The organism is Neorhizobium phenanthreniclasticum (assembly GCF_040066075.1).
Taxonomy (GTDB): domain Bacteria; phylum Pseudomonadota; class Alphaproteobacteria; order Rhizobiales; family Rhizobiaceae; genus Neorhizobium; species Neorhizobium petrolearium.
On the sequence record NZ_JBEAAL010000001.1, the window covers coordinates 734,605 to 788,785 of the forward strand.

General features: G+C 60.7%; 60 protein-coding genes and 1 pseudogene (2 of these 61 running past the window's edge). 38 read left to right on the forward strand and 23 right to left on the reverse strand.

Features of this window, described 5'->3' with window-relative positions; translation table 11 throughout:
* Window positions 1-192, forward strand: the end of a protein-coding gene (dut, locus tag ABK249_RS03625; protein WP_348862245.1) for a dUTP diphosphatase. It extends 279 nt beyond the left edge of the window; only the last 192 of its 471 coding nucleotides appear in the window; its start codon lies off the left edge, out of view; the stop codon is at window positions 190-192.
* Between the two features lie 45 nt (window positions 193-237).
* On the opposite strand, the gene ABK249_RS03630 is transcribed toward dut, so the two are convergent.
* Entirely contained in the window at window positions 238-756 is a 519-nt protein-coding gene (locus tag ABK249_RS03630; protein ID WP_037159334.1) for a Dps family protein, read from the reverse strand.
* A 273-nt stretch (window positions 757-1,029) separates the two neighbouring features.
* Here ABK249_RS03630 and cysK point away from each other — a divergent pair, with 273 nt between their 5' ends.
* A complete protein-coding gene (gene cysK, locus ABK249_RS03635) occupies window positions 1,030-1,995 on the forward strand; it encodes a cysteine synthase A (protein ID WP_348862246.1) in 966 nt (321 codons plus the stop codon).
* 110 nt (window positions 1,996-2,105) lie between these two features.
* Here the strand turns inward: cysK and ABK249_RS03640 are convergent, their stop codons facing one another.
* The 9 genes from ABK249_RS03640 to rsmI form a co-directional block, all read right to left on the reverse strand.
* Window positions 2,106-3,641 (reverse strand): YifB family Mg chelatase-like AAA ATPase, encoded by a 1,536-nt coding sequence (locus ABK249_RS03640; protein WP_348862247.1) that lies wholly within the window; start codon window positions 3,639-3,641, stop codon window positions 2,106-2,108.
* Between the two features lie 274 nt (window positions 3,642-3,915).
* Window positions 3,916-4,866, reverse strand: coding sequence for a glutathione synthase (gene gshB / locus ABK249_RS03645; RefSeq protein WP_037159339.1), 951 nt, complete (start codon window positions 4,864-4,866; stop codon window positions 3,916-3,918).
* A gap of 74 nt (window positions 4,867-4,940) precedes the next feature.
* Complete coding sequence (locus ABK249_RS03650; protein ID WP_348862248.1) at window positions 4,941-5,444, reverse strand: cupin domain-containing protein; 504 nt, start codon at window positions 5,442-5,444, stop codon at window positions 4,941-4,943.
* Window positions 5,445-5,549: 105 nt separating this feature from the next.
* On the reverse strand, window positions 5,550-6,650 hold the full coding sequence (locus tag ABK249_RS03655; protein ID WP_348862249.1) for a sn-glycerol-3-phosphate import ATP-binding protein UgpC: 1,101 nt from the start codon (window positions 6,648-6,650) through the stop codon (window positions 5,550-5,552).
* 2 nt (window positions 6,651-6,652) lie between these two features.
* Entirely contained in the window at window positions 6,653-7,501 is an 849-nt protein-coding gene (gene ugpE, locus ABK249_RS03660) for a sn-glycerol-3-phosphate ABC transporter permease UgpE (RefSeq protein WP_227705038.1), read from the reverse strand.
* A gap of 9 nt (window positions 7,502-7,510) precedes the next feature.
* On the reverse strand, window positions 7,511-8,395 hold the full coding sequence (gene ugpA, locus ABK249_RS03665) for a sn-glycerol-3-phosphate ABC transporter permease UgpA (protein WP_227705037.1): 885 nt from the start codon (window positions 8,393-8,395) through the stop codon (window positions 7,511-7,513).
* 98 nt (window positions 8,396-8,493) lie between these two features.
* Window positions 8,494-9,816 (reverse strand): sn-glycerol-3-phosphate ABC transporter substrate-binding protein UgpB, encoded by a 1,323-nt coding sequence (gene ugpB, locus ABK249_RS03670; protein WP_227705036.1) that lies wholly within the window; start codon window positions 9,814-9,816, stop codon window positions 8,494-8,496.
* 111 nt (window positions 9,817-9,927) lie between these two features.
* The gene (locus ABK249_RS03675; RefSeq protein WP_348862250.1) at window positions 9,928-10,326 is read right to left on the reverse strand and encodes a YraN family protein; all 399 of its coding nucleotides are present in this window, start codon (window positions 10,324-10,326) and stop codon (window positions 9,928-9,930) included.
* On the reverse strand, window positions 10,319-11,227 hold the full coding sequence (rsmI, locus tag ABK249_RS03680; RefSeq protein WP_348862251.1) for a 16S rRNA (cytidine(1402)-2'-O)-methyltransferase: 909 nt from the start codon (window positions 11,225-11,227) through the stop codon (window positions 10,319-10,321). The genes ABK249_RS03675 and rsmI overlap by 8 nt, the downstream gene beginning before the upstream one ends.
* Before the next feature lie 262 nt (window positions 11,228-11,489).
* Here rsmI and dnaN point away from each other — a divergent pair, with 262 nt between their 5' ends.
* The 4 genes from dnaN (at window position 11,490) to pyrF (ending at window position 14,601) form a co-directional block, all read left to right on the forward strand.
* Entirely contained in the window at window positions 11,490-12,608 is a 1,119-nt protein-coding gene (gene dnaN / locus ABK249_RS03685; protein ID WP_037159353.1) for a DNA polymerase III subunit beta, read from the forward strand.
* Window positions 12,609-12,728: 120 nt separating this feature from the next.
* Window positions 12,729-13,322, forward strand: coding sequence for a phospholipid N-methyltransferase PmtA (pmtA, locus tag ABK249_RS03690; RefSeq protein WP_227705033.1), 594 nt, complete (start codon window positions 12,729-12,731; stop codon window positions 13,320-13,322).
* The gene (locus tag ABK249_RS03695) at window positions 13,319-13,912 is read left to right on the forward strand and encodes a histidine phosphatase family protein (protein ID WP_227705032.1); all 594 of its coding nucleotides are present in this window, start codon (window positions 13,319-13,321) and stop codon (window positions 13,910-13,912) included. The genes pmtA and ABK249_RS03695 overlap by 4 nt, the downstream gene beginning before the upstream one ends.
* Window positions 13,909-14,601: an orotidine-5'-phosphate decarboxylase gene (gene pyrF, locus ABK249_RS03700; RefSeq protein WP_348862252.1), complete on the forward strand. Its 693-nt coding sequence runs from the start codon at window positions 13,909-13,911 to the stop codon at window positions 14,599-14,601. The genes ABK249_RS03695 and pyrF overlap by 4 nt, the downstream gene beginning before the upstream one ends.
* On the opposite strand, the gene ABK249_RS03705 is transcribed toward pyrF, so the two are convergent.
* Window positions 14,598-15,653 carry a right-handed parallel beta-helix repeat-containing protein gene (locus ABK249_RS03705; RefSeq protein ID WP_227705030.1) on the reverse strand — a complete coding sequence of 352 codons (1,056 nt, stop codon included), beginning with the start codon at window positions 15,651-15,653 and terminating at the stop codon, window positions 14,598-14,600. The two genes, pyrF and ABK249_RS03705, sit on opposite strands and share 4 nt — an antisense overlap.
* 62 nt (window positions 15,654-15,715) lie before the next feature.
* Between ABK249_RS03705 and ABK249_RS03710 the strand changes: the two genes are divergently transcribed.
* The 7 genes from ABK249_RS03710 to ABK249_RS03740 all read left to right on the forward strand — a co-directional run bounded on the left by ABK249_RS03710 (window position 15,716) and on the right by ABK249_RS03740 (window position 21,096).
* A complete protein-coding gene (locus ABK249_RS03710) occupies window positions 15,716-16,003 on the forward strand; it encodes a DUF1330 domain-containing protein (protein WP_037159367.1) in 288 nt (95 codons plus the stop codon).
* 102 nt (window positions 16,004-16,105) lie between these two features.
* Window positions 16,106-17,086: a complex I NDUFA9 subunit family protein gene (locus ABK249_RS03715; protein ID WP_348862253.1), complete on the forward strand. Its 981-nt coding sequence runs from the start codon at window positions 16,106-16,108 to the stop codon at window positions 17,084-17,086.
* 255 nt (window positions 17,087-17,341) lie between these two features.
* Window positions 17,342-17,503 (forward strand): hypothetical protein, encoded by a 162-nt coding sequence (locus ABK249_RS03720; protein WP_037159373.1) that lies wholly within the window; start codon window positions 17,342-17,344, stop codon window positions 17,501-17,503.
* 150 nt (window positions 17,504-17,653) lie between these two features.
* Window positions 17,654-18,787, forward strand: coding sequence for a TRAP transporter substrate-binding protein (locus ABK249_RS03725; RefSeq protein ID WP_037159376.1), 1,134 nt, complete (start codon window positions 17,654-17,656; stop codon window positions 18,785-18,787).
* Window positions 18,788-18,862: 75 nt separating this feature from the next.
* The gene (locus tag ABK249_RS03730; RefSeq protein ID WP_037159379.1) at window positions 18,863-19,447 is read left to right on the forward strand and encodes a TRAP transporter small permease subunit; all 585 of its coding nucleotides are present in this window, start codon (window positions 18,863-18,865) and stop codon (window positions 19,445-19,447) included.
* Window positions 19,444-20,862, forward strand: a complete 1,419-nt coding sequence (locus ABK249_RS03735) for a TRAP transporter large permease (protein ID WP_037159382.1) — start codon at window positions 19,444-19,446, stop codon at window positions 20,860-20,862. The genes ABK249_RS03730 and ABK249_RS03735 overlap by 4 nt, the downstream gene beginning before the upstream one ends.
* A gap of 72 nt (window positions 20,863-20,934) precedes the next feature.
* Complete coding sequence (locus tag ABK249_RS03740; RefSeq protein WP_200884025.1) at window positions 20,935-21,096, forward strand: hypothetical protein; 162 nt, start codon at window positions 20,935-20,937, stop codon at window positions 21,094-21,096.
* Window positions 21,097-21,099: 3 nt separating this feature from the next.
* On the opposite strand, the gene ABK249_RS03745 is transcribed toward ABK249_RS03740, so the two are convergent.
* Window positions 21,100-21,906: an undecaprenyl-diphosphate phosphatase gene (locus ABK249_RS03745; protein WP_227705028.1), complete on the reverse strand. Its 807-nt coding sequence runs from the start codon at window positions 21,904-21,906 to the stop codon at window positions 21,100-21,102.
* A gap of 156 nt (window positions 21,907-22,062) precedes the next feature.
* On the opposite strand from ABK249_RS03745, the gene ABK249_RS03750 reads away from it, so the two are divergent.
* The 15 genes from ABK249_RS03750 to chrA all read left to right on the forward strand — a co-directional run bounded on the left by ABK249_RS03750 (window position 22,063) and on the right by chrA (window position 38,123).
* Window positions 22,063-22,755 carry a glutathione S-transferase family protein gene (locus ABK249_RS03750; RefSeq protein ID WP_037160063.1) on the forward strand — a complete coding sequence of 231 codons (693 nt, stop codon included), beginning with the start codon at window positions 22,063-22,065 and terminating at the stop codon, window positions 22,753-22,755.
* Window positions 22,736-23,908 (forward strand): tRNA epoxyqueuosine(34) reductase QueG, encoded by a 1,173-nt coding sequence (gene queG / locus ABK249_RS03755; protein ID WP_415926417.1) that lies wholly within the window; start codon window positions 22,736-22,738, stop codon window positions 23,906-23,908. Before ABK249_RS03750 ends, queG begins: the two co-directional genes overlap by 20 nt.
* Window positions 23,908-24,780 carry an SDR family oxidoreductase gene (locus tag ABK249_RS03760; protein WP_227705027.1) on the forward strand — a complete coding sequence of 291 codons (873 nt, stop codon included), beginning with the start codon at window positions 23,908-23,910 and terminating at the stop codon, window positions 24,778-24,780. The genes queG and ABK249_RS03760 overlap by 1 nt, the downstream gene beginning before the upstream one ends.
* Window positions 24,781-25,159: 379 nt before the next feature.
* Window positions 25,160-25,570, forward strand: a complete 411-nt coding sequence (locus tag ABK249_RS03765; protein WP_052183180.1) for a septal ring lytic transglycosylase RlpA family protein — start codon at window positions 25,160-25,162, stop codon at window positions 25,568-25,570.
* 81 nt (window positions 25,571-25,651) lie between these two features.
* Window positions 25,652-26,941: an RsmB/NOP family class I SAM-dependent RNA methyltransferase gene (locus tag ABK249_RS03770; RefSeq protein WP_348862254.1), complete on the forward strand. Its 1,290-nt coding sequence runs from the start codon at window positions 25,652-25,654 to the stop codon at window positions 26,939-26,941.
* A 131-nt stretch (window positions 26,942-27,072) separates the two neighbouring features.
* Window positions 27,073-28,347 carry an imelysin family protein gene (locus ABK249_RS03775; protein WP_348862255.1) on the forward strand — a complete coding sequence of 425 codons (1,275 nt, stop codon included), beginning with the start codon at window positions 27,073-27,075 and terminating at the stop codon, window positions 28,345-28,347.
* Window positions 28,348-28,397: 50 nt separating this feature from the next.
* Window positions 28,398-29,936 carry a di-heme oxidoreductase family protein gene (locus tag ABK249_RS03780; protein WP_348862256.1) on the forward strand — a complete coding sequence of 513 codons (1,539 nt, stop codon included), beginning with the start codon at window positions 28,398-28,400 and terminating at the stop codon, window positions 29,934-29,936.
* On the forward strand, window positions 29,936-31,039 hold the full coding sequence (locus ABK249_RS03785; RefSeq protein WP_348862257.1) for an imelysin family protein: 1,104 nt from the start codon (window positions 29,936-29,938) through the stop codon (window positions 31,037-31,039). The genes ABK249_RS03780 and ABK249_RS03785 overlap by 1 nt, the downstream gene beginning before the upstream one ends.
* A gap of 4 nt (window positions 31,040-31,043) precedes the next feature.
* The gene (locus ABK249_RS03790; RefSeq protein WP_037159403.1) at window positions 31,044-32,129 is read left to right on the forward strand and encodes a DUF1513 domain-containing protein; all 1,086 of its coding nucleotides are present in this window, start codon (window positions 31,044-31,046) and stop codon (window positions 32,127-32,129) included.
* A gap of 37 nt (window positions 32,130-32,166) precedes the next feature.
* The gene (locus ABK249_RS03795) at window positions 32,167-32,625 is read left to right on the forward strand and encodes a TspO/MBR family protein (protein ID WP_037159406.1); all 459 of its coding nucleotides are present in this window, start codon (window positions 32,167-32,169) and stop codon (window positions 32,623-32,625) included.
* Between the two features lie 73 nt (window positions 32,626-32,698).
* Window positions 32,699-33,148, forward strand: coding sequence for a PaaI family thioesterase (locus tag ABK249_RS03800; RefSeq protein ID WP_037159409.1), 450 nt, complete (start codon window positions 32,699-32,701; stop codon window positions 33,146-33,148).
* On the forward strand, window positions 33,145-33,798 hold the full coding sequence (locus ABK249_RS03805; protein WP_052183181.1) for a 5'-methylthioadenosine/S-adenosylhomocysteine nucleosidase: 654 nt from the start codon (window positions 33,145-33,147) through the stop codon (window positions 33,796-33,798). Before ABK249_RS03800 ends, ABK249_RS03805 begins: the two co-directional genes overlap by 4 nt.
* Before the next feature lie 40 nt (window positions 33,799-33,838).
* Complete coding sequence (gene guaA, locus ABK249_RS03810) at window positions 33,839-35,428, forward strand: glutamine-hydrolyzing GMP synthase (protein ID WP_348862258.1); 1,590 nt, start codon at window positions 33,839-33,841, stop codon at window positions 35,426-35,428.
* A gap of 492 nt (window positions 35,429-35,920) precedes the next feature.
* Entirely contained in the window at window positions 35,921-36,739 is an 819-nt protein-coding gene (locus ABK249_RS03815; RefSeq protein ID WP_348862259.1) for a sulfurtransferase/chromate resistance protein, read from the forward strand.
* A gap of 64 nt (window positions 36,740-36,803) precedes the next feature.
* Window positions 36,804-38,123 carry a chromate efflux transporter gene (gene chrA, locus ABK249_RS03820; protein ID WP_415926424.1) on the forward strand — a complete coding sequence of 440 codons (1,320 nt, stop codon included), beginning with the start codon at window positions 36,804-36,806 and terminating at the stop codon, window positions 38,121-38,123.
* An 85-nt stretch (window positions 38,124-38,208) separates the two neighbouring features.
* Here chrA and ABK249_RS03825 read toward each other — a convergent pair whose 3' ends face one another.
* From ABK249_RS03825 to ABK249_RS03835, 3 genes are read right to left on the reverse strand one after another with little or no spacing between them, the layout of a single operon-like run.
* A complete protein-coding gene (locus ABK249_RS03825; protein WP_348862260.1) occupies window positions 38,209-38,859 on the reverse strand; it encodes a transmembrane anchor protein in 651 nt (216 codons plus the stop codon).
* A gap of 19 nt (window positions 38,860-38,878) precedes the next feature.
* Window positions 38,879-39,610, reverse strand: coding sequence for a HupE/UreJ family protein (locus ABK249_RS03830; RefSeq protein ID WP_348862261.1), 732 nt, complete (start codon window positions 39,608-39,610; stop codon window positions 38,879-38,881).
* A 48-nt stretch (window positions 39,611-39,658) separates the two neighbouring features.
* A complete protein-coding gene (locus tag ABK249_RS03835) occupies window positions 39,659-40,042 on the reverse strand; it encodes a hypothetical protein (protein WP_348862263.1) in 384 nt (127 codons plus the stop codon).
* A gap of 82 nt (window positions 40,043-40,124) precedes the next feature.
* Between ABK249_RS03835 and ABK249_RS03840 the strand changes: the two genes are divergently transcribed.
* From ABK249_RS03840 to ABK249_RS03855, 4 genes and pseudogenes are all read left to right on the forward strand, one after another.
* The gene (locus ABK249_RS03840; protein ID WP_348862265.1) at window positions 40,125-40,400 is read left to right on the forward strand and encodes a metal-sensing transcriptional repressor; all 276 of its coding nucleotides are present in this window, start codon (window positions 40,125-40,127) and stop codon (window positions 40,398-40,400) included.
* 10 nt (window positions 40,401-40,410) lie between these two features.
* Entirely contained in the window at window positions 40,411-41,730 is a 1,320-nt protein-coding gene (locus ABK249_RS03845; RefSeq protein ID WP_348862267.1) for an MFS transporter, read from the forward strand.
* Window positions 41,726-42,159: pseudogene (locus tag ABK249_RS03850) on the forward strand (YqaA family protein). The gene ABK249_RS03845 and the pseudogene ABK249_RS03850 overlap by 5 nt, the downstream one beginning before the upstream one ends.
* A 2-nt stretch (window positions 42,160-42,161) precedes the next feature.
* A complete protein-coding gene (locus ABK249_RS03855) occupies window positions 42,162-42,881 on the forward strand; it encodes an urease accessory protein UreH domain-containing protein (protein ID WP_348862268.1) in 720 nt (239 codons plus the stop codon).
* A 122-nt stretch (window positions 42,882-43,003) separates the two neighbouring features.
* On the opposite strand, the gene ABK249_RS03860 is transcribed toward ABK249_RS03855, so the two are convergent.
* The 5 genes from ABK249_RS03860 to ABK249_RS03880 all read right to left on the reverse strand — a co-directional run bounded on the left by ABK249_RS03860 (window position 43,004) and on the right by ABK249_RS03880 (window position 46,244).
* Window positions 43,004-43,843 (reverse strand): protein NO VEIN domain-containing protein, encoded by an 840-nt coding sequence (locus ABK249_RS03860; protein WP_348862269.1) that lies wholly within the window; start codon window positions 43,841-43,843, stop codon window positions 43,004-43,006.
* Between the two features lie 42 nt (window positions 43,844-43,885).
* Window positions 43,886-44,311, reverse strand: a complete 426-nt coding sequence (locus ABK249_RS03865; RefSeq protein ID WP_348862270.1) for a type II toxin-antitoxin system VapC family toxin — start codon at window positions 44,309-44,311, stop codon at window positions 43,886-43,888.
* Window positions 44,311-44,553 carry a type II toxin-antitoxin system Phd/YefM family antitoxin gene (locus tag ABK249_RS03870; RefSeq protein WP_113139575.1) on the reverse strand — a complete coding sequence of 81 codons (243 nt, stop codon included), beginning with the start codon at window positions 44,551-44,553 and terminating at the stop codon, window positions 44,311-44,313. Before ABK249_RS03870 ends, ABK249_RS03865 begins: the two co-directional genes overlap by 1 nt.
* A gap of 560 nt (window positions 44,554-45,113) precedes the next feature.
* The gene (locus tag ABK249_RS03875) at window positions 45,114-45,578 is read right to left on the reverse strand and encodes a TspO/MBR family protein (RefSeq protein WP_348862271.1); all 465 of its coding nucleotides are present in this window, start codon (window positions 45,576-45,578) and stop codon (window positions 45,114-45,116) included.
* A 168-nt stretch (window positions 45,579-45,746) separates the two neighbouring features.
* On the reverse strand, window positions 45,747-46,244 hold the full coding sequence (locus tag ABK249_RS03880) for a fasciclin domain-containing protein (RefSeq protein ID WP_348862272.1): 498 nt from the start codon (window positions 46,242-46,244) through the stop codon (window positions 45,747-45,749).
* Window positions 46,245-46,472: 228 nt separating this feature from the next.
* On the opposite strand from ABK249_RS03880, the gene ABK249_RS03885 reads away from it, so the two are divergent.
* Window positions 46,473-47,072, forward strand: a complete 600-nt coding sequence (locus ABK249_RS03885; RefSeq protein WP_227704999.1) for a helix-turn-helix domain-containing protein — start codon at window positions 46,473-46,475, stop codon at window positions 47,070-47,072.
* Window positions 47,073-47,272: 200 nt separating this feature from the next.
* Here ABK249_RS03885 and ABK249_RS03890 read toward each other — a convergent pair whose 3' ends face one another.
* Window positions 47,273-48,286, reverse strand: coding sequence for an NADP-dependent oxidoreductase (locus ABK249_RS03890; protein WP_348862273.1), 1,014 nt, complete (start codon window positions 48,284-48,286; stop codon window positions 47,273-47,275).
* A gap of 89 nt (window positions 48,287-48,375) precedes the next feature.
* Here ABK249_RS03890 and ABK249_RS03895 point away from each other — a divergent pair, with 89 nt between their 5' ends.
* Window positions 48,376-48,939, forward strand: coding sequence for a TetR/AcrR family transcriptional regulator (locus ABK249_RS03895; RefSeq protein ID WP_348862274.1), 564 nt, complete (start codon window positions 48,376-48,378; stop codon window positions 48,937-48,939).
* Between the two features lie 95 nt (window positions 48,940-49,034).
* Here ABK249_RS03895 and ABK249_RS03900 read toward each other — a convergent pair whose 3' ends face one another.
* The gene (locus tag ABK249_RS03900) at window positions 49,035-49,988 is read right to left on the reverse strand and encodes an alpha/beta hydrolase family protein (RefSeq protein ID WP_348862276.1); all 954 of its coding nucleotides are present in this window, start codon (window positions 49,986-49,988) and stop codon (window positions 49,035-49,037) included.
* Between the two features lie 93 nt (window positions 49,989-50,081).
* Here ABK249_RS03900 and ABK249_RS03905 point away from each other — a divergent pair, with 93 nt between their 5' ends.
* The gene (locus tag ABK249_RS03905) at window positions 50,082-50,975 is read left to right on the forward strand and encodes an AraC family transcriptional regulator (protein WP_348862323.1); all 894 of its coding nucleotides are present in this window, start codon (window positions 50,082-50,084) and stop codon (window positions 50,973-50,975) included.
* A gap of 24 nt (window positions 50,976-50,999) precedes the next feature.
* Here ABK249_RS03905 and ABK249_RS03910 read toward each other — a convergent pair whose 3' ends face one another.
* Complete coding sequence (locus tag ABK249_RS03910) at window positions 51,000-51,557, reverse strand: methylated-DNA--[protein]-cysteine S-methyltransferase (RefSeq protein ID WP_348862277.1); 558 nt, start codon at window positions 51,555-51,557, stop codon at window positions 51,000-51,002.
* 162 nt (window positions 51,558-51,719) lie between these two features.
* Between ABK249_RS03910 and ABK249_RS03915 the strand changes: the two genes are divergently transcribed.
* The 3 genes from ABK249_RS03915 to ABK249_RS03925 form a co-directional block, all read left to right on the forward strand.
* Window positions 51,720-52,478 carry an AraC family transcriptional regulator gene (locus ABK249_RS03915; protein ID WP_348862279.1) on the forward strand — a complete coding sequence of 253 codons (759 nt, stop codon included), beginning with the start codon at window positions 51,720-51,722 and terminating at the stop codon, window positions 52,476-52,478.
* A 95-nt stretch (window positions 52,479-52,573) separates the two neighbouring features.
* On the forward strand, window positions 52,574-53,965 hold the full coding sequence (locus ABK249_RS03920) for a nuclear transport factor 2 family protein (protein WP_348862280.1): 1,392 nt from the start codon (window positions 52,574-52,576) through the stop codon (window positions 53,963-53,965).
* Window positions 53,966-53,981: 16 nt separating this feature from the next.
* Window positions 53,982-54,181: the beginning of a nuclear transport factor 2 family protein gene (locus ABK249_RS03925; protein WP_227704992.1), read on the forward strand. Its footprint extends 295 nt past the window's final position; only the first 200 of its 495 coding nucleotides appear in the window; the start codon lies at window positions 53,982-53,984; the stop codon falls past the right edge of the window.

Here is a 54,181-nt window from a genome sequence, read left to right on the forward strand (position 1 = left end):
ATCGATAGCGACTATCGCGGTGAGGTGAAGGTGCTCTTGATCAATCTCGGCGACGAGGATTTCGTCATCACCCGCGGCATGCGGATCGCCCAGATGGTGATCGCACCGGTGATCCAGATCCGCATCGAGGAGATCGCCGAAGCGACCGAAACAGCCCGCGGCGCCGGCGGCTTCGGATCGACCGGCATGTGAGGCCGGAACCGATCCACCGGAGCCTGCAAGGATTATCCCGGCAATTCACTTTTCGCGGCGGGTTGTCTCGAAGAGGAACCAGGTGCGGCGCTCCGCCTCGTCGATCCAGTTCTCGATCAGGCTGGCGGTCGCAACGTCGTTATGCTCATCGCAGAGGTCGTGCGTTTGCCGCATGAGGGCGATGAGCTGCTTGTTGTCTTCCCTGAGCTCCGCCAGCATATCCTCCGGCGTCACGAAATCCGCGTCATTGTCGGGGATGCGCTGCAGCCGGGAAATATGGCCGATCGAACGCAGGGTCGTGCCGCCGATCTTGCGGGCGCGCTCGGCAACGTCATCCGTCATTGCGAAAATCTGCTCTGCCTGCTCATCGAGAAGCAGATGGTAATCCCGGAAGTGCGGACCGGACATATGCCAGTGGAAATTCTTGGTCTTGAGGTAAAGTGAAAAGACATCGGCGAGCAGCGTCGTGAGCGCTGCGGCGATATCCTTCACGGCGTTCGTTCCGAGATCTGAGGGCGTGGCGAGCGGAGCAAGCTTGCGGTTCCGGGCAGCATTATCAGACATGGATTATCCCCTTCAAGATCGAGCATGGGCCGCCTTTCGGTGCCAACGATCTGGAATTAAAGTGCCCTATGCCGGGGCTTTTTCAATAGCTGCCCATCCCTATTTCGGCAGGGATTTTCCAAAACGTCCCGCTGTTGCAAAAACTCTCCGCATCGAGCTCTCTTCCTGCATCTTTTTTCTCCCCGACCGGCGCAGGGAAGATCAATGCGGCTGGTCTCCAGTGCTCTTTGGACCTATCTTCCAGCATCAGAACGACTTGTCAGGGAGAACACCATGTCGGAACAGAAACCGGGCCGCGGCCGGATCTATTCATCGATCACCGAAACGATCGGCGATACACCCATCGTGCGGCTGGATAAGCTCGCGAAGGAAAAAGGCGTCAAAGCCAATTTGCTTGCCAAACTGGAGTTCTTCAATCCGATCGCTTCCGTCAAGGACCGCATCGGTGTGGCGATGATCGAGAGCCTCGAAGCCCAGGGCAAGATCACACCCGGCAAGACCACGCTGATCGAGCCGACCTCCGGCAATACGGGCATCGCCCTTGCCTTCGCCGCCGCCGCGAAAGGCTACAAGCTGATCCTCACCATGCCGGAGACGATGTCGATCGAACGCCGCAAGATGCTGGCACTGCTCGGCGCCGAACTGGTGCTGACCGAAGGGCCGAAGGGCATGAAGGGCGCGATCGCCAAGGCGGAAGAGCTCGCCGCCTCGCTGCCCGACGCGGTCATTCCGCAGCAGTTCGAGAACCCTGCCAATCCGGAAATCCATCGCAAGACGACGGCCGAGGAAATCTGGAACGATACCGACGGCAAGGTCGATATCTTCGTCTCCGGCATCGGCACGGGCGGTACGATCACCGGCGCCGGACAGGTGCTGAAAAGCCGTAATCCGGACCTCAAGGTCATTGCCGTCGAGCCCGAGGAATCGCCCGTGCTTTCCGGCGGCCAGCCCGGGCCGCACAAAATACAGGGGATCGGCGCCGGCTTCGCCCCAAAGATTCTCGACACCTCGATCTACGACGAGGTCGTCACCGTCAACAGCGCGGAAGCCATCGAAATGGCCCGCCTCGTCGCCAGCCTCGAAGGCGTTCCCGTCGGCATCTCCTCCGGTGCAGCGCTCACCGCTGCCATCGAAGTCGGCAGCCGGCCTGAAAATGCCGGCAAGAACATCGTCGTGATCATCCCCTCCTTCGCCGAACGTTATCTCTCGACGGCACTGTTCGAAGGGCTGGGTGGGTGAAACGAGCGAATAGTGAGTAGTGAGTAGTGAGTAGTGTCGCGGCAGATCGCAGCACATAAACTCGATGAAAGCACTATTCACCACCGACTAATCACTGCTCACTACAGCAATCACGCCGCCGCATTCGTGAGCCGTTCGCCAGCCATGCGATAGGAGATCGCTTCGGCGAGATGGATGCGGCCCACCGTATCCTTGTTGTCGAGATCGGCCAGAGTGCGCGCCACCTTGAGCACGCGGTGGTAGCCGCGGGCGGAAAATTTGAGCTTTTCGGCAGCATCCCGGAGCAACTGCAATCCGTTCGGGTCCGGCTCGGCGAACTTCTCGATCAGTGATGTCGAGCAGCGGGCATTGGTGAGGATGCCCGGACAACCGGCGCCCGCGAAACGTTCCTGCTGTCTTTCGCGAGCCGCGGCGACCCGCTTTGCCACATCCGCACTCCTTTCCGCCGACATCGGGCGGATCAGGTCAGCGGCTGATACCGCCGGCACGTCGATCCGGATATCGATACGGTCCATCAAGGGACCGGAAATTCGCGCCTGGTAATCGGCGGCGCAACGCGGGCCGCGCGCACAGGTATGGCCGGGCTCACCCGCCATGCCGCAGCGGCACGGGTTCATGGCGGCAACGAGCTGTATGCTCGCCGGATAGGAAACCCGGTGGTTGGCACGCGCGATGATGCATTCCCCGGTTTCGAGCGGCTGACGCAGTGCATCGAGCGCCTGGGGCGAAAACTCCGGGAACTCGTCGAGGAAAAGTATGCCGTGATGGGCAAGAGACGCCTCCCCCGGTCTGGCGCGCAGGCCGCCTCCGACCAGCGCCGCCATGGTGGCCGAATGATGCGGCGTGCGATAGGGACGGCGATCCGACAGCTTGCCGCCGGAGAGCTGGCCGGCGATCGAATGGATCATCGAGACTTCCAGAAGCTCGGCAGCGGACAGCGGCGGAAGGATGGAGGGAAGCCGCGCCGCGAGCATGGATTTCCCGGAGCCGGGCGGGCCTGCCATCAGGAGATTGTGTCCGCCGGCCGCCGCCACTTCCAGCGCCCGCTTGGCGCTTTCCTGCCCCTTGATATCGGCGAGATCGGGGAGATTGGCCGGCATCGCCCGGATCGCCGGCTGCGGTCGGGAGATCACCTGGGTGCCGCGGAAATGATTGGCAAGCGCAATCAGGCTGCGCGGCGCGACGATATCGATATCCGCGCCCGCCCAGGCCGCTTCCGCACCGCTATCGGCCGGGCAGATCAGGCCTTTTCCCATCGCGTTGGCACCGATCGCCGCCGGCAGGGCGCCGGTCACCGGCGCCAGAGTTCCGTCGAGGTTGAGCTCGCCGATCACCACGTAATCGGCCAGCGCATCCGCAGGTATCGCGCCCAGCGCCGCCATCAGCCCCAATGCAATAGGCAGATCGAAATGCGATCCTTCCTTCGGAAGGTCGGCCGGCGCAAGGTTGACCGTCACCTTCTTGGGCGGCATGGCAAGCCCGGATGCATGCAGCGCCGCCTGCACCCGTTCCCGGCTTTCAGCCACCGCCTTGTCCGGCAGACCGACGATATGCATGTTCATCTTGCCCGGACCGACCATCACCTGGACGTCGACCGGAACGCCCTCGATCCCCTGGAATGCAACCGTACTGACGCGTGCAACCATTTCAACTTGCCCCCAAGCCCTGACTGAAGCACCAGCGATTACACGCCTTCCGCGCCAGCGATTGCAATCTGGCATGGAACAAGGAATAAAACAAGAACATTAGACGAACAATTTCGCGCCGCCGCTGCAACGAGGTTGCAGCCAGTTGTATTGACGGAACAAAGACGATCCGGATCCGAAACGGCGGCGGCTCAACCTTCACGAAATCATGAGGCCGCCTTCTTTTTGTGCAATTTCGAATGAGCGAAGCCTCGCCTTTTCCGGAATTGCTTTATCAGCCGCGTTTTTCTTCGATTGCATCCCAAAGAAGGCTTGCGACATCGGCGCCGCCGAACTTCTTCACCTCGCGGATGCCGGTCGGGGACGTGACGTTGATCTCGGTCATGTAATCGCCGATCACATCGATGCCGACAAAAAGGAAGCCGCGCTCGCGCAGCGCCGGACCGATGCGGGCACAGATTTCCTCTTCCCGCGCGGTGATCTCGACGGGTTCCGCGCGGCCGCCGACATGCATGTTGGAACGGCTGTCGTGCTCGGCCGGCACGCGATTGATCGCCCCGACCGGCTTGCCGTCAATCAACAGGATGCGCTTGTCGCCCTTGCGCACTGCGGGCAGATAAGCCTGGGCGATGAAGGGCTCGCCGCGATACATCTGGTTGAACATTTCCAAAAGCGAGGAGAAATTGCGATCGTCTCGGGCGGAATGGAAGACGCCGGCCCCGCCGTTGCCGTAGAGCGGCTTCAGGATGATGTCGCCCATTTCTTCGCGGAAGCGCGCAATCTCGGCAACATCGCGGGAAATCAGCGTCGCCGGCATCAGATCCGCAAATTCCGTGACGAAGATCTTTTCCGGCGAATTGCGCACCCAGGCGGGGTCGTTCACGACGAGTGTCTTCGGGTGAATGCGCTCGAGCAGATGCGTCGAGGTGATATAACCCATGTCGAAGGGCGGGTCCTGGCGCAGATGGATGACGTCCATGGCGGAGAGATCGATACGCTGCCTGTCGCCAAGCGTGAAGTGGTCGCCCTTGATGTCACGCACCGAAAGCGGCTCTACGGCGGCGAAGACCTTGCCATCACGCATGCTCAGCCGGTCGGGCGTATAATGAAAAAGCTCATAGCCGCGGGCCTGCGCCTCGAGCGCCATGGCAAAGGTGGAATCACCGGCGATATTGATGCCGGAGATATGGTCCATCTGAAATGCGACTTTGCGGATTCTCGCCATGACTTCAGCCCCTCAAAAAGTGCCCGCCTGATGTAGGACGGCGGACACTCAAAGGCAACCGGTCAAAGCGACCATCAGCCGGCGAGGCCGACCTGGCCCCTGGGACGCAGCATGTTGCGCAGGCGGTAGAGAAATGCGAGCGGCGCGGGAAACGGCTTGCGCAGGAAGGCGATCTTCCTGACATAGTTGTCAATGTGCCAGGTCGCCCAGGTGCCGCCCTTGAAATAGACGACGTCGCCGGCACGGAGAACGCGCTGTGTGCCATCCTCCGCGGTCACATGCACCTCGCCTTCGAGGATGACCACCGTCTCGTCCCAGCCGAAGAACCAGCGGAAGGTGCCCGCCGTGCAATCCCACACGCCGGTCGCCGCGCATTCGTCCTCAGCCTTCGAGTGGGAAGCGGCCCGCGCCTGCGGATTGCCGGCAATCACCCAGCTCGGCTCGATCGGAAGCGGCGCCATCTCCAGAGAATCCGGGCAGGCACCGATGAAGGGTTTTGCCGTCGACGGTTCCGGCGCATAGGACTTGTATCGGACGGCGATGGCCGTCGCGGCCGCCGCCAGGATTTGCCAGCTCATGTTGCCCCCTTGGCTGTCAGGTCCGCGGGACATTAGCCGCAAAGCGTAAGCTGGTCGTTCAGACCGACGCTACAATTTTAGCGATCGGCCCGATTTCAGGACCGATCAGGCCACCGGCTCGGCCGGCGCGAATTTCGCCTCGGCCGGAACTTTGCCCGGAAGGCGCCTGCCGGTATCCGCGGCAAAGAAGTGCAGACGCCTCGCATCGACTGCAATGCGCATCTCGGGCGCGAGCTCGGTCTCGGGCGAGACGGCGACGGTAACCTGCTGGTCGCCCACGGCGCCGTGAATGAGACGCTGCGAGCCCAGTTCTTCCGTATATTCCAGGCGGAACGGCAACGCTTCCTCATCCTCGCGTGCAACCCGCATATCCTCGGCGCGGACCCCGACCGTAACGGGACCGGAGGCGGGCGCGAAGCCGTTGAGGCCGATCACCGACGGGCCGATCGCCAGCCTGTCGCCATGCAACTCGCCCTTGACGAGGTTCATGGCCGGGGAGCCGATGAAGCTCGCCACGAAAGTGGACGCCGGCGCATGATAGACTTCCAGCGGCGCACCGATCTGCTCGATCCTGCCTCCATTCAGCACAACGAGGCGATCAGCAAGCGTCATCGCTTCCAGCTGATCATGGGTCACATAGATCGAGGTGGTGCCGAGGCGGCGCTGGAGGCGCTTGATCTCGCCGCGCATGGAAACGCGCAGCTTGGCATCGAGGTTGGAGAGCGGCTCGTCGAAGAGGAAGGCCGCCGGCTTGCGAACGATGGCGCGGCCCATGGCGACGCGCTGGCGCTGGCCGCCGGAGAGCGCACGCGGCTTGCGGTCGAGATACTGGGTGATCTCCAGCATGCGGGCAGCCTCGGCGACACGAGTATCGATCTCGGACTTCGGCGTACCACGGTTCTTCAGGCCATAGGCGAGGTTGTTGTAGACCGTCATATGCGGGTAGAGCGCATAGTTCTGGAACACCATCGCGATGTCGCGGTCGGCCGGTTCGACATTGTTGACGACCTTGGAGCCGATCTTCACCTCGCCTTCGGAAATCGTCTCGAGCCCGGCAACCATGCGCAGAAGCGTGGACTTGCCGCAACCCGACGGGCCGACTAGCACGATGAATTCGCCATCGGCGATGTTCAGCTTGATGTCGGTGACGGCGCGCACGCCTCCGGAATAGACCTTGCCGACATTTTCAACATCGATGGAAGCCATTGTTATTTCTCCGTTTCGACAAGGCCTTTTACGAACAGGCGCTGCATAAGGATGACGACGAGGACAGGCGGCAGCATGGCGAGTATCATCGCCGCCATCACGAGATTCCACTGAGGATCGCTATCGGCAACGGCTGCCAAGCGCTTGATCGCCATGACGATCGTATAGTAGCGGCTGTCATTCGTGATCAGCAGCGGCCACAGATACTGAATCCAGCCGTAGATAAAGAGTACCACGAAAAGCGCTGCGATATTCGTGCGGCTGAGCGGAAGCAGGATGTCCCGAAAGAATTTCATCGGGCCTGAACCATCCACGCGTGCGGCCTCCATCAATTCGTCCGGGATGGTCAGGAAGAACTGCCGGAAAAGGAACGTCGCGGTGGCTGACGCAATGAGAGGAATGGTGAGACCGGCATAGGAATTCAACATTCCAAGATCCGCCACGACCTTGAACGTCGGCACGATGCGGACCTCAACCGGCAGCATGAGAGTGATGAAGATCAGCCAGAATGCCAATAACCGAAAAGGAAACCGGAAATAAACGATCGCATAGGCCGATATGATCGAGATGGTGATCTTTCCTACCGCGATGATGATTGCCATCAGCAACGAATTGCCGAGCAGGATCCACAGCGGCGGCGCCCCGGCGCGAGACATGCCTCCCGTCAACATCTGACCGTAGTTTTCCATCAGGTGCGAGCCGGGAAGAAGCGGCACGACGCCGGACAGGAAGTCCGAAGGCCCCTGGGTCGAAGCGATGAAGGCAAGATAAACCGGAAAGACGACGACAATGACACCCAGGATCAGAACGAAATGGGTGAGGAACGTCAGGAACGGGCGGTTTTCAACCATTTGCGCCTCCTAATACTGGACACGCCGCTCGACCCAGCGGAACTGGACGGCGGTCAAAGCTATGACAATCAGCATCAGGATGACGGACTGGGCCGCAGACGAACCGATGTTGAGCCCGAGGAAGCCGTCCGCATAGACCTTGTAGACCAGCGTATTGGTCGCACCCGCCGGACCTCCGCCTGTGGAACCGTCGATCGTGCCGAACGTCTCGAACATGGCGTAATTGATATTGATGATCATCAAGAAGAAAGTCGTAGGCGAAAGGAGTGGAAAGACGATCGTCCAGAACCTCTTGAATGGCCCGGCCCCATCAATTGCCGCCGCCTCGACCAGTGACTGCGGCACCGATTGCAGACCGGCAACGAAAAAAAGAAAATTGTACGATATCTGCTTCCAGCTTGCTGCCAGAATAATGAGGATCATTGCATCTGCGCCATCGACACGATGGTTCCAGCTGATGCCCAACCTCGCAAGCAGATAAGGCAGGATGCCTATGGTCGGATTGAACATGAACCACCACAGGACGCCCGCAACGACGGGAGCCACCGCATAGGGCCAGAGGAGCAGGGTGGTGTAGACCCGCCCGGAACGCAGCAACCGGTTGACGGCGACGGCGAAGAGCAAGGCGAGGCTCATGGACAGCAAGGTGACAGACACTGCGAAGATCGCCGTCCGACCGAGTGAATTCAGGTATTCAGGGTCCTCAAAAAGCTGAAGGTAGTTGTCGAACCAGATAAATGTGGTGCGGAAACCAAAGGGATCCTCGCGTTCGAATGACGATTTCACTGCCTGCCCGGCCGGCCAGAGGAAGAAAACCGTGGTCACAGCCAACTGCGGCACAAGCAGCAGATAAGGCAGCAGTTTATTCTGGAAGATCGTACGCTTGGTCTGCATGAGGAAAATATCCGGATCCCGCTCGTTGCGTCAGCGCCTGAAAATCTCCAATCAGGAAAGGGCCGGACGTAGCCGGCCCTTTCCCATTGAATGAGAGATCAGTTATTTGCAGCTTCGAAGTCGCGCAGGATCTTGTTACCGCGAACAACGGCATTATCGAGAGCTTCCTTGGCCGTCTTCTTGCCGGCCAGAAGCGCTTCGAATTCGCTGTCGATAACATCACGCACCTGGGTCAGATTACCGAACCGGATGCCCTTCGAATTTGCTGTCGGCGTGCCGCGGGTGATCTGCTTGATCGCCACGTCGGAACCCGGATTCTTTGCATAGTACCCCTGCTGCTGGCCGAGCTCGTAGGCAGCATTGGTAATCGGAAGATAGCCGGAGAACTGGTGCCAGTCCGCCTGGACTTCCGCTTTGGAAAGGTAGGTGAAGAACTTGGCAACGCCCTTGTAGACATTCGGGTCCTTCTGGCCATTGAGCACCCAGAGCGTGGCGCCACCGATGATCGAGTTCTTCGGTTCGGCAATCGCGTCGTCATAATAGGGAAGCGGCGCAAAACCGACCTCGAAACCCTTGGCATTCAGCATGACGCCGGCGCGAGAAGCGGAAGAATTCATGTAGATCGCGCATTCCTGGGCATAGAATTTCGGCGGAGCATCGTTGCCGCCGACCGGGCCACCGTATTGGAAGAGACCTTCATCCGCCCATTTCTTCAGGTTCTCCCAGTGGCGGGCCTGCAGGTCGCCGTTGAAGGTGAACTCGGTCTTCAAGCCGCCGAAGCCGTTTTCCAGCGTGCCATAAGGCTTATCGTGAATTGCCGAAAGATTTTCGAGCTGGACCCAGGAAATCCAACCGGAGGTGAAACCACATTTCGCCGCACCGGACGAAACGATCTTCTTGGAGAATTCTTCGACTTCCTTCCAGGTCTTCGGGGCGACTTCTGGATCAAGGCCCGCCTTCTTGAAGACATCCTTGTTGTAGTACATGATCGGAGTCGACGAGTTGAACGGCATCGACAGGATGTTGCCTTCCGTGTCGGAATAATAACCTGTCACGGGCGTGAGGAAGCCTTTCGGATCCCAGGGCTCCTTGTTGTCGGTCATCAGCTTATAGACGGGGTAGACGGCGCCCTTGGCTGCCATCATCGTGCCGGTGCCGACTTCGAAGACCTGCACGATCGCTGGCTGCTGACCGGCGCGGAAGGCGGCGATGGCTGCGGTCAAGGTTTCAGGATAGGTACCTTTGAAGACGGGAGTCACATGATACTCGGTCTGGCTCTCGTTGAACTTCTTGGCGATCCCCTCAAGCTTCTGTCCCAGTTCCGCGCCCATGGCGTGCCACCAGGTGATCTCCGTCGCCGCAAGCGACGACGACGCGGACAGTGCAACCGCAACAGCGGCCATCGAAAGTTTCTTCAACATGAAAAAAGTCCTCCACCTTGATTGGTGCCGGCCCCGAATAGGGTCCTCCCATGACACCAACTTTACAGTTTTATGTCAGTTTTTTAACAGAACAAGGATCAAGGCCATTTATTAGAACGCATCCGGATAATGCCGTGGCAAACGACCCCGCCGAATGGCGACAATGTCGTAACGCTGAGACAGGCGCGCCGCGTCCTTCCGCTTCGCCAACCATAAATCGCTGGCCGCCCGGATCCGCTTCTGAGCGGCATAGCCGACCGCATCGATGGCCTCCTGCTCGCCGGCCCGCGCTTTCACCTCGACAAAGGCGACCAGATCCCCCTTGCGGACGATGAGATCGATCTCGCCGAGCCTCGTGCGATGGCGGATCGAAAGGACCCGGTAGCCCTTGGCCATGAGGTAGAATGCGGCCAGATATTCCGAGACATGCCCCCATCGCTGGGCTTTCTGCCGTTCAGCTTTCAGGCGCACTGCCCTGCGGCGTTTCAGGCCGGCGCCGTCCTCAGCCACCGTTCTCGCCCTTCAGTGCCAGAAGCCGCTGGTAGAGGTCCTTGCGGGGAAGGCCTACGAGGCGGGCCGCCTCGGCCGCCGCCTTTGCGGTCGGCATCGTGGCGGCAAGCTCGCGCAGCAGCATGTCGACCTCAACGGCCCCCGGCGCTTCCTCGGCTTCCGGCGGCGCCAGGAGCAGCACGATCTCGCCCTTTACCACGCGATCGTCATGATAGTAGGCGGCGAGTTCCTCCAGCGTGCCGCGTCGGAACTCCTCGAAGGTCTTCGTAAGTTCCCGGCACACGCAGGCACGCCGGTATCCACCCAGCACGTCGGCGGCCGCAGCAAGCGTCGCGCCGATACGATGCGGCGATTCAAAGAAGATCAGCGTCGCCGGCACTTTCGAAAGCTCCGCCAGCCGGTCTCGCCGGCCCTTGTCCTTGACCGGCAGGAAGCCGGCGAACAGGAAAGCATCGGACGGCATGCCGGAGCCGACGAGTGCGGCGAGCGGCGCGGACGCGCCGGGGATGGGCACCACCTTGCGGCCCGCCTCGATCGCCATCTGCGCCAGCCGGTAGCCGGGATCGGAGACGAGCGGGGTACCGGCATCGGAGACGAGCGCCACGGATTTTCCCTCCTCGAGGGCGGTAAGCAGTTTCGGCCCCGCCTCATCGGCATTGTGCTCATGATAGGCGAAAGGCCTGTTGACGATGCCATAGCGATTGAGCAGCACGCGGGTGACACGGGTATCCTCGCAGGCGAGCACATCGGCGCCGGCCAATGTTTCCAGAGCCCGCAGCGTGATATCGCCGAGATTGCCGATCGGGGTCGCGACCAGATAGAGCGCCGGCTCCAGAGGCCGGGCGGGCACGAACGTATTGGCGACGCGATAGCCGCGCTGGTTTTTCAGATCATCGGTCACAGGGCATTAGGCAAGGTTCGTGGACATGGAGGTTCTTTATGATGAAGCCGACCCGCTTCGGCAAGTAAAGGCGAGCCAAGTTTTCTGTGTGCAGGGCGGGCGGCAAGGTGGAAATGCCGCAATGACATCTCGTTAACCTCTTGCTTTTCGCCGCCGATCTCTGCCATTTTGCCCGTCCACATCATCAGGCTGGCACTCAGCCGGCAGAATATCAGGAGGTCCGGCGCAAGCCGGATCGCCACGGTCGAAAGCGATAGCGTCCATGCGTATTACTCTTGAGCGGTCCAACCTCTTAAAGTCGCTGAACCACGTGCATCGTGTGGTCGAGCGGCGGAACACGATCCCGATCCTTTCCAACGTGCTGATGCGCGCTTCCGGCAATAGCCTGGATCTTAAGGCGACCGATCTCGATCTGGAAATCACCGAAGCCGTGCCGGCCATGGTCGAGAATGCCGGTGCGACGACGGTTCCCGCGCATCTGCTTTACGAAATCGTCCGCAAGCTGCCCGACGGCTCCGAAGTGCTGCTTGCCACCACACCAGACGGCGGCTCGATGACCGTGCAGTCCGGCCGGTCGAAATTCTCGCTGCAGTGCCTGCCGGAATCAGATTTTCCGGATCTGACCGCCGGCAGTTTCACGCATACCTTCAAACTGAAGGCGAGCGATCTGAAGATGCTGATCGATCGCACGCAGTTCGCGATCTCCACCGAGGAGACCCGCTATTATCTGAACGGCATCTTCTTCCACACGATCGAAGCCGGCGGTGACCTGAAGCTTCGCGCCGTCGCCACCGACGGGCACCGCCTCGCCCGCGCCGATGTCCAGGCGCCGTCCGGCTCCGAAGGCATGCCGGGCATCATCATTCCGCGCAAGACGGTCGGCGAACTGCAGAAGCTGGTCGAGGACCCGGAAACAATCGTCACCGTTGAACTGTCGGATGCCAAGATCCGCCTGACGATCGGTACGATCGTGATGACTTCGAAACTGATCGACGGCACTTTCCCGGATTATCAGCGCGTCATTCCGACCGGCAACGATAAGGAAATGCGCGTCGATTGCGAGAGCTTCACCAAGGCCGTAGACCGCGTCTCGACCATTTCCTCTGAACGAGGCCGGGCGGTCAAACTGTCGCTCACGGACGGCCAGCTCCTCTTGACTGTCAACAACCCGGATTCCGGCAGTGCTACGGAAGAAGTCGCCGTCGGCTACGACAGCGACCCGATGGAGATCGGCTTCAACGCCAAGTACCTGCTCGACATCACGGCGCAGCTTTCCGGCGAAGATGCAATCTTCATGCTGGCGGATGCGGGGTCGCCAACGCTGGTGCGCGACACGGCGGGGGATGACGCACTCTATGTGCTGATGCCGATGCGCGTCTGATCATTCGGGCGGCTGGAAAACTCCAGCCGCCTTTTTCTTGGTTTTTGCCCGCTGCGACATTTTCTCTTGCTTTTGCGGCATGCGGGTCCACATAGGGGCCGAAAGGGAGAGGACATATCCATGGAATTGCGCCTGAAGGAACGGCTTGGCCGCAAGTTCGACGAGGAAATCCGGTTCTTCAAGGGCTGGATAGATGGCCCGAAAAGGGTCGGCGCGATCTGCCCCACCTCTTCCATCACCGCCGGGCGTATGGCAAGCATCGTCGATACGACATCCTGCCTGCCGGTCCTCGAACTCGGGCCTGGCACCGGCATCATCACCAAGGCGATCCTGAAGCGTGGCATTGCGCCGGAGAATCTCGTTTCGATCGAATATTCGACCGATTTCTACCAGCATCTGGTTCGCACGTTTTCGGGCGTGAACTTCATCAACGGCGACGCCTTCGATCTCGAACGCACGCTCGGCGCCTGGAAGGACAAAACCTTCGACAGCGTTGTCTCTGCGATCCCGCTCCTGAGCTTCCCCATGGAGCGCCGTATCGCGCTTCTGGAAGATCTTCTCGGCCGCATTCCCGCCGGCCGGCCGGTCATGCAGATCACCTACGGTCCCGTCTCACCGATCATCGCGAACCCGGATCGCTACCGGATCAGACATTACGATTTCGTGGTCCGCAACATTCCGCCGGCCCAGCTCTGGACCTATAGCCGTCCATGACATTCGGCCTCTACATCACCCACCCGCAGATCAGGATCGATCCGGATGTGCCTGTGCCGCAATGGGGATTGTCGGAGGTGGGCCGGGCGCGTGCCGAACAGGCCTCACGTTCCGGATGGGCAAGGAAACTCGGGCGGATCATCTCCAGCGATGAAACGAAGGCGATCGAAACGGCCGAAATTCTCGCTACGGCTTCCGGTATCGCAGTCGAAACCGCGCATGACACGCATGAGAACGACCGTTCGGCGACCGGTTTCCTGCCGCCATCAGAATTCGAGAAGGCGGCCGACTGGTTTTTCGCCCACCCGGATCAGAGCTTCAAGGGCTGGGAACGCGCCGTCGACGCGCAGGCTCGCATCGTCTCCGCCGTCAACCGTATCCTTGCCGATCACGATCCCAAAATGCCCATCGCGTTCGTGGGCCATGGCGGCGTCGGGACGCTGCTGAAATGCTATCTGGCCGGCAGGCCGATCGGTCGCGATCGCGACCAGCCGCCAGGCGGCGGAAATCTCTTCTGTTTCGGACTTGCGGATCGAGCTGTCTCATGCGAGTGGACACCCATCGAGACATGGGAAGGAATCAGGGCATGAATGCGCGTGACCGTCTGATCGTCGGCCTCGACATCCCCACAACTGCCGAGGCGGAGAAAATGGTCGCCACGCTCGGCGACGCGGTCTCCTTCTACAAGATCGGCTACCAGCTCGCCTTTGCCGGCGGCCTCGAATTCGCCAGCGATCTCATCAAGGACGGCAAACAGATCTTCCTCGACATGAAGCTGCTCGACATCGACAACACGGTGGCGAAGGGTGTCGAGAACATCGTCAAGATGGGCGTCACGATGCTGACCCTGCATGCCTATCCGAAGGCGATGCGCGCCGCCGTCGCGGCAGCGAAAGGCTCCGATCTCTGCCTGCTTGCCGTCACCGTCCTGACCTCGATGGACGAGGCGGACCTGACGGATGCCGGCTACGAATATGACCCGCATACGCTGGTGCTGCGCCGGGCCGAACAGGCGCTTGCCGCGGGCATGGGCGGTATCGTCTGCTCGGCGGAAGAAGCCTCTGCCGTGCGCAAGATCGTCGGTACCACCATGGCGGTCGTGACACCCGGCATCCGGCCTGCCGGTTCGGACGTCGGCGACCAGAAGCGGGTGATGACGCCGGCCGATGCGCTTCGCGCCGGATCGAGCCATCTCGTCGTCGCCCGGCCGATCGTCAAGGCACCGGACCCGAAGGCCGCGGCCGAAGCCATTCTCACCGAGATGCAGAGCGTCCTCTAACGATTGTCCGAAACCGTATTGTGTTCGTCGTGATCGACGATCAGCTGCGGGCTACCGCCCGGCAGGCGGTTGCCGGTAACAGTATTGTATTGCGCATGGTCGAGGGCGCTGAGACTGCTGCCGAACGGACGGTCCGGCCGCGAGAAACAATATGAGCGTGAGCCCTGCCGGCTGCCGAGCCAGACCGCCGGCCGTGCCGCCCAGAAATTCACGTAGCGGAACGTGTTTCTGGCAATCACGTTGTGTTCCGGCGCCTGGTGGCGGATCGTGCCGCCCTCGCCGCAATTGCGGTAAAGGAAGATGCCGCCCTTGATCGGGTTCTCGAACGTGTTCTGATCGATCCGGTTTTCCGCCGAACCGTCGACCGCGATCATCTCTCGCCGGGTGGTGCGGATATCGAACGTGTTGCCGACGATGCGGTTGCGAGCCGATTCCGCATCGAGATAGATCGCCGTCGCGGACGCGCTGCCTGTGAAGCGGGAATTCTCGACCGCCATCCCCGTGACACCCGGCGCCGCATAGAGCGGGATGGTGCCATTTCCCACGAAGGTGACGTTGTCGAACGTTATTCCACTTGGCGCCGCAGCCTGTGCTCTTTCGGTATGTCCGGTCTGCAGGGACGACAGACGCACACCCTCCGCCTCTCCGTTTCGCCCAAGACCCTGGATGCGCACGTCACCCTTGATGATGCAGTTGCGGATACGGATATTCCGCGGCACGTCCCAGCCGCCACCCTGCTTGCGCAAGGACCGGATGAGCAGGGTTCGCGCTTTCGCCGCTGTCCCGTCAAGCGTCGCGCCGTCGCAATCGAGCGTCACGTCCGAGGCGGCGCCGCCTGAAAAGGCGATCGGCATGGTGATGACGTCGGTCCCGGCGAGTTTCAGATTGCAGATGATCTCGACCGGCTTCGAAGCCGTCGAAGCCGGTGCATCCAAGGCCGCATGGATTTCCGCCCCGCAGGCAGCCGCTGCCGCATGTGCAGGGGCCGAGCCCGCAAGCAGCCAGAGGGCGGCGGAGGCGGCCGGAGCCAGATATCGTGCGGTGCTCTTCATATTGACTTGCCCGAGGATTTGCCTGAAGTCAGCATATCGAAATGCGCATTGGAGGAGATTTCATGGCCAAGGGATACTGGATCGCCCGCGTCGATATCCGAGACCCGGAACGGTACAAGGATTATGTGGCAGCCGCCAAGGTCGCCTTCGACAAATACGGCGCTAACTTCCTTGCCCGCGGCGGCGCCTTCACCGAGCTGGAAGGCAAGGCGCGCGCCCGCAACGTGGTGATCGAGTTTCCCTCGATGCAGGCCGCCGTCGACTGCTACAACTCGCCCGAATATCAGATCGCCGCGAAAATCCGCCAGGAAGTTGCAGATGCGGAAATGGTCGTCGTGGAAGGCATTTAAAGAGAGGACAACAATCGCAGGTGCGGCAGTGAGACACTTCCACCCGCGTCACGATTCGGCTAAACAGCTCTCAACCTTCCCTATCGGCTCCCGGAGCATGTCATGACCATCAACAACCTTCCGCCACTCGTTACCGTTTTCGGAGGATCGGGGTTTGTCGGGCGGCATGTGGTGCGGACGCTTGCCAAACGGGGTTATCGCGTGCGGGTTGCCGTGCGCCGTCCGGATCTCGCAGGCTTCCTGCTGCCGGCCGGCTATGTCGGGCAGATCTCGCTCGTCCAGGCCAACCTGCGATACCGCCAGTCGGTTTTCCGGGCGGTCGAAGGTGCTTCCCATGTCGTGAACTGCGTCGGCATCATGTTCGAGACCGGCCGCAACACGTTCGACGCCGTGCAGGACTTCGGTGCCCGTTCGGTTGCCGAAGCGACCCGCGCCGCAGGTGCCAAGCTCACCCATATTTCCGCAATCGGCGCCGACCCGAACTCGCAGTCGTCCTATGCGCGCACCAAAGCCCGCGCAGAAGCGATGATCTTCTCGCTGCTGCCGGACGCCGTGATCCTGCGCCCCTCGATCATGTTCGGCCCGGAAGACAGCTTCTTCAACAAATTCGCCGCCATGGCGCGGATTTTCCCTGCCCTCCCGCTTGTCGGCGGCGGCAACACGAAATTCCAGCCGGTCTATGTCGAGGATGTCGCCGAAACCGTCGCCCGTTCCGTCGACGGTACGATCGCCCCAGGCAAGATCTACGAGCTTGGCGGTCCGGAAGTCATGACGTTCCGTCAATGTCTCGAGACGATGCTGCGCATCACGAATCGGCAGAACAGGCTGGTTTCACTGCCCTCCGGCATCGCGTCGCTGATCGGCAGCATCGCCTCGCTCATCCCCTTCGTGCAGCCGCCGATCACGCCCGACCAGGTGAAGCTTCTGAAGGTGGACAACGTGGTTTCCGATGCCGCCGTGAAGGAAGGGCGCACGCTCGAAGCCATCGGCATCCGCCCGACTCTCGCCACATCGATCCTGCCTTCCTATCTGGTGCAATACAGGCCGCAGGGCCAGTACACACGCTCCGGCCGGGCCGCCTGATATTTTTACTAAATTAGCCAACACTTTGCCTCGCCGGAACAGCTCCCTGTTCGCTCAAAAAGCGGGCATGCCCTTGTTTCCGCTTATCTTTCAGGCATGATCTGTGGCACAAACGCCGCAGTCACCGAAGCAGTCGCGTTAACGGCGGGTTCAGCAAAATCCTTTATTGAATTTATCGAATGCGAGCAATAAAGCTCCTGCCGAGATAGATACTCAACCGTGACGATCAAATCCTCTTCCGAAAGGCGTTTCTCCATGGGCAAGCCCATCGCGCTCTTTTTTGCGTGCGCAGCACTGATCATTCTCGCGGGTTCGTTCATGGCCCCGAGGACTGGCGCAGCCGGCAAAATCGAATGCACGCCGGCCTATGGCGTCGATCCGTGCAGCACGGCATCGGTCCAGCCCGCCCTCCAATAATCTTTCCGATTGCACAGCACTCATCTTTACACGCAATCAACGATCGTTTGATGGCAAAATGTTGCACGCCTGTATTGAGTTGTCTGTGTTTTTCCTGAATACTTCTTCTGGGAGAAGGGCAATGGCCTGCCCAACCGGGAGGAGAAATCAATGGACACGCACGAAAAGAAGGCGCCGACGCGCCGGTCTTTCCTGAAAATAGGCGCAACCGCAAGTGGGGTTGCGGCGGGTAGTTTGGCAGCACCCGCGGTTCTTGCACAATCCCCGATCGTGATGAAGATGCAGACCTCCTGGCCGGCATCGGATATCTGGATGGACTTCGCGCGCCAATACGTGGAGCGCGTCGAAGCCATGTCCGCAGGCAGATTGAAGATCGATCTTCTGCCGGCAGGCTCCGTGGTTGGCGCCTTCCAGGTGCTCGATGCCTGCCACGACGGGGTCATCGATGCGGCCCATTCCGTCTGCGCCTATTGGTACGGCAAACACAAGGGCGCTTCCCTGTTCGGTACCGGGCCGGTTTTCGGCGGCTCGGCCACGACAATGCTGTCGTGGTTCTATGCCGGCGGCGGCGCAGAATTCTATCGCGAGCTCCAGCAGGACATCCTGAAACTCGATGTCGTGGGCTTCCTCGGCTTCCCGATGTTCGCCCAGCCTTTCGGCTGGTTCAAGAAGGAAGTCAATACGGTCGCCGACGTCAACGGCTTCAAATACCGTACAGTCGGTCTGGCCGCGGACCTGATGCAGGCAATGGGCATGTCCGTGGCGCAATTGCCGGGCGGCGAGATCGTGCCCGCCATGGAGCGTGGTGTCATCGATGCTTTCGAGTTCAACAACCCCTCGTCGGACATCCGCTTCGGTGCGCAGGACGTAGCCAAGCACTACTATCTGTCGTCCTATCATCAGGCATCGGAGAGCTTCGAATTCCTGTTCAACAAAGATTTCTACGAGGACCTGCCGCCGGATCTGCAGGCAATTGCCCGCTATGCCGTCGAGGCCGCGTCAACGGCCAACACGGCTTCGGCCATGGATAATTATTCGGCCGACCTGCTGAAGCTTCGGGACGAGCATCAGGTGAACCTGCACCGGACGTCCAAGGAAATCCTCGATGCCGAGATCAAGGCCTGGGACGACCTGATCGTTGAACTCGAAAAGGACGAGTTCATGAAGCGGGTGCTTGACAGCCAGCGGGCATGGGTCGACCGCGTCACCTTTTTCGAGCTCATGGCATCCCCCGATTATGCCCTGGCGTACAATCACTATTTCCCGGGCAAGATAAACCTCTGACGGTAGCCGGCGCAGTGCCAAACGGCAGGAGCTTTCCGCTCCTGCCGCCCTCACGCAAATGGGAAAACGTCATTCATGCGGGCATTCATCCGGTTCGCCGATGCAACGTCGGCTTGGTTCGGCAAGGCATTTGCCTGGCTCATCGTGCTCATGACGTTCGGCACGAGTTACGAGGTTTTTGTCCGCTACATTGTCGGACGTCCGACTCCCTGGGCACTGGATGTATCCTTCATCATGTATGGAACGCTCTTCATGATGGGCGGCGCCTATACGCTTTCCCGCGGCGGGCATGTTCGCGGTGACTTCCTCTATCGCCTGTGGAAGCCGAGAACACAGGCGATCGTCGATCTCATACTGTACTTTCTCTTCTTCTTCCCGGGCATAACGGCCCTGATCTTCTCGGGTTGGAAATATGCGTCGAGATCGTGGAGCTACGGCGAGGTCAGCGTCAACAGTCCGGCCGGCATTCCGATCTACCAGTTCAAGACCGTCATGGTGGCCGCCGGACTTCTGCTCTTCATTCAAGGGATCGCACAAGTCCTTCGCTGCATCCATTGCATTCGCACCGGGGACTGGATGCCGGCTGCCGACGATGTCGAGGAGACAGAAATTCTACTCATCAAGGAAAAGCAGGCCGAGCTTTCAGGAGATCAGGCATGACCGATCCACAAGTCGCGCTGCTCATGCTTGGCCTGTTCATCTTTATCGTTTTTCTCGGCTTTCCGATCGCCTTCAACCTAATGGCCCTGGGCATCGGCTTCGGCTATTACGCGTATTACGATCCGAACCGCATGTGGCGGGCCTATAACCGGCTCGATGAAAGTGCCGGCTGGGGGGAAAGCATCAGGCTTTGGGTCGAAGGCTTCTTCAACAATCGCATCTTCGACCTCTTCGTCAACCAGACCTATACGGTGATGGCGAACGACGTCCTGACCGCCATCCCGCTCTTTCTGTTCATGGGCTATATCGTCGAACGCGCGAATATCGTCGACAGGCTTTTCAACACTCTCAATATCGCTTCGAAGAATGTGCCGGGATCGATGGGGGTCGCGGCGCTTATTACCTGCGCGCTTTTTGCGACGGCGACAGGCATCGTCGGCGCCGTCGTCACACTGATGGGCTTGCTTGCATTGCCGGCCATGCTGAAGGCGCGTTACGACAAGTCCTTCGCCTCCGGGATCATTTGCGCCGGCGGAACGCTTGGTATCCTGATCCCCCCTTCGATCATGCTGATCGTCTATGCCGCAGCATCAGGGGTCTCGATCGTGCGGCTCTATTCCGCGGCGCTGCTGCCGGGCTTCACGCTTGTGGGGCTTTATCTCATTTACGTGGTCGGGCGCTCGATTCTTCAGCCGAGCGTGGCACCACGACCGACCGCAGAGGAGGTGCCCGACGTACCCCTTGGACGGGTCATGGTGATGATCGCGACCTCCTTTTTCCCGCTCGCTTTCCTCATCCTCGCCGTGTTGGGTTCGATCCTTTTCGGGCTGGCAACCCCGACCGAGGCTGCTTCCATCGGCGCGCTGGGCGGTATCGTGCTCGCCATCGGCTACCGGGCATTCACGTGGGAAAGGATGCGCCAGAGCGTCTACCTTACGGTCCGGACGACCGCGATGGTCTGCTGGCTGTTCGTCGGATCCTATACCTTCTCTTCCGTATTTTCCTATCTCGGAGGGGAGCAGGTCATATCGGAATTCGTGCGGGGACTCGACCTGACTCCGTTCCAATTCCTGCTCCTAGCGCAGCTCATCATCTTTCTCTTGGGATGGCCGCTGGAATGGTCGGAGATCATCATCATCTTCGTTCCCATCTTCCTGCCGCTGCTCAGCCTGTTCAACATCGACCCGCTTTTCTTCGGCATTCTGGTGGCGCTCAATCTGCAGACCTCGTTCCTGACACCGCCCATGGCGATGTCAGCCTATTATCTCAAGGGGATCGCGCCGCCGGAGGTGCGGCTGACACAGATATTCAACGGCGTACTGCCATTCGTGCTGATGGTCTTCATCTGCATGACGCTCATGTACCTCTTTCCGCAGATCGTGTTCTATCTCCCGGAGGCTGTCTATGGACGATGAACGGAATTTCCTCGGTCGGCATGGAGCGGGACGCCCAGAGACGGCAGGACCGTAGCAATGAAGGATACTTGAATGAGGGATCGCCTCTTGCAACTCATTGCATTTTTGATTCTCGCCGGCTTTGTCGGCGTTCTTTTCTGGCGCGTGCCTCGCGTCGATCTGGGCTTTCTTTTCTTCATCACCCTTGCGGCGGCCGGCTACGATTTCTTCCTTTATAACCGGCGCCGCCGTTAGGCCTTAACCAAGCATGACGAGAGCCAGAAGACCGGTAGCGCCGATGATGATCCGCCAGTAGGCGAAGAACGCATAACCGCGGCTTGAGACGAAATCGAGCAGCGAGCGCACGACGAAAATCGCGGTGACGAACGCCGCGACGAAGCCGATCGCAATGACGGCGCCGTCATCGAAGCTCAGGATGTCGCGATTCTTGTATAGGTCGAGCACGAAGGCCCCGAGCATGGTCGGCATGGCGAGAAAGAAGGAGAATTCCGCAGCCGAGCGTTTATCGGCCCCCATCAGCAATGCGCCGACGATCGTCGCTCCCGAGCGAGACGTGCCGGGGACCATCGCGAGGCATTGAAAGAAGCCGATCTTGAGTGCGAGTGGCCAGGGGTAGTCCATTATGTCGTGATATTTCGGCTGGAACTTCATCCTGTCGACGGCAAGAAGCACAAAGCCGCCGAGAATCAGCACAATACAGATCAGCATCGGCGTCTCGAACAGCACGGTCTTGATGAAGTCATGTGCGAGCGCCCCGATGACCGCCGCGGGCAGAAAAGCGATCAACACCGTCACGACGAAATGCCTGGCCTTGCGGCTCGTCGGAATATCCATCGCGATTTCCAGCAGCTTGCCGGCGTAGACGAGCAGAATCGCCAGGATGGCGCCGAGCTGAATCAGCACTGCGAAGGTGTTCCCAGGCGATTGAAATCCAAGAAAGTGGCCGGCGAGCAGAACATGAGCGGTTGATGAAACGGGAAGAAACTCCGTAAGCCCCTCGATCAAGCCAAGAACGAGGGCGCTGATAATGGACTGATCCGCCATTCTTAATCCTTTATTGAGCAGATGAGGGCAGTTTGAGGTACTCTATGAGCCGTTGCTTGTGTTGGCCCTACCAAATCCATATAGCTGCCATATGTCAGGCGGGCGCGCGAAGCGACCATAACCTCCCTATACACTATTCGTGAAGTTCAAGTATCCATGCCCACCCTCTATCATCACCCCATGTCTACGGCCTCCCGCTTCGTTCGGCTGATCCTTGCCGAATACGGTTTCCAGGCGGATCTGGTCGAAGAGCAGCCCTGGGAAAAGCGCCGTGAATTCCTGACACTCAATCCGGCGGGCACGCTTCCCGTCTATGTGGACGACAGCATGCGGGTACTTTGTGGCCCTTCCGTGCTCATGGAATTTCTCGATGAGACGCATGGCGTCCTGAAGCGCGACCGGCGACTGCTTGCCGAAGATCCGTGGCAGCGCGCCGAAATCCGCCGCCTTACCGAATGGTTCCTGCAGAAGATGGAACAGGACGTGACGAGGCCGCTGAGCCGCGAACGCATCTACAAGCTGCAGATGAGCGCGGCCCACGGCGGCGGCGCTCCGGATTCAAAGGTGTTGCGTACATCCCGCGCCAATATCCGCCAGCACATGAAATATCTCTCCTGGCTTGCCGGTTCGCGCCCCTGGCTTGCGGGGGACCGCCTGAGCTATGCGGATCTCGCGGCCGCTGCCTGCATTTCCGTGCTAGACTATCTTGGTGAAATTGACTGGTCGGATACGCCCGTCGCCAAGGAATGGTATCAGCGGCTGAAATCGCGCCCTTCTTTCCGGCCGCTGCTCGCCGAGCGCATCCGCGGACTGACCCCGGTATCCCATTATGCGGACCTTGATTTCTGACGATAACCGAGAGGCTGAAAAAGCGCTGCGACGGCGGGAGAAGCTGACCGCCTTCCTTCACGCGGAGGCGAAAAGTCAGGGCTTCGATCTCTGCCAGGTCACGGGACCCGACAGCATTCCGCGGGCGCCGGAGCGGCTTGAGGTTTTCCTTGCTGAAGGCCACCATGGCACGATGGACTGGATGGCCGAGACCAGGCTGCGCCGCGCCGATCCGAAAGTGCTGTGGTCGGAGGTCCGGTCCATCGTCATGTTCGGGCTGAATTACGGCCCGGATGAAGATCCGCGCGGAATTCTCGACAGACCGGACAAGGCGGCGATCTCGGTCTATGCCCGCAACCGCGACTATCACGACCTCATCAAGGGCCGGCTGAAGGAGATTGCCACCCGTTTCGCCGCCCGCGCCGGGGAAGACGTGAAGGTGTTCGTCGACACGGCGCCCGTCATGGAAAAACCGCTGGCGGAGGCGGCCGGTCTCGGCTGGCAGGGCAAGCATACCAATCTCGTCAGCCGAACCCATGGTTCCTGGCTTTTCCTCGGCAGCCTTTTCACCACTGCCGAACTCATCGTGAACGAGCCGGAGACGGATCATTGCGGCTCCTGCCGAGCCTGTCTCGATGCCTGCCCGACGGCGGCCTTCCCGGCGCCCTACCGGCTCGATGCACGCCGCTGCATCTCCTATCTCACGATCGAGCACAAGGGACCGATCGCCCCGGAATTCCGGCCGCTGATCGGCAATCGTGTCTATGGCTGCGACGACTGTCTTGCCGCCTGCCCATGGAACAAGTTCGCGGCAAGCGCCTCCGAGATGAAGCTGAAGGCCCGCGAGGACTTGAAGGAGCCCTCCATCGCCTTCCTGCTGACGCTGGACGACGCCACGTTCCGCACCTTTTTTAGCGGTTCGCCGGTGAAACGCATCGGTCGCGACCGCTTCATCCGCAACGTGCTGATCGCCGCCGGCAATTCCGGCGACGCCAGCCTCATCGCCCGATGTCGCGAACTTTCGGGCGACCCCTCGCCCGTGGTGCGCGGCATGGCTATATGGGCCCTGAGACGGCTGATGCCGGATGGGGATTTTGCACGGTTTGCGCAAACGCGCGGCATCGAGGAAGACCCGGAAGTGTTGGAAGAGTGGCGATTGGCGGGAGCAGGCTGATGCAGGTGATGATCTTCGGATGCGGTTATTCCGGCCAGGCGATCGCCGAGGAATTCAAAAGAGATGGCGCCAAGGTCTCCGGCACCGCCAGGACCGCCGAGAAAGTGGCAGAGCTCTCCTCCAAGGATATCCGGGCCTTCATCTTCGACGGCGGCCCGTTCGGCGATGAACTGCTGGCCGAACTGAAGCAAGTCACGCATCTCGTGCAATCCGTCCCGCCGGGCTCTGAGGGCGACCCGCTGCTGAAGCTCATGAAGGGCAGGCTCGCCGAACTCTGCCCCAGGCTCGCATGGATCGGCTATCTCTCCACTGTCGGCGTCTATGGCGATCACGGCGGTGACTGGGTGACGGAAGAGACTCCCGGCAGCCCGATCTTGGGTCGTTCGATCGAACGGGTCGATACCGAGGAGGCCTGGACTGCCGAGGGAGAGGCCGCCGGCGTGCCGGTCGCTATCCTGCGCCTTTCCGGCATCTATGGCCCCGGTCGTAACGCCTTCGCCAACCTCGAACGCGGTACGGCGCGGCGCATCGTCAAAAAGGATCAGGTCTTCAATCGCATCCGCGTCGAGGATATCGGTGGCGCCGCGCTCTTTCTCGCAAAGCGCAAGATGGACGGCATATATAATGTCACCGATGACGAGCCCGGCCCGGCCCAGGATGTCATCGTCGAAGCTGCCCGGCTGATGGGTGTAGAACCGCCCGCGGAACAGGATTTCGAAACCGCCGAAATGACGCCCATGGCACGCTCGTTCTACGGCGCCAACAAGCGCGTCTCGAATGCCAAGATCCGTGCCGCGGGCTTTGAATTCCGCTTTCCCAATTACCGCGTGTCGCTGGCCGAAATGTGGTCCACCGGACGTTGGAGAGGATAATTTTCCCATATTAAAACGGTTGAAATTTCCATCCTTACCGGAAAAGCTGGTTATTCTTTTTTAAGATATGTGGCGCAAGGCCATAAAATTTGCCTGAATGAGGCAAGGAATCGCGTGTTACGATAAATTTTTTCTGCGATTTTCGTGATCAAGTCAGCAGCATGATTCTTCCGGGAATGCCATTCCGTTTCCCCCCTGTTTTTAAATGTTTTCTTCCATAAAAGCTTAGCTGGCTTCTTAAAAAGATCGGCTGCAATATAATCACGAATGTTACATCCTGTAATATTCCGTGATCCAAAAACCCACTTTTCCGCCATTTTTCGCCCCGCTTAGCCATTTTGCACGCAACGTGCAGGGACAAACGACGGGGACGACGAACTTGAAGAAAATTCGACGCTCGATTTGCGCCGCGGCTGCCACTGCTGCTTTTGCACTCCTTGGCTCCGCAGAGGCTAACGCTGCGCCCGGATGTGGTCACGCATCCTGGTATGCTCTGACTTCCAAGACGGCATCCGGTGAACGGATGAATCCTTCGAAATTGACCGCAGCCCACCGCTCGCTGCCTTTCGGCACCAAGGTGAAGGTCACCAACAAACGCAACGGCAAGAGCGTTATCGTCCGCATCAACGACCGCGGACCTTTCATTCGCGGCCGCGTGATCGATGTCTCCAAAGCCGCCGCGCAGAACATCGGCATGGTCCGCTCCGGCACGGCGCAGGTCTGTTACCAGATTATCACCGCCGATAACCAAAAGATCCCGGGCAAGGGTCTCAAGGACATCGACGGTTAAGGTATTAACCTGGCTCTTGCCCTTCCGGCCAATCGCGGTTACGAGCCCTATCATGCGGGTCTAACCGGAACGGAGAACGAGATGCGATTGGGCGGGCGAGTGGCCGGGGCCATAGAGGTGCTGGCCGACATTGAGACGCGAAAGCGCCCTGTCGCCGATGCTCTCAAGGACTGGGGCCTTGCGCACCGTTTCGCCGGATCCGGCGATCGTGCCGCAATCGGCAATATCGTCTATGACGCGCTCCGCATGCGGCTTTCGCATGCCTGGCTCATGGGGGACGAGAGTCCGACCGCGCTCGCTTACGCAGTCCTCATCCGACAATGGGGCCTCACGCTCGAGGCACTCCAGGCCGAGTTCGCCGATGACCGCTTTGCGCCGCCGGCCCTGACCGAGGCGAACCTTTCGGCCCTTGCCTCCCGTAATCTCGATGATGCGCCGCTGCATGTGCAGGGCGACATCCCGGACTGGATCCAGCCGTCCTTCGAAGCCAATTTCGGCGAAGACTGGCTTGTCGAAGCCAAGGCGCTGGCCGGCCGGCCGACCCTCGATCTTCGCGCCAACACCTTGAAGGCGTCCCGGGAGAAGGTCGTCAAGGCGCTGGAACGCTCAGGCGCGAAACCGTCGCGCATCGCCCGCAACGGCATCCGCATCGCCGCCGGCGAAGGAGCGGTCCGCCTGCCGAACGTGACGGCCGAGCTTTCGTTCCAGAAGGGCTGGTTCGAAGTGCAGGACGAGGGATCGCAGATCGTCGCCGACCTCGTACAGGCCGGCGAGCATGATCAGGTGCTCGACTATTGCGCGGGTGGCGGCGGAAAGACGCTTGCCATGGCGGCTGCCATGCACAACAAGGGCCAGATTCACGCCTATGACGCCGACCGCAAGCGGCTGGCGCCGATCATCGAACGGCTGCGCCGCGCCGGCACCCGCAATGTGCAGGTTCATGATGATGCTCGCCAGCTTGATCCGCTGAAGGGCAAGCTGGACGCCGTGCTGGTTGACGCGCCCTGCACCGGCACCGGCACTTGGCGCCGCCGGCCGGACACGAAATGGCGGCTGACGCCCAAAAACCTTGATGAGCGCATCGCCCAGCAACAGGAGGCACTTTCGGAAGCCGCAACCTTTGTGAAGCCCGGCGGAGCACTTCTTTACGTCACCTGTTCCATCCTGCCGGAGGAGAACGACACGCAGGTCTCGCGCTTCTGCGCCGAAAATCCGGATTTTTCGATCGTGCCGGCTGCTCAGCAATGGAGCCAGCTCTTCGGACAAGACGCCCCCCCGCCGCGCTTCAAAGAAGCACCTACCGTCACATTGACCCCCGCAAGTACCGATACGGACGGATTCTTTTTCTGCCGGATGCAACGCAAGGTTTGACCGGGGCTTGATCAAAGTCAAAACCGAGTTCGACTTTCAAACCATTCTAAACTAGATTATTTGACACCAGTTTCCATTTGCGCGATGTAGCCCATAACGGCTAGGAGATCTGAGCCGTGAAGGAGAGGGACATGATCCGCAAGACCGTTTTCGGCGCCGCGCTGGCGCTTCTCACCACCTCTGCGGCGTTCACCGTTACGCCTGCCCAGGCGGCCGATTCCACATCCGTTGTAAAACACTATGCCGAACTCGCACACGCGAAATACGAAGACTCGCTGAAAACTGCACAGGCCCTCGACAAGGCGATCGATGCGCTGATCGCCAAACCGAGCCAGGAGACCCTCAAGGCCGCCAAGGATGCGTGGATCGCTGCCCGCATTCCCTACCAGCAGACGGAAGTCTATCGTTTCGGCAATCCGATCGTCGATGAGTGGGAAGGCAAGGTGAATGCCTGGCCGCTGGATGAAGGTCTGATCGACTACGTCGACGCCTCCTACGGCACTGAGAGCGATGAAAACGAACTCTACACCGCCAATGTGATCGCCAATCCGAAGATCAAGATCAACGGCGAAGAGTTCGACGCCACCAACATCACGCCCGAGACGATCCAGGGCCTGCACGAGGCCGGCGAGATCGAGGCGAATGTCGCGACCGGCTACCACGCCATCGAGTTCCTCCTCTGGGGCCAGGACCTCAACGGCACCGGGGCAGGCGCCGGCGAGCGTCCCTATACCGATTACGACAAGGCCAACTGCACCCACGGCAATTGCGACCGTCGCGCTGCCTATCTCAAGACTGCATCGACACTGCTCGTCTCCGACCTCGGCGACATGGTGAAAGCCTGGGGTCCGGACGGCGAGGCCACCAAGCATGTCGAGGCAGATCCCAAGGCTGGACTTACCGCAATCCTGACCGGCATGGGTTCGCTCTCCTATGGCGAACTCGCCGGCGAGCGTATGAAGCTCGGCCTGCTTCTCCACGATCCGGAAGAAGAGCATGACTGCTTCTCGGACAATACCTATGCCTCGCATCTGAACGATGCGATCGGCATCAAGTCGGCCTATACCGGCGAATATGTCCGTGTCGACGGCACCAAGATGAATGGTCCTTCGCTCTCCGAACTGGTTGCTGCCAAGGACAAGGCGCTTGACACGGAAATGAAGGGCAAGCTCGATGCGACGCTTGCCGCCATGAACGCCATGGCCGACCGTGCCAAGAAGATCGAGGCCTATGACCAGATGATCGGCGAGGGCAATTCGCAGGGCAATGCGGTCGTCCAGAAAGCGATCGACGGCCTGATCGACCAGACCAAGACGATCGAGCGCGTCGTCGCCGCACTCGACCTCGGCACGGTCGAGCTCGAAGGTTCCGACAGCCTCGACAATCCTGACGCCGTCTTCAAATAAGAGTTGAAAAGGCGGGCCGCCTCCGGTTTCGGTGCGCGGCCCGGTGATCCATGAGAGCGTCCAGGTCCCTCATCTTCCTGCTGCCGGTTATTTCGGGCGCGCTCGTTCTCACTCCGTTGATCGCGACCGGCGGCGACGCCCGCTTCCCGACCACGCGAACAGATCTCAACCCCAAGGACCGGAAGCGCGTCGAGGCCGTCACCAAGTTCACGACGGATTTCACCAAACCTGAACAGTTCGAGCCGATGGCGGGCGGGGCCGCGACCAGTCGCGCCATCGTCAATGGCGACGCTTTCTCGCATTTTTCCGCAAACCTCAGCTTCGAGGAAGAGCAGACCTTCAAGCTCGGCAATGCGCTTTTCAAGAAGCTCTGGGTTCCGCCCCCCTCTTCCACCCAGGCCTCCGACGGGCTCGGACCGCTCTTCAACGCCCGTGCATGCCAGAGTTGCCACCTGAAGGATGGTCGCGGTCATCCGCCGGAAGGTTCCGCCGATGCGACCTCGATGTTTCTCAGGCTCGCGCGCCCGGCCCGCACCGAGGACGAGCGCAAGGCGGTCGCCGACCACCGGAAGCTCAATTTTCCCGATGCCGTGTATGGCGAGCAGTTGCAGGATCTTGCCGTGCAAGGCCTGAAGATCGAAGGAAAGATGCAGGTCTCCTATCAGGAGATTCCTGTGACACTTGCCGGTGGCGAGATCGCGCACCTGCGCGAGCCGACCTATTCCGCCACCAATCTCGGCTACGGGCCGCTGGAAAGCGACGTGACGCGGTCGCCACGCGTCGCTCCGCCGATGATCGGCCTCGGCCTCATCCAGGCGATCCACGAAGCCGACATCCTCGCCAAGGCCGATCCGGCGGACCAGGACGGCGACGGCATTTCCGGCAAGCCGGCGCTCACGCGTGATCACAGGACCGGCGATCTGAAGCTCGGCCGCTTCGGCTTCAAGGCCCAGAACGCGACGATCCGCGACCAGAGTTCATCCGCCTTCATGGGCGACCTCGGCATTTCCACGCCCGACCATCCGTCCGACTATGGCGACTGCACCAAAGCGGAGGTCGAATGCCTTGCCCATCCGACCGGCGTACAGCCGCGGCTCGGCGCGTTCGAAGCGCCGGATCCGGTCCTGCCGCTTGTCACCTTCTACTCGGAAAACCTCGCCGTGCCGGCCCGCCGTGATGTCGGTGACAAAACGGTGCTGAAGGGCAAGGAGCTCTTCTACCGGTCCGGCTGCACCGCCTGCCATACGCCGAAATTCGTCACCCGCCGCGATGCCGGCAACAAGGCGCATGCCTTCCAGCTCATCTGGCCCTATTCGGATTTCCTGCTGCATGATATGGGCGAAGGCCTTGCCGACGGCCAGCAGGTGGGGGTCGCGGACGGCCGGGAATGGCGCACGCAGCCGCTCTGGGGCATCGGGCTCACCGAAACCGTCAACGGCCATACCTTCTTCCTGCATGACGGGCGGGCACGCAACCTCACCGAGGCCATTCTCTGGCATGGCGGCGAAGCTCAGATGGCGCGCGACGCCTTCGCCGCTCTTCCTAAGGACGACCGTGCCGCTCTGATCACATTCCTGGAGTCACTCTGATGCGCACAATTCTCGCTGCCGGCCTCATCTTACTCCTGCCGATCTCGACTTTCGCCCAGGAGGCTGACACCGCACCCGCCGTCACTCTTCCCGAAGCGGACGTCACCAGGGTGATGACCGCTGCGGTCGACCAGTTCATCCGGCCGGGTTATGACGCCTTCCAGGCATCGGCGGAAAAGATGACTGCCAGCATGAAGACGCTTTGCGATGCGCCTTCGACGGAAAATTACGATGCCGCCAAGGCCACCTTTCGCGATGCAGCCGTGAGTTGGGCGCATATCGAAGTGGTGCGCGTCGGACCGGTGATCGAACAATACCGCTTCGAACGCATCCTCTTTTATCCCGACCGCAAGAGCACCGGCCTGAAGCAGGTTCAGGGCATTCTGGCGAAATCGGACGAAACGGCGACCGATCCGACGACGCTCGCCACCAAAAGCGTGGCGACACAGGGCTTCGGGGCGCTGGAATATCTTCTCTTCGGCATCGGGTCCGAAGCGCTCTCGACCGGCCAAGACGGTTTTCGCTGCCGATACGCGGCGGCCATCGCCGGCAATATCACCAATGTCGCCAAGGAATTGTCCGACATATGGGACGCGCCGGACGGCATACAGAAGACCTGGGAGCAACCTGGACCGGACAATCCGGTTTTCCGCACCGGCGGCGAGGCGATCACCGCGCTGCTCGGTATCCTCGTACATGGGGCCGAAGCCGTGCGAGACCAGCGGATCGAGACCTTCTACAAGGGCGCCGACAAGGCGAAATTCCCGAAACAGGCGCTATTCTGGCGTTCGGAAAGCACCTGGCCGATGATCCAGGGCAATCTGGAAGGCCTTTCGGCGCTGCTCGATAAATCAGGCATGGCGGATCTCCTGCAGGAAAAGGACCGCCCGGTGGTCGCCGCCACCCAGGTGCAGTTGAAATCGATGGTCAAACTGGCCGGCACCGTTACCCCCGATCTGGAAAAGGCGGTCGAAGACGCTACCGAACGCAAGAAGCTCGACACGCTGCTCGCCGACGGCAAGGCCGTCATCGCCAAACTGAACGACGGTTATGGCGGAGCAATCGGCCTGAGTTCCGGCTTCTCCTTCTCGGACGGGGATTGATCACATGGCCTGGCGTGGCGAAGCCATCGACCGGCGCGGCTTCCTGAAAGCGGCGGGGATCGCTTTCACCGCCGCCCTTTCCCCGCGCGCGCTGATGGCGCTCGAACGGGCCGATGCGGTCTATGCCTCGGGCTTTCGTGCGCCGGACGGCTCGTTCGGCATCGCCACGGTTTCCGAGCGCGGCGAGATCATCGACCGTGTCGCGTTGCCGGCCCGCGCCCATGGGATGGCCTACAGCGGCGCCACCGGCCGAGCCGTCGCCTTCGCCCGCCGTCCCGGCACATTCGCGATGGTCTTCGATCCCGCCGGCCGGGCCGAGCCGATCATCGTCACCTCGCCGGAGGGCCGGCATTTCTACGGCCATGGGCATTTTTCACCGGATGGCCGATTACTCTACGCCAGCGAGAACGATTTCGACGGCAATCGCGGCATGATCGGCATCTACGACGCCCGCGACGAATTTCGCCGCATCGGCGAGTTCGACGCTCATGGCATCGGCACGCATGACATGAACGTTTCCGACGACGGCAAGCTGCTGGTCATCGCCAACGGCGGCATCGAGACGCATCCGGATTTCGGCCGCACCAAGCTCAATCTCGACCGCATGGAGCCGTCGCTGGTGCTCATCGACGCGAAGACCGGCGCGTTGATCCAACGACACGGCCTGCCGATCTCGCTTCGCCAGCTCTCGACCCGACATCTCGATATGGACGGCAATGGCCGCATATGGTTCGCCTGCCAATGGGAAGGCGCGCGCAACGCGCTGCCGCCGCTCGCCGGATGGTTTTCAAGGGGCGAGGATATCGCCCTTCTCTCCCTACCGGAGGAAACCACGGCCCGGCTCGGCAATTATGTCGGGGCGATCGCCGTCAACCGCCGCGAGGGATTGGTAGGCCTCACCTCACCCGTCGGCGGGGCGGCCGTGACGCTCGATGCAAAAACCGGCGTCGTGCTGAAGGAAGAGGCTGTCCGCGATGCCGCCGGCGTTGCGCCCGCTGCTCGTGGCATCGCCGTTTCCTCCTATGACGGGCAATTCAACGAGACACGCAGCCAGGTCGCGTGGGATCAGCATATCGCTCTGCTAAAATAGCCTTTACTCAAGTTAAGCCGGCCCTAAGTCACAGGGCATGCGTAAAATTGCCAGTGCGTTTTTCTTCGTCGTCGCATGTCTTGCCATAGGTGCATTCAGCCGCATCGCGAATACGCCGGGTGATTGGTACCGGTCTTTGGACAAGCCGTTCTTTCACCCGCCGGACTGGCTCTTTGCCCCTGTCTGGGCCGGACTTTACATCCTGATCGGCCTTGCGTTTGCCGAAACATGGCTCGACCGCAGCAGGCCCCGCATGCGCCGCCTGATCGTCTTCGCGATCCAGGGCATCCTCAACATCCTCTGGTTGCCGGCCTTTTTCGGCATGCACAGCCCTGACTTCGGCCTCATCGTTATCGTCTCAATGCTCGCCTTCATCCTGCTGTTCATTGTGATAAGCTGGCGGCCGAACCGCACGGCCGCCCTACTGTTCATCCCCTATGCACTCTGGGTCGCCTTCGTCGCACTGCTCAATCTTTCAATCGTTGTTCTAAACTAATCCAAAAGTCAGCCCTCTCCGCTTGCCGAACACGTTTCCCCGTGCCAATTTCGCAGTTGCGAAAGGGAGAAACATGAGCGGGAGAGACACGGGAGATTTCCGCGAGCGGGTGCGCCACAGCTTTGGGCGGCAAGGCGCGATGGCCATGCTCGGAGCTGAACTGACGCGCGTCGAACCGGCCATGGTGGAAATAGAACTGCCCTTCGATGCCAAGCTCACGCAGCAACACGGCTTCCTGCATGCCGGCGTTATTTCCGCCGCGCTCGATTCCGCCTGCGGTTATGCCGCCTATACCGTCATCGAGCCGGAAGCCTCCATTCTGACGATCGAATTCAAGGTGAACCTGATGTCGCCCGGGCGCGGCGAGCGCTTCCTCTTCCGCGGCGAAATCACCAAGCCGGGCTCCACGATCATCGTCGCAGACGGCCGCGCCTATGCGATCGGCGACGGGCCGGCCAAGCTCATCGCGTCCATGACCGGCACGATGATGGTGATCCGTGGCCGAGAGGACGTGATGGGATGACGCCTTCGCTTCTCCTGGGTGAGCCGGCGCTTGCCGGCGGCAAATCCATTCTCTTCGTCATGGCCGTGGACGCAGAATACGGCCCGGCGCTCAAATCCCGCATCAAGCCGTTGATGACCGGAGTCGGCCCTGTCGAGGCAGCAACGGTGCTCTCACATGCGCTGACCAGGTTCGAAACTGCCGACAAACTTCCCGATCTCGTCGTCTCACTCGGCTCGGCGGGCTCCCGAAGCCTCGAACAGACGGAAATCTACCAGGTCGCCTCCGTCGCCTATCGCGACATGGACGCCTCGCCGCTCGGTTTCGAAAAGGGCCGCACGCCCTTCCTGGACCATCCGGCGGTCATACCGCTTCCCTTGCGCATCCCCGGCATTCCGGAAGCCTCGCTGTCCACCGGCGGCAACATCATCTCCGGTGCGATCTACGATCTGATCGAGGCGGATATGGTCGACATGGAGACTTTTGCCGTCATGCGGTGCTGCCAACTCTTCTCTATTCCGCTGATCGGGCTGCGCGGCATTTCCGACGGCAGGCAAGAGCTGAAGCACGTCAGCAACTGGACCGAATATCTGCATGTCATCGACGAGAAGCTCGCAGATGCGATCGATCGCCTCGTGAGGGCTTTGGAAAGCGGCGAATTGGCACTCTGATCCGGTTGCACAAAACGCAACTTTTCTTTAAAGGCTCGGCATGACCCAGACAACGACCTTGGCAGCTCATCCCGACAGCATTCTCATCATCGATTTCGGCAGCCAGGTGACGCAGCTGATCGCGCGTCGCATCCGCGAATCCGGCGTCTACTGCGAAATCCATCCCTTCCAGAACGCGGAAGCCGCGTTCAAGAAACTCCAGCCCAAGGGCGTCATCTTCTCCGGCGGCCCGGCCTCGGTCACCACCGAAGGCAGCCCGCGCGCTCCGCAGGTCGTGTTCGAGCACAACGTGCCGATCCTCGGCATCTGCTACGGGCAGCAGACAATGGCGACCCAGCTCGGCGGCGTGGTCGAGGGCGGCCATGCAGCGGAGTTCGGCCGGGCCGATGTCGAGATCAAGAAGGCGAGCCCTTTGTTCGACGGTTTCTGGGAAGTGGGCGGGCATTACCCCGTGTGGATGAGCCATGGCGACCGCGTCACGCAGTTGCCCGAGGGCTTCGAGGTCATCGCGACCTCCGAGAACGCGCCCTTCGCGATCGCCGCCGACGAAGGCCGCCACTATTATTCGACCATGTTCCACCCGGAAGTGGTGCACACGCCGGATGGAGCCAAGCTGCTCTCCAACTTCGTGCACAAGATCGTCGGGCTGAAATCGGACTGGACGATGTCGGCCTACCGCGCCGAGATGATCCGCAAGATCCGCGAGCAAGTCGGCACCGAACGGGTGATCTGCGGCCTTTCCGGCGGTGTCGATTCCTCCGTCGCGGCGGTCCTCATCCACGAGGCGATCGGTGACCAGCTCACCTGCATCTTCGTCGATCACGGACTGATGCGGATGAACGAGGCGGACGAAGTGGTCAAGATGTTCCGCGACAACTACAACATCCCGCTCGTGCATGTGGATGCGTCCGACCTCTTCCTTACCGAGCTTGCCGGCGTCTCCGACCCGGAAGTGAAGCGCAAGACGATCGGCCGGCTGTTCATCGAAGTCTTCGAGGCGGAGGCGAAGAAGATCGCCGAGGACGGCAAGGGCGCGCCCGCCTTCCTCGCCCAGGGCACGCTCTATCCGGACGTGATCGAAAGCGTCTCCTTCTCCGGCGGCCCTTCGGTGACGATCAAGAGCCACCACAATGTCGGCGGCCTGCCCGAGCGGATGAACATGAAGCTCGTCGAGCCGCTGCGCGAGCTCTTCAAGGACGAGGTGCGCGCGCTCGGCCGCGAACTCGGCCTACCGGACTCGTTCATCGGCCGTCATCCCTTCCCAGGTCCGGGTCTTGCGATCCGCTGCCCAGGCGGCGTGACCCGCGAAAAGCTCGACATCCTGCGCAAGGCGGATGCGATCTATCTCGATGAAATCCGCAAGGCCGGCCTCTACGACACGATCTGGCAGGCGTTTGCCGTGCTGCTTCCGGTACAGACGGTCGGCGTGATGGGCGACTACCGCACCTACGACTTCGTCTGTGCATTGCGCGCGGTCACCTCGGTCGATGGCATGACGGCGGATTTCTACCCCTACGACATGAATTTCCTCGGTCGAACGGCCACCCGCATCATCAACGAAGTGCGCGGCATCAACCGCGTCGTTTATGACGTGACATCCAAGCCGCCCGGCACGATCGAGTGGGAGTGACGGATACAAACAGCGGCAATAGCGTAGTTTCGGCGGTAGATTTCGCCGTAGCTTAGTTGCCCCTCTCGCTTGTCTTTCACTGCCATTGACCAGCCTACTCCATATCAGTTCCGTGGGATCGATCTGCGTCCCCTCCCGGGATGATGTAAAGACACTTCGGCGGGCGGGAGCATTCTGGCATAGAATAGCGTGCACAACGGCGGGTCTGCTTTGCGCCGTCATTTCCGCCGGCCAACTGCAGAGTTCCCCAAAACTGGTCATTGAAGCGACTACTTGGTATGCTGGCTCGCTGAGCCGCATAAGCAATTATTTCTCGCGCACCGAAGCCTGATCATTTGCCTGCAAATCATCATTTGCAACTGGACACGTGACTGCCTGCGATTTGACAGCCGAGACATCTGCTGTAAATGATGCCGCATGGGGTCGCGATCACCCCACGAGGCGTCACGCTAGAGAATCGCGTCCATCAACCCGGCAAACGGAGGACGCGCCATGCCGTCATTTCTCGAGATTTCCCCCGAAAAACTGAACCGCCTTATCGGCACGCCCGGTGTCCCGGTGCTGATCGACGTGCGCACCGAAGAAGACTTCCATGCAGATCCGAGACTGATCCCCGGCTCGCTGCGCCGCCCTTACGACCAGGTCGCAACCTGGGCAGGGCAGTTCAGCGGGCAGACGGTTGTCACCATCTGCCAGAAAGGCAAGAAACTCAGCCATGGCGTGGCGGCCTATCTGCGCACGCAGGGCACGTCCGCCGAAGTCCTCGAGAACGGCATTGAGGCATGGGTATCCGCAGGTCTCCCTTTGGTCCCAGCCAGTCAATTGCCCGAGCGCGACGCACAGGGTCGAACGGTCTGGGTGACGCGCTCCCGTCCCAAGATCGATCGCATTGCCTGCCCTTGGCTGATCCGTCGCTTCATCGATCCGGAGGCGCTCTTCCTATTCGTCGCGCCAGGCGAAGTGGCCGCCGTGGCAGATCGGTTTGGCGCAACGCCATTCGATGTCGACGATGTCTTCTGGAGCCACCGGGGCGAGCTATGCACCTTCGATGTGATGATCGAGGAGTTCGGACTTTCGACGCCACCGCTCCTGCGCCTGGCGACGATCGTGCGTGGCGCCGATACAGCCCGGCCGGATCTCGCACCTGAGGTGGCAGGCCTGCTCGCCGCATCGCTCGGACTGTCGCGCATGTTCAACGACGACCTTCGACAGCTTGAGGCCGGAATGACGCTCTACGATGCGTTTTACCGCTGGTGCCGCGATGCGACCTCAGAAACCCATGACTGGCCCGCTGGAAAGAAGGGTGACTGAGGTGTCCGACACGGTGGTATCGACAGAACCGCAACGCGGGTCGGCAGAGCATGGCATTTCATTTATGGAAGCCTTCAAGGTCTGGCTGCGGGTGGCGGCCCTCAGCTTCGGTGGTCCAGCCGGCCAGATCGCGGTGATGCACCGGATCGTCGTGGACGAGAAGAAGTGGGTCGGCGAAGGCCGTTTCCTGCACGCGCTCAACTACTGCATGCTGCTTCCCGGCCCTGAAGCACAGCAGCTCGCCGTCTATCTCGGCTGGCTGCTGCATCGCACCGCCGGCGGTCTTGTGGCCGGCATCCTTTTCATCCTGCCCGGCTTCATGTCGATCCTTGCGCTCAGCTACATCTATGTGCTCTACGGCGATGTCACCGCTGTCGCTGGCCTGTTCTTCGGGTTGAAGGCAGCGGTGCTGGCGATTGTTCTCCAGGCCGTCATTCGCATCGGAAGTCGTGCCTTGAAAGGGCCGGCGATGGTCGTGATCGCCGCGGCTGCCTTCATCGCCATCTTTGCGTTTCGGATACCCTTTCCCCTCATCATCCTGGTAGCGGGCTTTGTCGGCTATGTCGGAGCAAGAGCCGGTTCGCTGCTGTTTGCGGCTTCCGCCGACCACAAGTCTGCGGGTGGCAAGATTCTGTTGGATGCAGATTCTGCTCTTGGTGAAGGCATGCCCGCGCATGCGAGACCAAATCTCCAATGGTCCCTTCGGGTATCCGTCGTCCTTCTACTTCTGTGGCTTGCGCCTGTGGCTTTGCTCTATGTCACCCTCGGCCCGGACAACGTCTTCACCCAAATCGGTGTCTTCTTCAGCAAGATGGCCGTTGTCACCTTCGGCGGCGCCTATGCGGTGCTGGCTTACGTGGCACAGGAGGCGGTGCAGAACTATCAATGGCTGCGTCCCGGCGAAATGCTCGACGGGCTCGGCATGGCAGAAACGACACCGGGGCCACTGATCATGGTGCTTCAGTTCGTCGGCTTCATGGGTGCTTACCGCGATGCCGGCGGCCTTGGACCTCTCCAAGCCGCGACCATTGGCGCTGTCCTCGCCACCTGGGTGACCTTCGTGCCCTGCTTCCTCTGGATCTTCCTCGGCGCGCCCTTCATCGAAAGGCTGCGCGGCAACGCAGCGATCTCCGGCGGCATGGCGGCGATCACTGCGGCCGTGGTCGGGGTGATCCTGAACCTGGCCATCTGGTTCGGGCTGCACGTTCTATTCTCTGAGGTGAACGTCGTTCGCGCCGGGCCGCTATGGATCGAACGGCCTGTCCTGTCTTCGATCGACTGGGCATCGCTCACGCTGACACTGCTCGCGGTCTTTGCGATCTTCCGGCTGAAGATGTCGGTGATGACAGTGCTGCTCGGCTCTGCTGTGCTTGGCATGGCGTGAACACTGGCTGGCATGCGGTAACAGATTCGTTTGGCACAGCAAGAATGTGAAAGGCCGGCGGAAGGATACCCGCCGGCCTTTGCTGTTACATCATGCGCTGGATGTCGGAATAGGCACCGTTGGTCTTCAACGTGATCGTCACGGCACCACCTGTCCGGTTGCGCCAGAACCATCCGTGCTTCCCGTCGAAGGCCGCTTCCATCTCGCCGGAATCTGTGGGCTCGGCACGACCCTTCTTGTAGCTCGTGGTTTCGCCTTTGTTTCCATCGGCGTGCATGTCGTAGTTCACGCCGCCGCCTTCCGTCGTCCACACGTATGCGGCCTTCGCACCCGTCGACATGGTCAGCTTGATTTCGGTCGCCTCTCCTGGCTGAAGCGTGACCGACATCTCATCTGTCCGCATGGCATCCTGGGCATAGGCTGCCGAAACGCCGAACTCGCGGATGATCCGGTCAAGGATGCTCGACCCCTGCTGCGGGGTGGTCTGCACGGGTGTCGGGGTAGTGACACTGTTCTGCCGATCGAGTTCCGCCTCTTCGGCGAGCTGCGTCTTGATCTCACCCATTTCGGTAAGGCCCATGACAGAGCCGACACCGGTGGGATCGATCCCGTATTCGGACGGCATCACGACGGTAACGAGAAGGGCTGCGGCCGCAACGACGGAGATGACCGTCGATTTGACGAGTTGCTTCGAGGACGGCAGATCATCGGGATTGGGAGCTTGAGAATTGAACATTTGATTTATCCTTGTTGGGTCAGGAGACGAAATAGCCAGTGAGCTGATAGCCGACCAGCAGCCAGCCGGCGGTCATCATCAGCACATTGGCGGTGTAGGCATGGCGCAGGAAACCGGAGGTCTTGCGCCAGTAGCTCATGGCAATCAGGATGATGGCGAGCGCGATGAGCTGGCCGATCTCAACGCCAATATTGAAGGCAAGCAGGTTGGGGATGAGGCCATCGGCGGCAATCTCATATTCCAGGATCTTGGTCGCGAGACCGAGGCCATGGAAAAAGCCGAAGATCAGCGTGGCAACCTTGGTGTTCGGCTGGAAGCCCAGCCATCGCTGAAAGGCTCCCAGATTGTCCAACGCCTTATAGACAACCGAGAGCCCAATGATGGCATCGATCAGATAGGCGCTGACATTCCAGCCGAAGTAGACACCGAGCAGCATCGTCGTCGAATGACCGACGGCAAACAGGCTGACATAGATGGCGATATGCTTCAGCCTGTAAAGGAAGAAGATCACGCCGAACAGGAACAGCAGATGGTCGTATCCGGTGACCATGTGTTTTGCGCCCAGATAGATGAAGGGGATCAGGTAAACGCCTGTGATCTCCTGGATATAGCCCTTGTCGCCTTCGGCGACGGCGTGGGCCGCGGCCGCGCTGACAAGCAACAGCAGCGACAGGGCGGCAAGCGCCAGTGTGGTGGCAATGTGCCGGGTGAAATGCCCGTGCCACACGCCTCCGGGAAGAGGTGTATTCATGAATGATATCCGTAAACGAGGTGAACCTGCCGCAGAACGCAGCGTGGATCAGACGATCGCGACCGCGCGCGGAGGCCGGTCTATGCCGTACGGGGGGCCGCCGTAGAACTTATCCTCGATAAGGGTATAGTTCGTCTGGAAGGTATTGCGCAGAACGTCGCCTGCGACACTGACCAATCCCGCTTTTTCGTGGGTGTGGTCGGCATGGTGGTGATCGGGCGCGTCCGAACTGTCGACAGCAAATTCCAGATCGTCATCGTGCGAATGATCGCCGTGATCGTGGGAATGGCCGCCATCGGTGACGGCAAAGGCCGGGGAATGCAGGCTGAGGGCGTGGGTTCCCGCTGGCACGAAGGCGAAGACGAGCATGGCGATGCTGGCCAGCACCGCCGTGAACCCGGTTCCGAATCTTCGTCCCTTTCGAAGCAGCATGCACAAGGAGATAACCGCCATTGGTTACGAAAACAAGAAACCACATTGAAGTATCCTCTCCAGGGGGATAGGAACTTCCATCATGACAGAGCACCGACACGAATCCCATCCAGACATCGCCAAGCGCCTCAAGCGCGCCGAAGGCCACCTGAAAAGCGTGATCGCCATGATCGAGGCCGGCAGGCCATGCCTCGACATCGCCCAGCAGCTTCATGCGGTGGAGAAGGCGGTGGAAAACGCCAAGCGCACGCTGATCCAGGATCATCTCGACCACTGCCTTGACGAGACGGTCGGCGCGCTGGATCGCCAGCAGCGCAAATCCATCGACGAGTTTAAGGCGATCACCAAATATCTGTGAGGGAGCCGCCATGCTGGACGTTATAGCCAATCGAACCTACCGGCATCTGTTCCTGGCGCAGGTGATCGCGCTGGTTGGAACGGGGCTTGCGACCGTGGCGCTCGGATTGCTGGCCTATGACCTGGCAGGAGATCGGGCGGGAGCAGTGCTCGGAACCGCACTTGCCATCAAGATGATCGCCTATGTCACGGTGGCACCGATCGCAGGCGCATTTGCGGAGGTCCTGCCGCGCCGCGCCATGCTGGTCAGCCTCGATCTGGTGCGGGCTGCCGTGGCGCTGTGTCTGCCCTTCGTCACCGAGATCTGGCAGGTCTATGTGCTGATCTTCGTGCTCCAGTCGGCCTCCGCTGCGTTCACCCCGGCCTTCCAGGCAACCATTCCTGACGTTTTGCCGGATGAGAAGGACTATACCCGCGCCCTCTCACTTTCGAGGCTCGCCTACGATCTGGAAAGCCTCGTCAGCCCGATGCTGGCAGCGGTGCTGCTGACGGTGATTTCCTTCCATTCGCTCTTTGCAGGGACTGTCTTCGGCTTCCTGATCTCTGCAGCAATGGTGGTCTCCGTGACGCTGCCGAACCATCCGGCCAAGGAGCGCAGAAGCATCTATGCGCGGACGACCCGCGGCCTTCGCCTTTATCTGGCGACACCACGACTACGCGGTCTGCTTGCCCTTTGCCTGACAGTTTCGGCTGCTGGAGCCATGGTCATCGTCAATACCGTCGTCTTCGTCCAGGCGGAGTTCGGGCTCACCCAGACCGATACGGCCCTGGCCCTTGCCGCCTTCGGATGCGGCTCCATGCTCGCCGCCCTTTCCTTGCCCAAGCTTCTTGACCGGATCGCCGATCGGCCGGTGATGCTGTCCGGAGCGGTGATCCTCATGATCGGTTTGGTTCTGACTGCCTTCGTCAGCGACTACACTGTGCTTCTGGCGATCTGGCTGGTGATGGGGCTCGGCTACTCCATCGTGCAGACACCATCAGGCCGATTGTTACGCCGGTCTGCCCATGCTGAGGATCGTCCGGCCTTGTTCGCCGCCCATTTCGCCTTGTCGCATGCCGCCTGGTTACTGACCTATCCACTGTCAGGATGGCTCGGCGCGACGATCGGCCTGTCGTTCGCTGCGATCGTCCTTGCAGTCGTGGCCGGTCTTGGCTTTATCGTCGCAATCTGGGCATGGCGGGCCTCTGACGAGATGGAGGTCGAACACAGCCATGATGATCTGGCAGAGAACGATCCCCATCTGATGGAGGGGCGTCACCGCCATGGCCATCGACACAGCCACGCCTTCATGATCGATCGCCTGCATCCGGAATGGCCGCGTGAGCATTGACCTCGCAGCCTATCTTGGCCTGTTCAGCGCTGCATTCCTGGCGGCTATCATTCTGCCGGCACAGTCGGAGGCGGTGCTTGCGATGATGATCCTCGCCGATCGCTATCCGCTTGCCACCCTGATCGGTGTCGCCAGCTTCGGCAATGTGCTCGGCTCCGTGGTGAATTGGATGCTCGGGCGGGGGATCGAACACATCGCGACCGTCGATGGTTCCCGGTTTCGGCGGAAAAGCTCGACAAGGCTGAGGGCTGGTATCGGCGCTATGGAAAATGGTCCCTGCTGGCAAGCTGGGTTCCGATCATCGGCGATCCGATCACCGTCATCGCGAGTGTGTTGCGGGTTCCGTTCCTGATATTCCTCACGCTCGTCGCCATCGCCAAGGTCGGCCACTATCTGGTGCTGGCTTGGGTGACGCTCAAGGTGGCCTGACCATGCTGACCTGGCTCTTGGACTATCAGAAAGAGACCTATCTCGCATTCGGCGAGCACATAAGCACTTTCGCAAACGGCGGCGGTTCGGCCGCTTTCCTTGCGTTTCTGCCTATGGGTCTCCTGCTGGGTGCTGTCCATGCGCTCATGCCGGGCCACAGCAAGTTGCTGATGGCAACCTATGTTGTGGGCTCAAAGGAAGACCTGTGGAGCGCGCTGCTCACCGCCATCGTCCTGGCCGCCACGCATATCACCATCTCGGTCCTGATCGTCCTTCTGTCCCTGCCGGTGATCGACTACATGTTCGGCGGTTCCGGACCGGGATCGTCGCCACTTCTGGAACACCTGAGCCGGGGCGCCATCGGTCTGATCGGTCTCTGGATGATCTGTAGAGGTCTGCGTACCACCAGTCACGACCACGCCCGCCGCGAGGGGGCAAGTTTTGGCTTCGTGGCGGGTCTCATCCCCTGCCCACTGACCCTGTTCGTCATGACCTATGCAACCGCGCGCGGGGTGCCGGCGGCAGGACTGCTGTTTGCCGTCCTTATGTTGGGCGGCGTTGCGCTGACGCTGTCTGTCGTCGCGCTTCTGGCTGTTTCCTTCAGGAAAGTCTTCTACCGGCTGTTCAGCCGCAATCAGCAGAGGCTCGACAAATTGTCACGTGTGCTGGAGATCACCGTCGGACTCGGCATGGTCGCAGTTGCGACAATGACCCTCGCGTAAGACGGCCTCCGCTGAAAGAGTTGCAGGGTCAATGAGGTCGGGCTCTCGTTTGACTGGGTGAGGACCCGGAAGTCCGTGTTAAGCGTTATGTCTGTGGTAGCTGTCCGTCTCCCGTCGGCCCCTTATAAGAAGGTCGCCTGATAGCTGGCGGCCATCAATGATACATGCGCCTCCAGTGGCGGACGCAGTTCGAACGCCTTTGGCTCCCGCGCAAAATTCCACAACCGCACCAGCCGCCAATCGCTACGTCGCTCCTCGGCAACGGCCAGCTCATGGCGCGTGATGTGAAACGGCGTGCGCTCCCAGCCATTGGTCGTCTTCACCTCGATCAGCCGATCGCTACCGTCGGGATCGAAGCTGAGGATGTCATAGCCGGCACCATCACCATCGACATGGGACACCCAGCGAATGCGTTCGGCGAGATCTGTCCGGCCTGCGGCGCGCAGGCTGGCACGCTCATGGGCGAGAACGCGCTTCTCGCCGGCGCGGCCCAGCGCGCGATTGCGGGCATCGCGCTCCGCCACATCGTACTTCCGGGCAATGGCAGCCATCTGCTCGAGTTCGTCGGGCGGCGGCGCATTGCTGTGCGTCGGTGGTGGGCCGATCCACAGCGCCGCTTCCTCCCAAAACACTGACGGTGAAGGACCCATCGCCATTCGCGCGGCCGGTGCGAGCCAATCTGGATGGCGATCGAGCCAGCGCACCACAGCGTCGACGAGCGATGCCTGGAAATTGAAGGCCGGCTTATAGCCTGGGATCCAGACTTGACCGAGGCCTTTGAGCACGGCGCTGATGTTCTGATGCTTGTATTCGATCGAGCCGCGAGGCCGATCGATCACCGGCTGTAGGAGGCGGTTATGCTCAGACTTGCTGTAGAGTCGCCCGGCGATGTCGTCAGCAAGCATCGCGAAATAATCCGCCACGATCGCGTCGTTCTGCTCGTCGGACCAGTCACCGGCCATGGCGGCTCCCGAGCGGGCGGACCAAGCTGGAGAAGGCCCGGATCATGCCAGCAACTGCGCGGGGACACCAAGCACTGGCCCGGCCTCAGCCAGCCGCTGGTCAAGCGTATACACTGTGGCGCCATGCTCCGACGCGATGGCGAGATGCAGTGCGTCTCCCGCACGCAGCCCAAGCGCATGTTGATTAGCGAACCTCGCCGCCGCCCGGAACTGACCGCCCGTCACGGGCAGCATGGTGAAACTCTCGGCGACGAGCTTGTTGAACATGGCGAGCGCCGCGGCGCGCTGCTCAAGGGTGATCTGTCCCGTCCGCAGCTTGATCGCCAGGGCCGACGACATCTCGGTAACGGTCCAGTCGCTGATCAGGAGCCGCGCCGGATCCTGTTCCGCCAGCCAGGCCTGAACGCGCGGCGTCATTACTTCGTTGGAGAGCGCCGCAACGATCAGCGACGTATCGAGATAAAGCATCAGTAGCGATCACCATCCCGCATCGACCGCACGAGATCGGCAGCACTCTGGGATTGGGGCGGCATAGCCGCCGTCAGCAATTGAAGCAGTGCCGCATCGATCGGCTTGCGGGGCCTTTCCACCGCGGTGAGCCGAGCGACTGGCTTACCGCGACGGGTGATGTCGATCGAATCTCCCGCCTCGACCCGGTCGATCAGTTCGCTCAGATGGGCTTTGGCATCCGCCAGATTAATCGCATGCATGTCACGCTCCTGACCATGTAGATAGTCATATAGCAGATCGAGCTTAAGAATTCCAGCAGGAGGTTTGCCGATGAAGCACGGCATCCGCTTGCCGGATGCCACCGATTGAGGACGACCGCATGCCGGACGCCACGGTTGAGCGTAAACCGCTGGGCGTTGCTAGTCCAGATTCGAGGCAGGCATATTGATTTCGTCGATTTTGACGGTACTTTATCGGGCGCAAAATATTCAAGATTTGAGGTCTATGCCTCAGCGCGAAACGGTTGATAGATACCGATAGTTCACAGAATTTTTTCTGTGCTGCGATTTCCAAAAACTCCAATAAAATCAATAGTCAGCCTTTTGACGGCGTACTTCACGGATCCAGGCGCCGAAATGAAGTTTTTCTATAGTAAAATCAATCCGTTAGAGCGTCGAAAATATTAGAGTGGGAGTGAGGGTTGGCTTTGGTGGCAGCAGTGTAGATTCGCTGAGAATGCTCGCCCGTTCATATGATCGTACGTTCTCAGCTTGTTTCTCGACCTTGCCGTCTCCTCTTCGAGGAGTGCGACGTCACCCGATCAGTTCAAGAGCCAGATCGCGCCATTCAGAACCGAGGCGAACGTTACCCAGGCGGCATAGGGCGCAAACAGGAGCGATGCGTTTTTATCCCGCTGCCAGCTAATCACGATGAAGCCGATGATCGTGACCAGAAGCAGCACGATCACGCCAAGGGCAATATCGATGCGTTGCGCAGAGAAAAAAATCGGCGACCAAGCGAAGTTTAGAACCAACTGCACCAACCACAGCTTCATTGGCACTCTGCTGCGGCCCTCTCGCCAAACTCGCCACCCGGCGATCGCGATCATGATATAGAGCGCAGTCCAGACTGGGGCAAAGACCCAACTCGGCGGATTGAAGGGCGGCTTGCTCAGCGCTGCATACCATGCACCTGGAGCAGTCGCGAAACCGATGACAAGCCCGCCACCCAGAACGAGTGCCAGAAACAAGAATAGACCGCCGAGCTCCCCTGCACGCAAATTCATCGGAATCACATAAGCCTTGTTTCACAGAGAACGTCATGGTTCGTTTTGCCTCGGATCAGCAACAGTATAACCGCCTCTGCCTGTGAGCGCGCCTGTCGATAAGACGCCGGCCCGCTTTTGGCGACAAAGCGGGCCGGCTGTTGATCGGCTGGGGCGATAGGTGGCCGATCAGCCTTCGGGCGGCAGGATGACTTTGTCGATCACATGGATGACGCCGTTCGAGGCCGCAATGTCGGCCTTCACAACGGTGGCGTCGTTGATCATGACCTTGCCGTCCCCGGTCGATATTTTCGCCGTCGTTCCGTTGACGGTCTTGACCTCGTCCAGCGTGGTCACCTGCTCGGCTTTCACCGCACCCGGCACCACGTGGTAAGTGAGGATCGCCGTCAGCTTCGCCTTGTTCTCCGGCTTCAGCAGGTTCTCCACGGCCGGCAGCTTTGCGAATGCCTCATCTGTCGGCGCAAACACCGTGAACGGTCCGGGACCCTTCAGAGTAGCAACCAGATCCGCTGCTTCGAGTGCTGTCGCCAGCGTCTTGAACTGGCCGGCACTGGCCGCCGTGTCGACAATGTCCTGATTGCCGGCGCGCGCGAGGCTGCTACCGATCATCAGACCCGCCACGGCGAGACCGACCGCGGCCATCGATGCAATACTTATTCTGCTCATCTTTAGCTCCTGTTGCTAGACGCGTTTTACCGTGGGGCCGGCTTGGCCGGCGTTCCGGTCCGAGGAAGCGGGATCGAATGTGTTTTGCCTTGCGCACCTCGTCGGATTATTGAACTATGATAAAATCAGTTTTCTTCAAGAGCAAATTCTCGTGATATGAGAAGTGATTTTCTCATTGAGAAAATTGTGCTACCTACCTTTGAACTGAGGTGAAATGAGACCGGAATCATGCTGTCGGAGACGTTGACCACGGCCCTCGAGGGCTATGCTATCGGCCCGAAGATCCGTCGACTGCGACTGCGCAAGAAATTGGGACTGGTCCAGCTTGGCGAGCACACAGGTCTTTCGGCGGCGATGTTGTCGAAGATCGAGCGCGGACATCTGTTTCCGACGCTGCCGACCTTGTTGCGGATCGCCTTGGTCTTCGGCGTCGGCCTTGATCACTTTTTCAAAGAGGACAACGACCGGCCGGTCCATGCCGTCGTGCGTAAGGCGGACCGCATTCGCCTTCCGGACAAGGCGGGGCGGACGTCGCCCGCTTACCGCTTCGAGTCCCTCGACTTTCCAGTCAGTGATCGCAGGCTCCACGGCTATTACGTCGAATTCGGAGAGGAAGATGAGCAATCGGAGCCGCACGAGCATGCTGGCGCGGAGATCATCTACGTTTTGCGTGGCGAGCTCGTAGTGAACCTGGAGGGTGAGGACATCACATTGAGTGAGGGCGACTCGATGTATTTCGAAAGCACCTATCCCCACAGCTATCGCCGCAACGGGTCGCTGCCCTGCGCCGCCATTGTCGTAGTAACCGCGCAACCATCCTCAACTTGACCGGGTTTCCTAAGAAAGCCTGATGAGCGGCGTCGTGGATGGCGCCGGTGGATGGCCTCGGCCTTTCCGAGGCCCATCGATGGTTCCGGCGAGCGCATTGTCATCGGAATCGCCGACGCCGCCGATCGAGGGTCGATCCCGGCTTCGGCCAGGCGTTGGGATATCACGGCCTCCCGCGGAGAATTTTTCGCGGAGACGACTCAATCGACCGTCAGCACGATCTTGCCCTGGATATGGCCTTTCGCGGCGCGCTCATGCGCCTGACGTGCGGCGGCGAGCGGATAGGTGCTGTCGATCACGGTTTTCAATGTTCCATCGGCCAACAGTGGCGCCAGCTGCGCCAATTGCGCACCGCTTGAGCGCACCTGTGCCGTCGACACCGTTATGCCGAGTTCTTTTGCCTCATCGCCGGCATTGAAGCCCAAAGGAAAGACCGGAAACAGGGCGCCGCCCCGCTTCAAAGTGCTGAGGAACCGTCTGGAGGCAGCTCCGCCAAGCGTATCCAAGACCAGATCCGCATCGTGCACCACATCTTCCGGCGGTGTCCTGGTGTAATCGATGACCTCGTCGGCTCCGAGATCGCGGAGAAGTGCCCCATGTCTCCCCGAAGCTATGGCGATCACATACGCGCCTTTGAGTTTCGCCACCTGAACCGCGAAATGCCCGACGCCGCCGGCCGCGCCGTTCACCACGACCCGCCTGTCCTTGAGCGGCACGGGCTCGTGCCTCTCCGACTGCAGCGGGTTCGGCGCATCATGACCCACCTCCACCATGAACTGCCAGACGGTGAGCAGCGACATGGGTGCGCCTGCCGCCTGAATGTGATCTATTCCCTTGGGTTTGAGGGCCAGATCCTGAACCGGCACGCTGACATACTGTGCATAGGCCCTGCTCTCCCCGACGCTGAAGAAGCGGACCATGGAATAGACCTCGTCTCCGACGGCGAAACCCTGCACATCATCGGAAACGGCTTCGACAACGCCGGAAATATCCGTGCCGAGAATGAGGGGAAAGGCTACCTGCGGCCGCCATTCCGGCAGAAGCGCCTTGTAGCCGTCGCGCAGATACCAGTCCGGCGGATTGATTCCGATGGCCTTCACGCGAACAAGCACCTCGCCCGGCCCGACCTCTGGCATCGGCACGTCCTCGTATTTAAGCACCTCCGGCCCGCCGAATTCGTGGATCTGTATGGCTTTCATGGTTTTGCCGATCATCTCTTGCTCCTATGATGGACGAGCACCACATTAAGCGGCGCAGTGCTCCATCTATAAATGGAGCGCCGCCCCATATTTCAAGAGGACCGATGAGAGCCGACGCAAAAAAGAACTATGATCACATCCTGAAGGTTGCGCGCGAGATCCTCGGCAAGGGAGATGCGAGCGCATCCCTGCGTGACATCGCCCGCAAGGCGGGTGTTGGCGACGGCACGCTGCACCGGCATTTCCCAACTCGGGAAACCCTGCTGGAGGCGCTGCTGCGGACCAATTTTGAAGAGATGGCGCAAAGGGCGAGCGAGCTGGAAGCCTCCGACAATCCCGCCGAAGCACTCTTGATCTGGCTGAGAGAGGCGATCACCATGACGCGCGACTATAGCGGCGTGATCGCGCCCATGGTCGCCGCCATTGCAGACCAAAGCTCAGCCCTTCATAGCTCTTGTGTCACGTTACGCTCCGCCGGGACCAGACTGCTGACCCGGGCGCAAGCCAATGGCGTCGCCCGGCCAGATATGGATGGCAACGATCTTTTCGCCCTGATCAGTGCCCTCGCATGGCTCGGCGAACAGCCGCCGCTGGTACCCCAGGCCCATCACCTGTTTGATCTGATCTCCGATGCGATCCTGACGAGGCGGTCGGCTTCAGCGGAATGAAGCTTGTGCTGGTAGAGCGGTTACACAGCGAAACGACCCTATCATCTGTAGATTTCGATGATCGCAAAGTGGGAGAATGGTCCTTCCAGGGCGCATCATGCAGCCATTTTCTCGTTCACGGTGCCAAGCGCTTGCGCCGGACCGATGAGCGCAGCGCGCGCCAGAGCCCATGCCCCGGCATCGACATCAAGCGCAGTTTTCAGCCACGCAAGCGTCATTCGCCTGGTTGCCTCCAGCACATCGGGCGCTTCGATTTCGGTTTCCTTAGCATCGAGCCCTGCAATACCCCCGAGTCCATGACCTACCCCGCGAAGAGTAAGCAGCGCCCGTGCACCGGGGCCATCATGATAGGCATCGGCATGCCACTCAGCTCCACGCGGCGTGAAGTGCGGATTGTCATCCGCGCCGCAGACGACGAGACTCGGCGTCATCACGCCAGCAAAATCGAGGTCGAAGAACGGAAACCGGGCCGCGTTCTCCGGGGTCAGATCCTCGCCCCCGCGTCCCGGCGCGGCGAGAAGAATACCTGCGGAGATGCGGGTATCGGCAAAATCCTCGCCATGCAGCCGCGCACCGAGAAGCAAGCCGACCGTATGCCCCCCAAAAGAATGACCCGCTGCAGCGATCCGGCCATGATCAAGGCGCCCCGCAACGGCCGGCGTCTGATGTTCGATCTCGGCCAATCGATCGAGGATCGCCCTCACCTCCGCGACACGTTCGCGCCAGAAGAACGGCGCACCAGGCGCGTCTGCCGGGAGCCCACCGACACGGGAACTCGCATGTGTCGGCTGAATGACGGCAAAACCACGTTCGGCCCAGAACTGCGCAAGCGGCGCATACCCGTCCTTCGAAGGGACGTAGTTGGAGGGACCGAACCCATGCGACAGGATCACGATCGGCAGCTTCTCGCCGCTCGCAGGTGCGGTCAGGCGCAATTCCAGCGGTTGACGATCCGCGAGGTGTAGGCGAATCGGTGAATAGGCGAGGGTGAGAGCGGCCTCCGGCGTGGGAATATGGCGGGCAAGCTCGATCAAGTTGTTGGTTGTCATCTTTTGTCTCCTGCTTGAGTATCTCAAGATGGAATAGGCAGACCGGACGTTCTATATTTATTCGTCCGCGTTTGCTTAGCGAAAGTCCGAAACCTGTCTGATCCTCTCGCCGAGATCGTATCGATCCTCAAGCCCGTCCCCTCGATCGCCAAGCTGGTGATGGCGGGTGGGGCATGGCTCGTTGAGCGCCGGGAACTTGGAAGCCCGTTCTATTGCGCGATCGTCGAGGGGCGCTGTCACCTGACGATCAGTGGTCGCGCGCCGATCGTCCTGGCCGCAGGCGATTTCGTTATGGTCCCTGAAATCCATTCCTTCACCATGAGCAGCCTCCAGCCGCCCCCACGGGGCACGCTGCCGCAACGGCTTGAAACCAGTCCCGGCGTCTTTCGCCTCGGTGATCCTGCATCGGCGGTCGATGTCACGGCCATGGTCGGGCATTGCGCCTTCGCAGCAACCGACAGGCAGATGCTGGTCTCGCTTCTACCTGACGTCATCCATGTCCAGGGTCAGGACCGACTGACGAACCTGGTGCGGATGATTCATCGCGAAACAGTCGGCAAGCTTGCTGCCAGGGACATGGTCTTGACCCGCCTGTTGGAGGTTCTCCTGATCGAGGCGTTGCGGTCTGCGGGCGGTGCGACGGCGTCGCCTGGCTTGCTGCGCGGTCTGTCCGACCACAGACTGGCTCCGGTCCTGCGGCGCATTCATCAGGATCCGGGCGGCGAGATAACCGTCGAGGATCTGGCGCGGAACGCTGCAATGTCGCGATCTACCTTTTTCGACCGCTTCCGGCGCGAAGTCGGCGTGGCCCCCATGGAATATGCGACGAGCTGGCGCATGGCGCTTGCGAAGGAAATGCTCCTTCGACGCGAGGCATCTATCGCCGAGATCGCCGCGCGCATTGGTTACGCCTCCGCCAGCGCCTTCAACGTGGCATTCACCCGGCATGTCGGAACAACGCCGGGTGCTTTTGCCGGGAGGGCTTGACCGCAAGCTGGAATCTCCGGCGGGTCAGAACCCCAGCGACTGCTGTGCAGGCTCCGGCGGCGTCAGGCGCACACCTTCCAGCTCCAGCATATGCGCCTTCGAGGTCGAACCGCCCGGCGCCGAAAAGCCGCCGATCTTGCCGCCTGCGGCCAGCACGCGGTGGCAGGGGATGATCAGCGCTACCGGGTTCTTCGCCATGGCCTGGCCGACATCCCGGGCAGCCTCAGGACCGGCGCCCAGCTCCCTGGCGATTGTGCCGTAGGTGGTCGTATGTCCCCAGCCCACCCGGCGAGCCGCGGCATAGATTTCCCTGAAGAAATCGCCCTGATCCTGAAGGTCGAGCTTGAAACGCGAGAAATCGACCTCTTCGCCGGCGAAATAGCGCTTCACCGCCTCAATCGCTTCCTGCACCTCGACCGGCGGCGTTCCGCGTTCGGCCTCCGGCAGCCGGCGCAGGAGAAGGCGCTCGGTCGAATCCGCGCTCTTCGTGGGAAGCTGAAAGCGGGTGATGCCGATATCGTTCCAGGCAATGCCGCAGAAGCCGCCCGCCGTTCCAAAAATGAGATATTGATGCGCAGCCATAATGTAACCTCCGCATATTGCTTGACCCCAAGATCGGCCTTGCGGGCTTGAGATTCAACCCGTTTCTTGCTTCTCATCGTCTGGCCTCACGGAACTTTTCGTTGAGTTTGCTCCGGCAGGCGCTACGCTTTCCGCATGACAGGATCGCAGGCACAGACACGGATGCGATTGAAAGCGGCGAGGCTCCACACGCCTGCCGGCGGCGGCAGCTTTGTCATGTCGCATCTGTCGATCGGCCTCTTTCTCGTGGACCAGGACCGCCATCGGATTGCGGTGGGATCCGACAGGCAGCGGCACATCCCTCTCAAGACCGGCGAAGGCTGGATTCTGCCGGCAGATGTCACCGGCATCTGCGAATATGATGAGGCGCTTTCGTTCCTGAAGCTCGAATTGCCGGAGAGCCTGCTCGGCGATATGGGCTTCTACCGCCAGCGGGATTTCGCGCCGGTCGTCGGCGCCTTCGATCCTCTGCTTGCGCAATTCGTCCATCAAGCGGCCGCGACCACTGAAAGCGCGCCATCGCTCTATCGCGACACCATGCAGCTTGCCCTTGCCGCACATCTGGCTGAGGTGCTGTGGCCGCAGAAGCCGGGGCTTGCCGGCATTGAGGATCGCCGGCTGCGCCGCGCGCTCGACTACATCCACGACAACCTCGCCGCGGACCTCTCTCTGGACGATCTCGCGTCCGAGGCGGCGATGAGCCGGTTCCATTTCTCCCGCGCCTTCACCAGGGTGACAGGAAAATCGCCGCTGCAATATGTGATCAGCCAGCGCATGGAGCTCGCCAAGCTGCTTTTGAAGACCACACGCCTGCCGATGGCCTCGATCGCCGCGAATGTTGGCTATGAGGACGTGTCCCGCTTTGGACAGCATTTCCGTCGGCATACCGGCACGACCCCCGCCGCATACCGCGCCGACTAGAGCAAGAAAAGCATAATAGACGCCAAGAACCGCGCCTGTGAAACGGGCGGAGAGCTGCAATCCTTCGTGATCCGAATGGAGACAGGAGAAGCAGCATGAAAACCACGGCTCTTTCGACCTTCTGCGCGGCGCTGATGACGTCCGCCGCATTCGCCGCCGACATCCAGACACGCAAGGTCTCCTTCGGGAATGAAGGCACAACGATTGCCGGCACGCTCTATCTGCCGGCGGATTATCAGCCCGGTCAGAAACGCCCCAGCGTCATCGTCGCCGGCGCGTGGACGTCGATCAAGGAGCAGATGTCCGGCCTCTATGCCCGCGAGATGGCGGAACGCGGCTGGGGCGAGTCGGGTGGCACTATCCGCTTCAAGGAGGACCCGGCAGCCAAAACCGGCGACATCGCCGCGGCGGTCGCGTTCATGGCCACCTTGCCGGAGGTGGATGGCGACCGGATCAACGGACTCGGCATCTGCGCCTCGGCGGGATACATGGCCGCGGCCGCGACGGGTCATGCGAATTTCGCCTCCGTCGCGCTGGTGGCGCCTTGGCTGCACAACAGGGACATCGTCAACCAGGTCTATGGCGGACCGGACGGCGTTTCCAGGCTGATTGCCACCTCACGAGAGGCGGAAGCTGCCGAACGCCGAGGCCAGCCCCAGATTATTACCGCCGCCAGCGCCACCGACCAGACCTCACTGATGTACCAGATCCCGTATTACACCGAGGAAGGGCGTGGGCTCATTCCGCAATATGACAACCGCTTCAACCTCGCCTCCTGGGAGCCCTGGCTCACCTACGATTCCGTAGCGCTCGGGGCAAAGCTCGACAAGCCGGTGCTGATCGTTCATTCGGAAGCGGCAGCCGTGCCGCAGGGCGCGCATGCCTTTTATGCGCTTCTTCCCGGCGAAAAGTCCGAGCTTTGGCTTGATGGCGTCAGCCAATTCGATTTCTACGATCAGCCGGGCCCGGTAACCATCGCCGCCGACGCTGTGGCGGCGCATTTCAACCGCCCGGACCACTCAGCCCAGCCGATTGATCCGCAAGATCGCGCCGCCATCCTAGACACGATCACCGATATCGCCGCCGGTGCTGACCGGCATCAATGGGATCGCGTCCGCCACGCCTTCGCCGACGAGGTGAAACTCGATTACACCAGCCTCTGGGGCGGCGAGGCCGCAATCCAGCCGGCCGATGCGGTGATCGAACAATGGTCGGACTTCCTGCCGGGCTTCGACGAAACACTGCATCTCGTTACCAACCCTACGATCACCGCCATACGCGGCGCGACCGCAACGGCCGAAGCCGATTTCCAGGCCACTCACCGTATCGACAACGATTTCTGGGTGCTGATGGGCCATTACCGCTACGAGCTCACGAAAGTGAGTGATGCATGGAAGGTCTCGGCACTCACCATGACCTACACGCATGAAACCGGCGATCGCGGCCTTGTTGCGCGCGCCGCCGAACGCGCCCGGCAGACCCGCTGACCCTCGCGAGGAAACCATGTCCAGAACGCTCACCCGAGCCTTACTCGTCATCACCGCCCTCTTTTCAGAAGTGCCCGCCATGGCCGCCAGTCCGGAAGAAAACCGCAAGGTCATCACCGACTATTACGCCGCCTATGCCGCGGGCGACATGAGCAAGGTGGCCGACTTCTTTGCCGATGACATCGAATGGTATATTCCCGGCCATCATCCGCTCGC

Excerpts from the sequence above, each read along its gene's own strand:
- ABK249_RS03630 (WP_037159334.1), bottom strand. The coding sequence starts at position 756 with ATGTCTGATAATGCTGCCCGGAACCGCAAGCTTGCTCCGCTCGCCACG.
- cysK (WP_348862246.1), top strand. The coding sequence starts at position 1,030 with ATGTCGGAACAGAAACCGGGCCGCGGCCGGATCTATTCATCGATCACC.
- ABK249_RS03640 (WP_348862247.1), bottom strand. The coding sequence starts at position 3,641 with ATGGTTGCACGCGTCAGTACGGTTGCATTCCAGGGGATCGAGGGCGTT.
- gshB (WP_037159339.1), bottom strand. The coding sequence starts at position 4,866 with ATGGCGAGAATCCGCAAAGTCGCATTTCAGATGGACCATATCTCCGGC.
- ABK249_RS03650 (WP_348862248.1), bottom strand. The coding sequence starts at position 5,444 with ATGAGCTGGCAAATCCTGGCGGCGGCCGCGACGGCCATCGCCGTCCGA.
- ABK249_RS03655 (WP_348862249.1), bottom strand. The coding sequence starts at position 6,650 with ATGGCTTCCATCGATGTTGAAAATGTCGGCAAGGTCTATTCCGGAGGC.
- ugpE (WP_227705038.1), bottom strand. The coding sequence starts at position 7,501 with ATGGTTGAAAACCGCCCGTTCCTGACGTTCCTCACCCATTTCGTTCTG.
- ugpA (WP_227705037.1), bottom strand. The coding sequence starts at position 8,395 with ATGCAGACCAAGCGTACGATCTTCCAGAATAAACTGCTGCCTTATCTG.
- ugpB (WP_227705036.1), bottom strand. The coding sequence starts at position 9,816 with ATGTTGAAGAAACTTTCGATGGCCGCTGTTGCGGTTGCACTGTCCGCG.
- dnaN (WP_037159353.1), top strand. The coding sequence starts at position 11,490 with ATGCGTATTACTCTTGAGCGGTCCAACCTCTTAAAGTCGCTGAACCAC.
- pmtA (WP_227705033.1), top strand. The coding sequence starts at position 12,729 with ATGGAATTGCGCCTGAAGGAACGGCTTGGCCGCAAGTTCGACGAGGAA.
- ABK249_RS03695 (WP_227705032.1), top strand. The coding sequence starts at position 13,319 with ATGACATTCGGCCTCTACATCACCCACCCGCAGATCAGGATCGATCCG.
- pyrF (WP_348862252.1), top strand. The coding sequence starts at position 13,909 with ATGAATGCGCGTGACCGTCTGATCGTCGGCCTCGACATCCCCACAACT.
- ABK249_RS03705 (WP_227705030.1), bottom strand. The coding sequence starts at position 15,653 with ATGAAGAGCACCGCACGATATCTGGCTCCGGCCGCCTCCGCCGCCCTC.
- ABK249_RS03710 (WP_037159367.1), top strand. The coding sequence starts at position 15,716 with ATGGCCAAGGGATACTGGATCGCCCGCGTCGATATCCGAGACCCGGAA.
- ABK249_RS03715 (WP_348862253.1), top strand. The coding sequence starts at position 16,106 with ATGACCATCAACAACCTTCCGCCACTCGTTACCGTTTTCGGAGGATCG.
- ABK249_RS03720 (WP_037159373.1), top strand. The coding sequence starts at position 17,342 with ATGGGCAAGCCCATCGCGCTCTTTTTTGCGTGCGCAGCACTGATCATT.
- ABK249_RS03725 (WP_037159376.1), top strand. The coding sequence starts at position 17,654 with ATGGACACGCACGAAAAGAAGGCGCCGACGCGCCGGTCTTTCCTGAAA.
- ABK249_RS03730 (WP_037159379.1), top strand. The coding sequence starts at position 18,863 with ATGCGGGCATTCATCCGGTTCGCCGATGCAACGTCGGCTTGGTTCGGC.
- ABK249_RS03735 (WP_037159382.1), top strand. The coding sequence starts at position 19,444 with ATGACCGATCCACAAGTCGCGCTGCTCATGCTTGGCCTGTTCATCTTT.
- ABK249_RS03740 (WP_200884025.1), top strand. The coding sequence starts at position 20,935 with ATGAGGGATCGCCTCTTGCAACTCATTGCATTTTTGATTCTCGCCGGC.
- ABK249_RS03745 (WP_227705028.1), bottom strand. The coding sequence starts at position 21,906 with ATGGCGGATCAGTCCATTATCAGCGCCCTCGTTCTTGGCTTGATCGAG.
- ABK249_RS03750 (WP_037160063.1), top strand. The coding sequence starts at position 22,063 with ATGCCCACCCTCTATCATCACCCCATGTCTACGGCCTCCCGCTTCGTT.
- queG (WP_415926417.1), top strand. The coding sequence starts at position 22,736 with ATGCGGACCTTGATTTCTGACGATAACCGAGAGGCTGAAAAAGCGCTG.
- ABK249_RS03760 (WP_227705027.1), top strand. The coding sequence starts at position 23,908 with ATGCAGGTGATGATCTTCGGATGCGGTTATTCCGGCCAGGCGATCGCC.
- ABK249_RS03770 (WP_348862254.1), top strand. The coding sequence starts at position 25,652 with ATGCGATTGGGCGGGCGAGTGGCCGGGGCCATAGAGGTGCTGGCCGAC.
- ABK249_RS03775 (WP_348862255.1), top strand. The coding sequence starts at position 27,073 with ATGATCCGCAAGACCGTTTTCGGCGCCGCGCTGGCGCTTCTCACCACC.
- ABK249_RS03780 (WP_348862256.1), top strand. The coding sequence starts at position 28,398 with ATGAGAGCGTCCAGGTCCCTCATCTTCCTGCTGCCGGTTATTTCGGGC.
- ABK249_RS03785 (WP_348862257.1), top strand. The coding sequence starts at position 29,936 with ATGCGCACAATTCTCGCTGCCGGCCTCATCTTACTCCTGCCGATCTCG.
- ABK249_RS03790 (WP_037159403.1), top strand. The coding sequence starts at position 31,044 with ATGGCCTGGCGTGGCGAAGCCATCGACCGGCGCGGCTTCCTGAAAGCG.
- ABK249_RS03795 (WP_037159406.1), top strand. The coding sequence starts at position 32,167 with ATGCGTAAAATTGCCAGTGCGTTTTTCTTCGTCGTCGCATGTCTTGCC.
- ABK249_RS03800 (WP_037159409.1), top strand. The coding sequence starts at position 32,699 with ATGAGCGGGAGAGACACGGGAGATTTCCGCGAGCGGGTGCGCCACAGC.
- ABK249_RS03805 (WP_052183181.1), top strand. The coding sequence starts at position 33,145 with ATGACGCCTTCGCTTCTCCTGGGTGAGCCGGCGCTTGCCGGCGGCAAA.
- guaA (WP_348862258.1), top strand. The coding sequence starts at position 33,839 with ATGACCCAGACAACGACCTTGGCAGCTCATCCCGACAGCATTCTCATC.
- ABK249_RS03815 (WP_348862259.1), top strand. The coding sequence starts at position 35,921 with ATGCCGTCATTTCTCGAGATTTCCCCCGAAAAACTGAACCGCCTTATC.
- chrA (WP_415926424.1), top strand. The coding sequence starts at position 36,804 with ATGGAAGCCTTCAAGGTCTGGCTGCGGGTGGCGGCCCTCAGCTTCGGT.
- ABK249_RS03825 (WP_348862260.1), bottom strand. The coding sequence starts at position 38,859 with ATGTTCAATTCTCAAGCTCCCAATCCCGATGATCTGCCGTCCTCGAAG.
- ABK249_RS03830 (WP_348862261.1), bottom strand. The coding sequence starts at position 39,610 with ATGAATACACCTCTTCCCGGAGGCGTGTGGCACGGGCATTTCACCCGG.
- ABK249_RS03835 (WP_348862263.1), bottom strand. The coding sequence starts at position 40,042 with ATGCTGCTTCGAAAGGGACGAAGATTCGGAACCGGGTTCACGGCGGTG.
- ABK249_RS03840 (WP_348862265.1), top strand. The coding sequence starts at position 40,125 with ATGACAGAGCACCGACACGAATCCCATCCAGACATCGCCAAGCGCCTC.
- ABK249_RS03845 (WP_348862267.1), top strand. The coding sequence starts at position 40,411 with ATGCTGGACGTTATAGCCAATCGAACCTACCGGCATCTGTTCCTGGCG.
- ABK249_RS03855 (WP_348862268.1), top strand. The coding sequence starts at position 42,162 with ATGCTGACCTGGCTCTTGGACTATCAGAAAGAGACCTATCTCGCATTC.
- ABK249_RS03860 (WP_348862269.1), bottom strand. The coding sequence starts at position 43,843 with ATGGCCGGTGACTGGTCCGACGAGCAGAACGACGCGATCGTGGCGGAT.
- ABK249_RS03865 (WP_348862270.1), bottom strand. The coding sequence starts at position 44,311 with ATGCTTTATCTCGATACGTCGCTGATCGTTGCGGCGCTCTCCAACGAA.
- ABK249_RS03870 (WP_113139575.1), bottom strand. The coding sequence starts at position 44,553 with ATGCATGCGATTAATCTGGCGGATGCCAAAGCCCATCTGAGCGAACTG.
- ABK249_RS03875 (WP_348862271.1), bottom strand. The coding sequence starts at position 45,578 with ATGAATTTGCGTGCAGGGGAGCTCGGCGGTCTATTCTTGTTTCTGGCA.
- ABK249_RS03880 (WP_348862272.1), bottom strand. The coding sequence starts at position 46,244 with ATGAGCAGAATAAGTATTGCATCGATGGCCGCGGTCGGTCTCGCCGTG.
- ABK249_RS03885 (WP_227704999.1), top strand. The coding sequence starts at position 46,473 with ATGCTGTCGGAGACGTTGACCACGGCCCTCGAGGGCTATGCTATCGGC.
- ABK249_RS03890 (WP_348862273.1), bottom strand. The coding sequence starts at position 48,286 with ATGATCGGCAAAACCATGAAAGCCATACAGATCCACGAATTCGGCGGG.
- ABK249_RS03895 (WP_348862274.1), top strand. The coding sequence starts at position 48,376 with ATGAGAGCCGACGCAAAAAAGAACTATGATCACATCCTGAAGGTTGCG.
- ABK249_RS03900 (WP_348862276.1), bottom strand. The coding sequence starts at position 49,988 with ATGACAACCAACAACTTGATCGAGCTTGCCCGCCATATTCCCACGCCG.
- ABK249_RS03910 (WP_348862277.1), bottom strand. The coding sequence starts at position 51,557 with ATGGCTGCGCATCAATATCTCATTTTTGGAACGGCGGGCGGCTTCTGC.
- ABK249_RS03915 (WP_348862279.1), top strand. The coding sequence starts at position 51,720 with ATGCGATTGAAAGCGGCGAGGCTCCACACGCCTGCCGGCGGCGGCAGC.
- ABK249_RS03920 (WP_348862280.1), top strand. The coding sequence starts at position 52,574 with ATGAAAACCACGGCTCTTTCGACCTTCTGCGCGGCGCTGATGACGTCC.